The 57,671-nt window shown below is 45.1% G+C and carries 55 protein-coding genes (1 of these 55 cut by a window edge); 19 read left to right on the top strand and 36 right to left on the bottom strand.

The genetic code is table 11. The features are described from left to right. Window positions 1–219 precede the first annotated feature (219 nt). The 3 genes from KI655_RS01225 to KI655_RS01215 are packed head-to-tail and all read left to right on the top strand — an operon-like array spanning window position 220 to window position 1,216. On the top strand, window positions 220–471 hold the full coding sequence (locus KI655_RS01225; protein WP_285400928.1) for a Rho-binding antiterminator: 252 nt from the start codon (window positions 220–222) through the stop codon (window positions 469–471). A gap of 9 nt (window positions 472–480) precedes the next feature. Further along, complete coding sequence (locus KI655_RS01220) at window positions 481–714, top strand: hypothetical protein (protein ID WP_285400926.1); 234 nt, start codon at window positions 481–483, stop codon at window positions 712–714. A gap of 52 nt (window positions 715–766) precedes the next feature. Beyond that, the gene (locus tag KI655_RS01215; protein WP_285400925.1) at window positions 767–1,216 is read left to right on the top strand and encodes a GyrI-like domain-containing protein; all 450 of its coding nucleotides are present in this window, start codon (window positions 767–769) and stop codon (window positions 1,214–1,216) included. 81 nt (window positions 1,217–1,297) lie between these two features. On the opposite strand, the gene KI655_RS01210 is transcribed toward KI655_RS01215, so the two are convergent. Then, window positions 1,298–1,900: a glutathione S-transferase gene (locus tag KI655_RS01210; RefSeq protein WP_285400988.1), complete on the bottom strand. Its 603-nt coding sequence runs from the start codon at window positions 1,898–1,900 to the stop codon at window positions 1,298–1,300. 155 nt (window positions 1,901–2,055) lie between these two features. Between KI655_RS01210 and KI655_RS01205 the strand changes: the two genes are divergently transcribed. Then, window positions 2,056–4,335, top strand: a complete 2,280-nt coding sequence (locus KI655_RS01205) for a peptidase U32 family protein (protein ID WP_285400923.1) — start codon at window positions 2,056–2,058, stop codon at window positions 4,333–4,335. Between the two features lie 71 nt (window positions 4,336–4,406). On the opposite strand, the gene KI655_RS01200 is transcribed toward KI655_RS01205, so the two are convergent. Next, window positions 4,407–4,871 carry a thioesterase family protein gene (locus KI655_RS01200; RefSeq protein WP_150872559.1) on the bottom strand — a complete coding sequence of 155 codons (465 nt, stop codon included), beginning with the start codon at window positions 4,869–4,871 and terminating at the stop codon, window positions 4,407–4,409. A 148-nt stretch (window positions 4,872–5,019) separates the two neighbouring features. Next, entirely contained in the window at window positions 5,020–6,825 is a 1,806-nt protein-coding gene (locus tag KI655_RS01195) for an ABC transporter ATP-binding protein/permease (protein WP_285400920.1), read from the bottom strand. Between the two features lie 461 nt (window positions 6,826–7,286). Between KI655_RS01195 and artP the strand changes: the two genes are divergently transcribed. The 9 genes from artP to KI655_RS01150 all read left to right on the top strand — a co-directional run bounded on the left by artP (window position 7,287) and on the right by KI655_RS01150 (window position 13,659). After that, the gene (gene artP / locus KI655_RS01190) at window positions 7,287–8,015 is read left to right on the top strand and encodes an arginine ABC transporter ATP-binding protein ArtP (protein ID WP_285400918.1); all 729 of its coding nucleotides are present in this window, start codon (window positions 7,287–7,289) and stop codon (window positions 8,013–8,015) included. A gap of 104 nt (window positions 8,016–8,119) precedes the next feature. Further along, a complete protein-coding gene (locus KI655_RS01185) occupies window positions 8,120–8,851 on the top strand; it encodes a lysine/arginine/ornithine ABC transporter substrate-binding protein (protein ID WP_285400916.1) in 732 nt (243 codons plus the stop codon). A gap of 1 nt (window position 8,852) precedes the next feature. Then, entirely contained in the window at window positions 8,853–9,539 is a 687-nt protein-coding gene (gene artQ / locus KI655_RS01180) for an arginine ABC transporter permease ArtQ (protein ID WP_285400914.1), read from the top strand. Further along, the gene (artM, locus tag KI655_RS01175) at window positions 9,536–10,204 is read left to right on the top strand and encodes an arginine ABC transporter permease ArtM (protein WP_285400912.1); all 669 of its coding nucleotides are present in this window, start codon (window positions 9,536–9,538) and stop codon (window positions 10,202–10,204) included. Before artQ ends, artM begins: the two co-directional genes overlap by 4 nt. Before the next feature lie 322 nt (window positions 10,205–10,526). Further along, window positions 10,527–11,039 carry a GNAT family N-acetyltransferase gene (locus KI655_RS01170; RefSeq protein ID WP_285400910.1) on the top strand — a complete coding sequence of 171 codons (513 nt, stop codon included), beginning with the start codon at window positions 10,527–10,529 and terminating at the stop codon, window positions 11,037–11,039. 327 nt (window positions 11,040–11,366) lie between these two features. Further along, window positions 11,367–11,975 (top strand): sugar O-acetyltransferase, encoded by a 609-nt coding sequence (locus KI655_RS01165; protein WP_285400908.1) that lies wholly within the window; start codon window positions 11,367–11,369, stop codon window positions 11,973–11,975. A 128-nt stretch (window positions 11,976–12,103) separates the two neighbouring features. Then, complete coding sequence (locus KI655_RS01160) at window positions 12,104–12,769, top strand: HAD family phosphatase (RefSeq protein ID WP_285400906.1); 666 nt, start codon at window positions 12,104–12,106, stop codon at window positions 12,767–12,769. 49 nt (window positions 12,770–12,818) lie between these two features. Continuing rightward, window positions 12,819–13,073, top strand: coding sequence for a PnuC protein (locus tag KI655_RS01155; RefSeq protein WP_285400904.1), 255 nt, complete (start codon window positions 12,819–12,821; stop codon window positions 13,071–13,073). A 55-nt stretch (window positions 13,074–13,128) separates the two neighbouring features. After that, window positions 13,129–13,659 (top strand): GNAT family N-acetyltransferase, encoded by a 531-nt coding sequence (locus tag KI655_RS01150; protein ID WP_285400902.1) that lies wholly within the window; start codon window positions 13,129–13,131, stop codon window positions 13,657–13,659. Window positions 13,660–13,702: 43 nt separating this feature from the next. Here the strand turns inward: KI655_RS01150 and KI655_RS01145 are convergent, their stop codons facing one another. The 24 genes from KI655_RS01145 to KI655_RS01030 form a co-directional block, all read right to left on the bottom strand. Then, window positions 13,703–15,223 carry an efflux transporter outer membrane subunit gene (locus tag KI655_RS01145; RefSeq protein WP_285400900.1) on the bottom strand — a complete coding sequence of 507 codons (1,521 nt, stop codon included), beginning with the start codon at window positions 15,221–15,223 and terminating at the stop codon, window positions 13,703–13,705. A gap of 11 nt (window positions 15,224–15,234) precedes the next feature. Further along, complete coding sequence (locus KI655_RS01140; protein WP_285400898.1) at window positions 15,235–18,300, bottom strand: efflux RND transporter permease subunit; 3,066 nt, start codon at window positions 18,298–18,300, stop codon at window positions 15,235–15,237. Window positions 18,301–18,309: 9 nt separating this feature from the next. Next, window positions 18,310–19,389 carry an efflux RND transporter periplasmic adaptor subunit gene (locus KI655_RS01135; protein ID WP_285400896.1) on the bottom strand — a complete coding sequence of 360 codons (1,080 nt, stop codon included), beginning with the start codon at window positions 19,387–19,389 and terminating at the stop codon, window positions 18,310–18,312. A 99-nt stretch (window positions 19,390–19,488) separates the two neighbouring features. After that, entirely contained in the window at window positions 19,489–20,367 is an 879-nt protein-coding gene (locus KI655_RS01130) for a LysR family transcriptional regulator (RefSeq protein ID WP_285400894.1), read from the bottom strand. A gap of 156 nt (window positions 20,368–20,523) precedes the next feature. Next, window positions 20,524–21,177, bottom strand: coding sequence for a sugar transferase (locus tag KI655_RS01125; protein ID WP_285400893.1), 654 nt, complete (start codon window positions 21,175–21,177; stop codon window positions 20,524–20,526). A gap of 9 nt (window positions 21,178–21,186) precedes the next feature. Continuing rightward, window positions 21,187–22,374, bottom strand: a complete 1,188-nt coding sequence (locus KI655_RS01120) for a glycosyltransferase family 2 protein (protein ID WP_285400892.1) — start codon at window positions 22,372–22,374, stop codon at window positions 21,187–21,189. After that, window positions 22,371–23,471, bottom strand: coding sequence for a glycosyltransferase (locus KI655_RS01115; protein ID WP_285400890.1), 1,101 nt, complete (start codon window positions 23,469–23,471; stop codon window positions 22,371–22,373). The genes KI655_RS01120 and KI655_RS01115 overlap by 4 nt, the downstream gene beginning before the upstream one ends. Before the next feature lie 256 nt (window positions 23,472–23,727). Further along, window positions 23,728–25,152: a GNVR domain-containing protein gene (locus KI655_RS01110; protein ID WP_285400888.1), complete on the bottom strand. Its 1,425-nt coding sequence runs from the start codon at window positions 25,150–25,152 to the stop codon at window positions 23,728–23,730. After that, window positions 25,149–26,267 (bottom strand): glycosyltransferase, encoded by a 1,119-nt coding sequence (locus KI655_RS01105; RefSeq protein ID WP_285400886.1) that lies wholly within the window; start codon window positions 26,265–26,267, stop codon window positions 25,149–25,151. The genes KI655_RS01110 and KI655_RS01105 overlap by 4 nt, the downstream gene beginning before the upstream one ends. Next, window positions 26,260–27,033 (bottom strand): DapH/DapD/GlmU-related protein, encoded by a 774-nt coding sequence (locus tag KI655_RS01100; protein WP_285400884.1) that lies wholly within the window; start codon window positions 27,031–27,033, stop codon window positions 26,260–26,262. The genes KI655_RS01105 and KI655_RS01100 overlap by 8 nt, the downstream gene beginning before the upstream one ends. 77 nt (window positions 27,034–27,110) lie before the next feature. Next, window positions 27,111–28,499 carry an O-antigen ligase family protein gene (locus KI655_RS01095; protein ID WP_285400882.1) on the bottom strand — a complete coding sequence of 463 codons (1,389 nt, stop codon included), beginning with the start codon at window positions 28,497–28,499 and terminating at the stop codon, window positions 27,111–27,113. Window positions 28,500–28,530: 31 nt separating this feature from the next. Then, the gene (locus KI655_RS01090; protein WP_285400880.1) at window positions 28,531–29,988 is read right to left on the bottom strand and encodes a lipopolysaccharide biosynthesis protein; all 1,458 of its coding nucleotides are present in this window, start codon (window positions 29,986–29,988) and stop codon (window positions 28,531–28,533) included. Then, complete coding sequence (locus tag KI655_RS01085) at window positions 29,981–31,255, bottom strand: glycosyltransferase family 4 protein (protein WP_285400878.1); 1,275 nt, start codon at window positions 31,253–31,255, stop codon at window positions 29,981–29,983. The genes KI655_RS01090 and KI655_RS01085 overlap by 8 nt, the downstream gene beginning before the upstream one ends. Window positions 31,256–31,277: 22 nt before the next feature. Continuing rightward, on the bottom strand, window positions 31,278–32,450 hold the full coding sequence (locus tag KI655_RS01080) for a glycosyltransferase (protein ID WP_285400877.1): 1,173 nt from the start codon (window positions 32,448–32,450) through the stop codon (window positions 31,278–31,280). A 263-nt stretch (window positions 32,451–32,713) separates the two neighbouring features. Next, window positions 32,714–33,805 (bottom strand): glycosyltransferase family 4 protein, encoded by a 1,092-nt coding sequence (locus KI655_RS01075; protein WP_285400876.1) that lies wholly within the window; start codon window positions 33,803–33,805, stop codon window positions 32,714–32,716. Further along, window positions 33,786–35,273, bottom strand: a complete 1,488-nt coding sequence (locus KI655_RS01070; RefSeq protein ID WP_285400875.1) for a sigma-54 dependent transcriptional regulator — start codon at window positions 35,271–35,273, stop codon at window positions 33,786–33,788. Before KI655_RS01070 ends, KI655_RS01075 begins: the two co-directional genes overlap by 20 nt. Before the next feature lie 101 nt (window positions 35,274–35,374). Then, window positions 35,375–35,749 (bottom strand): Hpt domain-containing protein, encoded by a 375-nt coding sequence (locus KI655_RS01065; protein ID WP_373417269.1) that lies wholly within the window; start codon window positions 35,747–35,749, stop codon window positions 35,375–35,377. A 250-nt stretch (window positions 35,750–35,999) separates the two neighbouring features. Beyond that, on the bottom strand, window positions 36,000–37,226 hold the full coding sequence (locus KI655_RS01060) for a glycine betaine/L-proline ABC transporter ATP-binding protein (protein WP_285400873.1): 1,227 nt from the start codon (window positions 37,224–37,226) through the stop codon (window positions 36,000–36,002). Then, window positions 37,219–38,118: a proline/glycine betaine ABC transporter permease gene (locus tag KI655_RS01055; RefSeq protein ID WP_285400872.1), complete on the bottom strand. Its 900-nt coding sequence runs from the start codon at window positions 38,116–38,118 to the stop codon at window positions 37,219–37,221. The genes KI655_RS01060 and KI655_RS01055 overlap by 8 nt, the downstream gene beginning before the upstream one ends. 123 nt (window positions 38,119–38,241) lie before the next feature. Continuing rightward, on the bottom strand, window positions 38,242–39,231 hold the full coding sequence (locus KI655_RS01050) for an ABC transporter substrate-binding protein (RefSeq protein WP_285400870.1): 990 nt from the start codon (window positions 39,229–39,231) through the stop codon (window positions 38,242–38,244). A 395-nt stretch (window positions 39,232–39,626) separates the two neighbouring features. Next, on the bottom strand, window positions 39,627–40,316 hold the full coding sequence (locus KI655_RS01045; protein ID WP_285400868.1) for a chromosome partitioning protein ParA: 690 nt from the start codon (window positions 40,314–40,316) through the stop codon (window positions 39,627–39,629). Further along, the gene (locus KI655_RS01040) at window positions 40,316–42,415 is read right to left on the bottom strand and encodes an SLBB domain-containing protein (RefSeq protein ID WP_285400866.1); all 2,100 of its coding nucleotides are present in this window, start codon (window positions 42,413–42,415) and stop codon (window positions 40,316–40,318) included. Before KI655_RS01040 ends, KI655_RS01045 begins: the two co-directional genes overlap by 1 nt. Further along, window positions 42,412–43,245 (bottom strand): OmpA family protein, encoded by an 834-nt coding sequence (locus tag KI655_RS01035; RefSeq protein WP_285400865.1) that lies wholly within the window; start codon window positions 43,243–43,245, stop codon window positions 42,412–42,414. The genes KI655_RS01040 and KI655_RS01035 overlap by 4 nt, the downstream gene beginning before the upstream one ends. Before the next feature lie 58 nt (window positions 43,246–43,303). Then, entirely contained in the window at window positions 43,304–43,633 is a 330-nt protein-coding gene (locus KI655_RS01030; protein WP_285400864.1) for an STAS domain-containing protein, read from the bottom strand. 313 nt (window positions 43,634–43,946) lie between these two features. Between KI655_RS01030 and KI655_RS01025 the strand changes: the two genes are divergently transcribed. Next, the gene (locus tag KI655_RS01025) at window positions 43,947–44,789 is read left to right on the top strand and encodes a DNA ligase (RefSeq protein ID WP_285400863.1); all 843 of its coding nucleotides are present in this window, start codon (window positions 43,947–43,949) and stop codon (window positions 44,787–44,789) included. A 47-nt stretch (window positions 44,790–44,836) separates the two neighbouring features. Here the strand turns inward: KI655_RS01025 and KI655_RS01020 are convergent, their stop codons facing one another. Beyond that, on the bottom strand, window positions 44,837–46,207 hold the full coding sequence (locus KI655_RS01020) for an MATE family efflux transporter (protein ID WP_285400862.1): 1,371 nt from the start codon (window positions 46,205–46,207) through the stop codon (window positions 44,837–44,839). Window positions 46,208–46,368: 161 nt separating this feature from the next. On the opposite strand from KI655_RS01020, the gene KI655_RS01015 reads away from it, so the two are divergent. Then, window positions 46,369–46,980, top strand: coding sequence for a riboflavin synthase subunit alpha (locus KI655_RS01015; protein WP_285400861.1), 612 nt, complete (start codon window positions 46,369–46,371; stop codon window positions 46,978–46,980). A 146-nt stretch (window positions 46,981–47,126) separates the two neighbouring features. Here the strand turns inward: KI655_RS01015 and KI655_RS01010 are convergent, their stop codons facing one another. Both KI655_RS01010 and KI655_RS01005 read right to left on the bottom strand, forming a co-directional pair. After that, window positions 47,127–47,330, bottom strand: coding sequence for a CPXCG motif-containing cysteine-rich protein (locus tag KI655_RS01010; RefSeq protein WP_285400860.1), 204 nt, complete (start codon window positions 47,328–47,330; stop codon window positions 47,127–47,129). 22 nt (window positions 47,331–47,352) lie between these two features. After that, a complete protein-coding gene (locus KI655_RS01005) occupies window positions 47,353–48,219 on the bottom strand; it encodes a fructosamine kinase family protein (RefSeq protein WP_285400859.1) in 867 nt (288 codons plus the stop codon). Between the two features lie 460 nt (window positions 48,220–48,679). Between KI655_RS01005 and KI655_RS01000 the strand changes: the two genes are divergently transcribed. Beyond that, entirely contained in the window at window positions 48,680–49,024 is a 345-nt protein-coding gene (locus KI655_RS01000) for a DUF3802 family protein (RefSeq protein WP_285400858.1), read from the top strand. A 142-nt stretch (window positions 49,025–49,166) separates the two neighbouring features. Here the strand turns inward: KI655_RS01000 and KI655_RS00995 are convergent, their stop codons facing one another. After that, the gene (locus KI655_RS00995) at window positions 49,167–49,649 is read right to left on the bottom strand and encodes a C40 family peptidase (protein ID WP_285400856.1); all 483 of its coding nucleotides are present in this window, start codon (window positions 49,647–49,649) and stop codon (window positions 49,167–49,169) included. Between the two features lie 105 nt (window positions 49,650–49,754). Between KI655_RS00995 and KI655_RS00990 the strand changes: the two genes are divergently transcribed. Next, window positions 49,755–51,800, top strand: a complete 2,046-nt coding sequence (locus KI655_RS00990) for a methyl-accepting chemotaxis protein (protein WP_285400854.1) — start codon at window positions 49,755–49,757, stop codon at window positions 51,798–51,800. A 129-nt stretch (window positions 51,801–51,929) separates the two neighbouring features. On the opposite strand, the gene KI655_RS00985 is transcribed toward KI655_RS00990, so the two are convergent. Then, window positions 51,930–52,721, bottom strand: a complete 792-nt coding sequence (locus KI655_RS00985; RefSeq protein WP_285400853.1) for a sterol desaturase family protein — start codon at window positions 52,719–52,721, stop codon at window positions 51,930–51,932. A 74-nt stretch (window positions 52,722–52,795) separates the two neighbouring features. Here KI655_RS00985 and KI655_RS00980 point away from each other — a divergent pair, with 74 nt between their 5' ends. Beyond that, window positions 52,796–53,536 carry a tRNA-uridine aminocarboxypropyltransferase gene (locus tag KI655_RS00980; RefSeq protein ID WP_285400851.1) on the top strand — a complete coding sequence of 247 codons (741 nt, stop codon included), beginning with the start codon at window positions 52,796–52,798 and terminating at the stop codon, window positions 53,534–53,536. A gap of 153 nt (window positions 53,537–53,689) precedes the next feature. After that, a complete protein-coding gene (gene nagK, locus KI655_RS00975; protein ID WP_285400849.1) occupies window positions 53,690–54,598 on the top strand; it encodes an N-acetylglucosamine kinase in 909 nt (302 codons plus the stop codon). 128 nt (window positions 54,599–54,726) lie between these two features. On the opposite strand, the gene KI655_RS00970 is transcribed toward nagK, so the two are convergent. From KI655_RS00970 to KI655_RS00955, 4 genes are all read right to left on the bottom strand, one after another. After that, on the bottom strand, window positions 54,727–54,993 hold the full coding sequence (locus KI655_RS00970) for a DUF2960 domain-containing protein (protein ID WP_032549019.1): 267 nt from the start codon (window positions 54,991–54,993) through the stop codon (window positions 54,727–54,729). 226 nt (window positions 54,994–55,219) lie between these two features. Further along, the gene (locus KI655_RS00965; protein ID WP_285400847.1) at window positions 55,220–57,022 is read right to left on the bottom strand and encodes a bifunctional molybdopterin-guanine dinucleotide biosynthesis adaptor protein MobB/molybdopterin molybdotransferase MoeA; all 1,803 of its coding nucleotides are present in this window, start codon (window positions 57,020–57,022) and stop codon (window positions 55,220–55,222) included. Further along, the gene (gene mobA, locus KI655_RS00960) at window positions 57,022–57,606 is read right to left on the bottom strand and encodes a molybdenum cofactor guanylyltransferase MobA (RefSeq protein ID WP_285400846.1); all 585 of its coding nucleotides are present in this window, start codon (window positions 57,604–57,606) and stop codon (window positions 57,022–57,024) included. The genes KI655_RS00965 and mobA overlap by 1 nt, the downstream gene beginning before the upstream one ends. After that, a protein-coding gene (locus KI655_RS00955) for an energy-coupling factor ABC transporter ATP-binding protein (protein WP_285400844.1) crosses the window boundary here: on the bottom strand, window positions 57,584–57,671 show its 3' portion. The gene runs 632 nt beyond the window's last position; 88 of the gene's 720 nt are visible here — the last part of the coding sequence; its start codon lies off the right edge, out of view; the stop codon is at window positions 57,584–57,586. The genes mobA and KI655_RS00955 overlap by 23 nt, the downstream gene beginning before the upstream one ends.

The following is a 57,671-nucleotide window of genomic DNA, read 5'->3' as shown; positions in this document are numbered from 1 at the left end:
TTATTCACTGTCCAATAACTTCAGTGTAATCAAACGAATAGATAGCGCAATAAAACGAACGTTATTAAGTAAGTTCGGTGTTTAAAGGTGGGTCTATGATTAAAACAACGAGTACTTTAAGTATGTGCTGTTTCAATGTGACTTGAGTAAACGATGGATTATAAACAGTTTGCATAGAACGGTATGTCGCATTAACGTGGTGAAAGATTGGGAGGTATTATGATTAGTTGCAGTGATTATGATTATATTGAAATTGTGTGTATGCACAGGTACCCAGTTAAGCTCACTTTACACTCTGGAGAACAGATCGAGGGTGTTGCTTTAGATACCCAACGTAACCAAGACAAAGATGAATGCATTAAGTTAAGTATCGCTGGACAAGAACAACTTGTTGTATTGACAGGGATTGCTGAATTAGAAGTGTGTGTCGATAACCCCCATTTTAAGCAAAAATTTTTCAAAACCTTGTAGGGGTGACATATGAATACTTCGATTGAGCATTGCTACTGCATATCTTGTCGTGAGCGTACGCAACATGTTGTTGTTTTGGTGAGAAAGGAGAGTAAATTCGCGGGTAAACCAAATCAAAAGCGGCTTGAGTTTATTTCCGGTCTGGTCAAAGGCTGGTTTCTTGGCGGTTTTATCGCTGCGATGGATGAATTTTCTCGCCATGTTGTTTGTGAAAAGTGCGGACATAAAGAGATCCAAGACTAGAATTGACTCGGCTTAACAATTGATACGTTAATATGGCTTAGGGAATAGAAGAGTGAAAGAACAAACATTAGAGGCAGTAAAAGCGTATGGCTTTGCGGTAAGAACGAATAATACCGATGAAGTTGACCCAGCTAAGGCGAAAATTGGTGAGTTGTGGCAAGGCTTTTACGACCAAGCTTTTCCTAAGTTAACTCCAGACTCAAAGGTCTACGGTGTGTACACCAATTATGAGTCGGATTTTACAGGTGATTTTGATGTGATTGCGTGTACCAATGCGCTCACTGATAACACCATTGATCAACTTGTCGAAACAAAGATTGAGGCTGGTAAATATCTTACTTTCTCTGCAAAAGGAGAGTTGCCACAAGCAGTGATCGATCTGTGGGGAGAAGTATGGGCGTATTTTAACGAGCCTGATTGCCCACATACACGAACGTACACAACCGACTTTGAGCTGTACAAAGGCGAAACTGAAGTCGAGATTTCAATTGCGATTCAATAATCTTTGAGCAGCGATATATCGTGTAAAAGTTAATGAGATAAAAGAGCCGCTCGGTGTGAGCGGCTCTTTTGCAATTTGGTCTTATATAAAAAGACAATCTTGTTTGGTGTCATTCCACAATGGGTACTGTTTCATTACTTGGGTATAGAGTTTACTTTCGAGGTGAGTTCGTAACCAACGTCCGACGTTCTGGTATTCAGACTGCACAAACCATTTCTTTTCTACTCTTACAAACTGGCTAACGAAAGGCATCACGGCAAAGTCGGCTAAGCTAGGTGAATCTCCAAACAAATAGTCGTGCTGGGCGAGTTTACCTTCAAGCTCAGTGATAAAGAATTCACACAAGTTTCTACGCTGCTCGATGTCGTCATTTCGATAGCGAACAGAGGCGCGATACTTTTCTAAGTGACCAATAAACTCATTGTCATTGTGTTGAATGAGCTGGTGGATTTGTTCACTGAGTGAAGGGTTACTCGAACGAAGAAGATCTTGCGGATCGTTTTGTTGAAGCGCCCACATCATCACATCCCAACTCTGCTCAATAACCTTTCCATCGGGTAATACTAATACTGGGACTGTACCTTTTGGTGAGCATTTCAGCAGTTCTTCTGGCTTATCCTTAGTGACAATTTCACGAATTAAGACTTGTTGATTTGCAAGGAGAATTCCTAGCCTAGCACGCATTGCATAAGGGCAGCGACGCAGTGAATAAAGGATAGGCAAGTCATGAAGAGTCTTTGTTGTCATTAGGTTTAAAAGTTGCTGTGCGGTGGTAAAGGGTTGGTGATGTGGGTAGAATACGCGGCTTAAAAATTATAAGTAAGTGAGCGACTTCAAAAATGAGCAGAAAAATTGAGTTATTAGCCCCGGGTGGCGATGTAGAGGCGATTAAAGCAGCTATCGTAGCAGGAGCTAATGCGGTCTACTGTGGATTGGGTACATTCAACGCCCGTAACCGCGCCTCGAATTTATCTTTAGACGAGCTGAACGGCATTATTCGTCTTGCTCATGAGTACGGTTGTCAGATCTTTCTGACCCTGAATGTCGTGTTACTTGAGAGCGAAATTAAGAACATTAGTAAGCTATTAAACCAGCTTGTGAACACCAAGGTTGATGGCATCATTGTCCAAGACTTGGGTCTGTTTGATCTGGTGAAGAAATACTTTCCAACAATCGATGTTCACGCTTCTACCCAGCTAACGACGCACAACGAAGGCCAAATCAAGTTCTTGGCTAAGATTGGTGCGTCACGCGTGAACTTATCACGTGAGTTAAACCTGCCTGAGATTAAAGAGTTGACTCAAGTTGCGCATGACCACGATGTTCTAACAGAAGTCTTTGTTCATGGTGCTCTATGTATCGCGTTTTCTGGTCAGTGTTACTCAAGCTCGGTGAGTGTCGGTAACTCAGGTAACCGTGGTCGCTGTTCACAGGCGTGTCGTGATGAATACGAGATTACTGATGCAGGTAACCGTTACCCACTTAATCTGAAAGACAACTCTGCTTACTTTGATTTACCGGAACTGGTCGATGCCCAGGTTGATTCGTTGAAAGTTGAAGGCCGTATCAAGGGTGCTCACTATGTTTATACGGTAATCGATACATGGCGTAAGCAGATCGACAGCTTTATCGAGAGTGGCGATCTGATAGGTGACGATTCAAACCTACACAAGGTATTTAACCGTGACTTCACCAACTCTTTCTTGAAAGGTAACTTAACGAAAGACATGTTCATCGATAACCCGCGTGATAACAGTAAAAATTACGCGGTAGAGCAGGCTGCGAAACAGGTTCAACAGTTTGATCCTAATGCTGATGACGCGATCTCGGTTGTTCAAATCGAAGATGTCAGCAAAGACCTTCATGCAGCGAAAGATGTATTGGGTGATGAGATGCGCAGCAAAATTCAGTATCTGGATATCCGCAAAACACCAATCAAACTTTCGTTCAGTGCCTGTGAAGGTGAGCCTCTAGTGGTTTCAGTTATTTCTGACAAAGAGAACTTTGAAGTGAAGTCTAAATCTGTATTGATTGCAGATGGTGAGAAACCACTGACCAAGGAAATTCTAGAGAAACGCTTCAAATCACTTCGTAGCGGTATTCACTCACTTGAAGGTTATGATTTTGAGCAGTTCAATGAAGGTCTATTTGTCTCTTTGAAAGAGCTAACTCAGCTAAAAGAGGAGATCGACTTTATTCTGAATGGTTCTGTAGACGTTGTTAAGAATGTTGATGTTCCTGCGCTACCGAAGTTTGGCAAAGTGAACGAGACACCGACATTGTCTATGTTGATTGCTGACACTGCCGATCTGCACCTTTGTGATGTGACGGATGCGGACATCTACTTCAAGCTGCCTGAGAGCTATAAAAAGCGCAACAACAAGTACATTGATATCTTGTCTGAAAACCCGCGTTTGATCCCTTGGTTCCCAGCGGTGCTGATTGGCAAAGATTACATTGAAGCGGTTCGCATTCTTGAAACCGTTAAGCCGAAACGAATTGTTACCAACAACACAGGTATCGCTTACAAGGCTTATGAGATGGGCATTGAGTGGGTGGCGGGTCCATTCATGAACACGACCAACTCGCACGCTTTGTACACGCTAAAAGAGCAACTGAACTGTTCGGGTGCTTTCCTTTCAAACGAGCTAAACAAAGGACAACTGCGTCACGTTCGTCGTCCTGAAGGCTTTAAGCTTTACTACAGCATCTATCACCCAATTTTGATGATGACCAGCCGTCAGTGTTTCTTCCAAAGAACAGTTGGCTGTAACAAACCAGCTATTGAAGATGGCTGTATGCTTCGTTGTGAGAAAGCAACCACGATTACCAATGTGAAAGGCACTTCGTTTGCAGTGGATAAGCAGAAGGGTGGTTACCCAAGCATTTACAACCATGAGCAGTTCTTAAACCAAGATGCCGTTGCGGATCTCTCAAACCTGTTTGACGAGTTCTTTATCGACTTAACTGACATCGGTTCGGGCTCAAAAGAGAAAGCGGACAAGGTAGAGCTGATTAAGCAATTTGAAGCGCTAGTAACAGGTGACCAAGCTGCAACAGACAACTTAAACCACTTAGTGCAGATCAGAACCAACAACCAGTACGTTCAAGGGTTGTAATCCGACACACTCCTAAATGACAAAGGCCACTCAATCGAGTGGCCTTTGTTAATCCTTTAAAATGTATCTAGTTATTCAGCGACTGTTTCTTGCTTAAAGCATGGGCTTTTAAGTGTGCTCATCTTCTGAATTTCATTGAGCAGTCGAACAGAGAGTAGTGCTTTTTGATTGGATGCAAAGTCAAACATAACTATAGTGGCTGTGCCGATGGTGGTGACTTTCTGCTGCGCCTTACTGACGATAGCGTATTCCATAGTAAAACGGTCGTCTTGAACTTCTGTCACTTTTGAACCGACTAATAATGTGTCAGGGTAGGTGACTGGGCGGAAATACTTACAGTAAGTATCACCGAGTACTGGGCCAACTTTAGTGACAGCCATCTCTTCCATCAGCTCAACGTGCTTGAAAAAGTCTAAGCGAGCGGTTTCAAAATAGCGAAAGTAGACCGCGTTGTTCACGTGATTGAGTGCGTCCATCTCTCCCCAAGCCACGGGGATTTCAGTGATTACAGGGTATTCAGATAATAGTGCTTCCATGCAGACTCTCTTATTGTGGTTAGAATGATCTTTGAGAAATCATGAGTTATTGGAATAAAAACACTATCGCCATTTTAACATTGCTGCAACATTGAAAATGGCGAGCTGTGACTTGTGACCGATGAGCAAATACTCATCAAGCCCTGAGCTATCCGCGGACGTGTTTAAACTGTAACTCCACCAGTCTCTGATAAAGTTCGCAGCTCTGCATGAGCGAGTCGTGATTGCCCAGATCGACTAGCTTACCTTGGTCAAGCACGGCAATTTGATCGGCGTGTTTGATGGTAGAAAGTCGGTGGGCGATGATGAGTGTAGTTCGACCTTTCATAAGTTCTTCAAGAGCTTGCTGAACATGGTGCTCACTTTCACTATCAAGTGCGCTGGTGGCCTCGTCTAATAATAAAATATTCGGATCCTTTAGGATCGCACGAGCTATCGCGATACGTTGGCGTTGTCCTCCAGATAAGCGGACACCGCGCTCACCTAAAAAGCTGTTGTAGCCTTCAGGTAGCGACATAATAAAGTCGTGAGCATGGGCTTTCTTCGCGGCTGCAATAACTTCTTCATCGGTCGCACTAGGATTCCCGTAACGAATATTGTGGAACACATCGTGGCTAAATAATGCAGGTTGTTGTGGTACTAATGCCATTTGTGAACGTAGCTCATTAGGGTCAAACTGATGAAGAGGCACGCCACCAAGTGTAACGCTGCCAACTTGTGGGTCGTAGAATCGTTGTAGTAGTTCGAACAAGGTTGTTTTACCGGCACCGGAAGGCCCAACGAGCGCCAATACTTTTCCTTCTTCCGCTGTCATCGTGAGAGCCGTCGTAGCTGGATCATCTGGGCGAGAAGGGTAGCTAAAGGTGACATTATTGAAAGCTACTTCCGCCGCTAATCCTTTGGTTGTTTGAGGATGACTAACAGGCGCAACAATATGACTCTCAACATGCAAAATCTCAATCAGCCTTTCAGTTGCACCGGCTGCACGTTGAAGTTCACCCATGACTTCAGAGATGGTACCAAGCGATGAGGCGACCATGATTGCGTAAAATACAAATGCGCCCAAATCACCTGCCGACATAGTGCCATTAATTACATCACTACCACCAACCCAAAGCATTCCTGAGATAGCACTGAATACAATCAGAATCACGCCGGAGATTAGAATCGCACGCTGTTTAACGCGCTGACGACCAATCTCGTAGGCTTTCTCTACCTCTTTGCCAAACGAACTGATTTCTTGCTGTTCATGGCTATAGCTCTGTACGGTTTTAATATGTTCAATGGCTTCGCCTGCATAAGATCCAACATCTGCCATTGAATCCTGGCTCTGACGAGAAAGGGCTCTCACACGTCTGCCATAAACCAAGATAGGCACTAGAACAAACGGAACCGATGCTAATACGATCAGGGTGAGTTTGATATTGGTCGCAAACAGCATGATCACTGCGCCAATACACATCAACGCGCTGCGCATCGCCATTGAAAACGATGAGCCAATAATGCTCTGTAGCAGGGTAGTGTCAGTAGTGATACGCGACATAATGTCACCACTGCCGTTGGTTTCAAAATAGCTCGGGTGCAGCGAGACCACATGCTTGAACACTGCTAAGCGTATATCGGCACTGACACGCTCACCAACCGATGAAACCAGATAGAAGCGGAAGAAGGTCCCGACAGAGATCAAACCAATGATCACCAACATAAATTGAATCGCGTTCCCCAGCTCATCGGTTGAACGTTGGGTAAAGCCTTGGTCGATAAGAATACGCACACCATGACCGACAGTAAGCGTAAGACTTGCGGTAAAAATCAAAGCTATCAGCGCAATGGCCACTTTTCCTCGGTATGGCTTAATGAACTGAAATAGCTCAAGCAAGATCTTTAAGCTCTTTTTTGTTTGTTCCGGTGGCGGTGTGGTTTGCTCTTCAAGCGTAGAAGCAGGGTCGGACATTAGACTACCTTAGTATTGATTGATAACCCATTAAAGCACGTTATCGCTGGTTGTAATGTGCGATACAAGCTGATCTTGGGGATTACTACTTCTCTAACTATATGACTCACCGCGTTTATTTTAAACCATCTCACACCTGATTATGTGGGTATTCATAACTCGTTTCGAGTTGAATCCTCCAATATTTATTCACCGAACATCTCTATTTTTCTTAACGCAAAGAGATCGTCATTATCAAAGCCTTGTTTTATAAAACTGCGTTCAAACGTTTGCTAATTTAATCGCCTTGCTTCTAATTCAATGAGATAGATTAGAAACTTACACGACCAGATAAATAGCCTACATTTTGCGCAATGTTTGTTACAAAAATTCAACAAAGTAAATTTTTATACATTTTTCTTGCATAAAAAGTCTGAATGAATAGAATAACCAACAAATGACAATTAATGCAGTATTTTGGCATGAGTATTCAAGTAAAGAGCATCAACAAATCGTACGGCGACACCCAAGTTCTTCACGATATTTCGTTCAATTGCGAAAGCGGTGAAACACTGGTTTTACTTGGCCCAAGTGGTGCCGGTAAAAGCTCGTTGCTTCGTGTATTAAACCTGTTGGAAATTGCAGACGATGGCCAACTAGAGATTGCTAGTGAATCGTTTGATTTTTCCGGCTCTATCCCAGAGAAACAGGGCCTGCAACTTCGTCGTAAAGTAGGCATGGTTTTCCAGCAGTACAACCTTTGGCCACACATGACGGTGATTGAAAACCTGATTGAAGCGCCAGTTAAAGTTGCAGGAATGGATAAACAAGAGGCGATTGCTCAGGCTAAGAAGGTTCTCGAAACGCTGCAATTAGCGGACAAAGCCGATGCATGGCCGCTAAAACTTTCAGGTGGTCAGCAACAACGTGTCGCGATTGCACGTGCCTTGATGATGAAGCCAGATGTGTTGCTGTTTGATGAACCAACCGCTGCGCTTGATCCTGAAATTACCAATCAAGTTGTCAGCATTATTAAAGAGTTAAGCGGAACTGGCATCACCCAAGTGGTGGTCACTCATGAAGTCGATTTCGCGAAAAAGATTGCCAGCCATGTTCTCTACCTTGAAAAAGGGTACATCGTAGAGCACGGCACGAGCGATGCGTTTATCAACCCGCAGACTCCGGAGTTTGCCGAGTATCTCACTCATTAGATCAGCGCACGATATTAGATTAAGTAAAAACACAACATCGATTAAAACAATCAAATTATAAGAATGGCCACAGGCCGCAATTACACAGTATTCGGAGTAACAAAATGAAAAAGATTCTACTAGCTTCACTTATCGGCCTTGCTTCTTTCAACGTAGCAGCGCAACAAGAGATCAAATTCGCAATGGAAGCGACTTACGCACCATTCGAGTTCATGGATGAAAACAACCAAATCCAAGGTTTCGACGTTGACCTAGCCAATGCGCTGTGTGAAGAGATGCAAGCGAAATGTACATTCCACAACCAAGCATTTGATAGCCTGATCCCTGCACTTAAATTCAAGCGTTACGACGCGGCAATTTCGGCGATGGATATTACTGATGCTCGTCTAAAGCAGGTGAACTTCTCTAACGCTTACTACGATAACTCTGCTGCGTTCATTTCTATCGAGGGTAAAGTTGCTGACCAAGCAGCACTAGAAGGCAAGCGTGTTGGCGTTCAAAACGGTTCAACACACCAAAGCTACCTACTAGAGCAGATGACTGGCGTAACTGCAGTACCTTACTCAAGCTACCAAGATGCATTCATCGACATGAAAAACGGTCGTATCGATTCAGTATTTGGTGACACAGCGGTTGTGGCTGAATGGTTTAAAAAGCAAGACAACCTAACGTACGTTGGTGATCAAGTAACTAACCAAGAGTACTTCGGTAATGGCTTTGGTATCGCAGTAAACAAGAGCAACCAAGAGCTAGTTGACCAACTAAACGTAGCGCTAGCAGCAGTGAAAGCGAACGGCGAATACGACGAAATCTTCAACAAGTACTTCGGTAAGTAATATGGAATTAACGGGTTACTCTCTAGGGCTCGTCGAAGCAAGCTGGATGACCATTCAGCTTGCATTTGTCAGCCTATTAGTCGGATTAGTTTTAGCTGTACTGTTTGCAAGTGGAGAGATGTCTCGACGCATCGCAATTAAATGGCCAACAACGGCGTTTGTCACCATGGTTCGTGGTTTGCCAGAGATCTTAGTCGTGTTGTTTATCTACTTTGGCTCGACTCAAGTACTGTTTATGGTCACTGGCGATTTCGTTGAGGTGAGCCCGTTTTTATCTGGTGTTGTTGCACTGTCACTTATTTTTGCATCGTACGCTTCTCAGACTTTGCGTGGTGCATTAAAAGCCGTTAGCAAAGGGCAGAGAGAAGCAGCAAGCGCACTGGGAATTCCTCAATCGCACGCTTTCTTCAAGATTGTTCTCCCACAAGCGGTAAGACACGCACTGCCGGGTTTAACTAACCAGTGGCTGGTTCTTCTTAAAGACACGGCGTTGGTTTCGCTAATTGGTGTGACTGATCTACTAAAGCAAGCACAATTAACTTCGGCGGCAACACACGAAGCATTCACATGGTACGCAACCGCAGCAGCTATTTACCTAGTGATCACTTTGGTTACGCAAAGAGCAGTAAAAGTGATTGATGCGAAATACTCAATCCAAGGTTTAGGCGCGAAAGGAGCTATGGCATGAATGAACAGTACTTCTCTCAAATGCTTGAAGGCCTAGTGACCAGTATTCAACTGACAGGCGCATCGCTGCTTGTCGGCTGTATCTTATCGCTTTTGATGACCGTTACTTTGGTGTTAAGGCTGCCAGCTATCCATTGGCTAACTCGTGGCATCATCACCTTATTTACTGGCACGCCTCTTTTAGTTCAAATTTTCTTGGTGTATTACGGCCCAGGTCAGTTTGATTGGATTCGTGAAAGCTTTATGTGGACTTGGCTAAGTCAGCCATGGTTTTGTGCAATGTTAGCTCTAGCTCTGAACACCGCGGCATATAGCACACTGCTATTTAAGGGCGCATTCAACGCGATTCCAGCAGGGCAGTGGGAAGCTTGTCGAGCGTTAGGTATGGACAAAGTAGCAACGCTTAAAGTGCTACTTCCATATGCACTGCGCCGAGCGGTTCCAGCTTACTCAAACGAAGTGATTTTGGTATTCAAAGGCACGTCACTCGCGAGTACCATCACCATCATGGACTTAATGGGCTACGCGCAGCGTATCAACGGCCAAACTTATGACACACTAACTGTGTTCGGTATAGCTGGTGCATTCTACCTAGCCGTAAATGGACTTCTAACGTTAATTTTCCGCCAAGTAGAGAGGAAAGCGCTCGCGTTCGAAGCTGCTTAATACTACCAAGCACAGTAGAAACCAACTCTTTAGCCCGTGATCCTGATAAGGTTGCGGGCTTTTTTGTGTTTGGGGTTTACTCGTGAATCTATAGGACGATACACCAGCCAATTGATTATCCCAAAGAGCGTCATCTTATAAAATTAACCCATGTTTTGTGATCCACTCAAAAGATGAGTAATTTAAGTTACTGAAAGTTATAGTGATATGATGATGCTGTGTTATTCATATGAAACAAGGATAACTATTCAGTGATGAAATGCTGAGTTGTTCTCTTTATGAAATAACATAAGGGAAATGGACTAGCGTTGAGGATATTTACATGGAAGTAGTTGAAGCGAGCATTGGTTTAGCACCATTGATGGAAAGCTATGCTAAGGAGTGTTCTGAGTCGGGCATTCCCAGATACCAAGATGTAGAGCAAGATCCGGAAGGACACCTTTCTGACATCATCAGACGTGAAAAAGACACCACAGGATTGCCAGAAGGTTATCTGCTTAGTAAGACCTATTATTGTGTATCAGAGAATCAAATCTTGGGCGCGATTCGAGTGAGACAAGGTACTAATGATTATGTTGAGAACGTGATTGGGCATATTGGGTACGAAACAAGGCCTACAGCTCGAGGAAAAGGTGTCGCGCCCTTTCTATTGGCATGGGTTCGCGACAACGCCATCACGGAAGCAGCGATAGTCACGTGTTCAGTTAATAATCCTGCTTCTCAAAAAGTGATTGAGAAGTGTGGTGGCGAATATCTTGGAAGTTACACCGACGAGTCGGAAGGGACGGTTAGACGCTATCGTATGAATAGCACAGTATCTCTCGAGCTGAACTGATTCAATTGTGAACTGTGGTAACAAAAATCACCTTCTACACACGCGCCTCAAGCCATTTACAAGCTTTTTACGAAGCTGTGTTGTGTCACAAATCGCTGATGAATTTGGTCATAGATGGCGTAAAACGTTGGTATCGGCGTTAGCAAAATCCTAATGTAGTGGCGAAGTTTGAAGTGCTTTGGTTGTGTATCAGGGATCTGAATGAGAATCTGCTGGAACATGTGTGAAGCTTATCTCGAGTCTCGTTTTGATAATCATCAAATGCTTCAAATTATTCATTTATCGATTATTCGTACCGCTTTAGGTCACTATTAAATAGGTTGAAACATGGATATAAAGGCAAAAATGCACAGCCAAGAGGTCTATTACTGTGATGACGTCGATTTGGTTGCCGAGCAAACCCAATGCTTAGAAGTGCTTTACGATTTTAACCACACTCGTCCGAGTGAAGGCGACAAACGACAACAAATTATGAAGCAGCTGTTTGCTGAAGTAGGAACGGGTTGTTACATCGAACCACCACTGCGCGCGAACTGGGGTCGCCACACACACCTAGGAAACAATGTATATGCGAATTTCAACCTGACGCTTGTGGATGACACAGACATATTTATAGGCGACAACGTGATGATTGCACCTAATGTGACCATTGCGGCAGGTACACATCCTATTAGCCCTGAACTGAGGCTCAAAGCAGCGCAATTCAATGTTCCCGTTCGTATCAGCAATAACGTATGGCTTGGCGCCCACACGGTTGTACTGCCGGGCGTTACGATTGGTGAGAACTCTGTTATTGGGGCTGGCAGTATCGTAACCAAAGACATCCCAGCTAATGTTGTTGCGGTAGGTAATCCTTGTCGAGTGCTACGAGAAATCAATGACGATGATCGAGAGTATTACTATCAAGGGCGTCGTATTCCTGAAGAGCTAAAGTAGAGCGAAGAAACAGAGATGCGGTTGGCGTTATATAACTAGAGCCGCATCTTCATTATTAATATGATTCAATACATATGGCATTTTAGTCGCACTTAAAGTCATGGATTAGTTACCACACTAGACAACAAATGGAGACAACGTTGAAAGATTACAAAGTGTACCTGTTCGATATGGATGGAACATTAGTTAATTCAGAACCTTTGAAGGGGCAAGCGCTTGCAATGGCTTGTGCCGACTACGGTTCGATCGTCGATCACAACATCTACAAAGATGTGATGGGTGAAAGCTGGCAAGTTGTGACAGGGCATTTCTTTCACCATGCCAAAATTTCACCGGAGCTAACGGAATTTAATCGTTACTTCCGAGCGCACTATGAAGAGTTGCTTAGAGCCAGTCTTGAACTGAATTCTGGGGCAAAAGAGTATGTCGAAGCCTTAAAGAAATCAGGAAAAAAATGTGGCGTAGTGAGCTCAGCCGCAACTTGGATGGTTGAGAACATCTTGGCGTCTTTGGAGTTAGATAATCTGTTTGATCTTGTTATTACCCAAGAGCACGTCACCAAGCATAAGCCAGATCCGGAAGCCTATATTCTTGCGCTTGAAAAGCTTAACACCTCGCCAGAGCAGACCGTTGTGTTTGAAGATTCGAATGCAGGTGTACTTGCAGGCAAATCCAGTGGCTGCGATGTTATCGCTATTGAGCATGACTTTAATGGTAAGAATGACCTCAGTGGTGCTATCGCCAATATCCAATCATACGATGAGCTACATGAACACTTGATCGTACTCAGTTAGTTTAGCTTTGCTGTATTGGGCTCTTGAAGATTACAAACAAGGAAGATAGATGGACTACTTTCAATATTACGGTATCGATTGGGTTGCCATGGTGCTTACCTTTCTCGCGATTTGGCAGATAGGCAATAAAAATAGGATCGGATTTGTGTTGATGATGTGCGGCAACACAAGTTGGGTGGCGGTTGGCTATTTGACTGAAAGCGTTGCAATGATTATCGCTAACATCATCTTCTTTTCGATGAATATGAGAGCCATCATTAAATGGTCTGCGCCGGAGCCAAAAGCGTCAGCTGTGGAGCAATAACGGTTAATCCGCGCGCTCATATTAAGTGACATAAAGGTTGTATCTAGGAGTCGCAATGGAAAGCGAAAGTCTTAAGTTGAACCCACCATCAATGGATTACATAGACGCTATGTATGACGTCATCCAGAATAGCAGAGCTGAGTTTGATGAGTTCTTACCTTGGGTTAGTGATTCTTTCACCAAAGCAGATTTAGAATCAAACACCAAACAAGCGATAAAGAACTGTCAGGCATTCAATGATGAGTTTTGGTTCAATATTGTTGAGAAAGAGAATGATACTTTTATTGGAGCGATTGGCTTCATTGTTCGAGATAGTAGTGTGCCATTTTTTGAAATTGGTTATTGGTTGCGAACATCGAAAACAGGTTGCGGATATGTCACTGAAGCTGTCGCTATGATCGAACGATTCGCTTTTGAAGAGAAAGGTGCCAAGCGAATAGAGATTAAGATGGCAGGCTCTAATATCAAGAGTCAATTGGTCGCGAAGCGTTGTGGTTACGTTCTAGATGCAGAACTGCGTAACGCAAGGCGTTTACCTAACGGCGAACTGGATAGCACAATGATTTACTCAAAATCAGAGCCTTAGAAAAATACCGCCTAATGCTAGGCGGTATTTTTTTGAGTTGCGATTAATTGTTGGCTGCGAGTTCAAGAGTATTAATAGTTGATTGACTTTCTACCTTTGGTTTATCCGTCGCGACTTTCCAATCACCACCAAGTGATTTATAGACAGCAATCGCGGTGTTGGCCGTTTGTAGTTTGGCGGCGACTTGTGTGTCTTGCATCATCTTTTGTTGGCGCTGCGCATCGAGTACGGCTAGGTAGTCAACAAGTCCTGCTTTGTAGAGCGACTTTGCTTTGCTTACCGCTTTATCAACGGCGAGAGTTGCTTCGTCAATACGTTGCTGATTTTGTTGGCTTCTTCCATAAGCAAACAGCGTTGAATCTACCTCTACAAATGCGCTATCAACAGCGTGTTGATAGTTCAATGCGGCAGATTTAAATCGTGCTTCATTCATCTCTACCAGTGCTTCACCGCGTCCACCATCGAAGACATTCCAGCTTATCCCTGCGGACGCTGCCCAGCCAAAGGAGTCGCTGCTGAATAGGTCATCAAAACTTCCAGCGGTAACGCCTGGCGTCCCGGTCAGGAAGAACTTTGGATAGCGGTTAGCGATACTTGCCCCAAGCTCTTCGTTAATTGCTGCCATCTCACGTTCGGCAATTTGAATATCTGGACGTCGCGTCAACAATTCAGATGGAAGCCCGGTAGGGATAACACCTTTAAGTCTTGGTAAGGTGAAGTCGTCTTGCAGTTGAATTTCTAGTTCGGTTAGGGAAGTGCCTAAAAGAACGGCCATTCTATGCTTGTGGACCTGCTCTGCGATCTCAAGTTGAGGCGTGATGGACTGTGTCGCTGCGAGCATCGCTTTAGCTTGTGCCAAATCGAGCTCTGAACCATAGCCACTGCGAACAACTTTCTCGACTAAGTCTAGTGTCTGTTTTTGATCTTCGATGTTCTCTAAAGCGATTGCTTTTCGTTCTTGGGCTCCTCGATATTGCAGGTAATTATGAATAAGATCGGCTGTCAGCAGAGTATTTAATCCTGATTGCAATATCTCGGCTTGTTCGACTCGAATCGCTGCCGCTTCTGCTTGGCGGTCTATTCGTCCGAAGAGATCCGCTTCCCATGCGATGCTGGCACCAAGAAAACCACCATCATGTTGCGCCTCAAGCAGTGACATGCCCGTAGCAGACTCGACGGCATCTGATGCACCAAACACAGGTCCTAGCAGTGAGTCGTTCTCACTAAGCTGATAGTTGTAATAACCCGCACCGATGTTAACGGTGGGCACTTTGAATGACTCCACCACACTCTTATAAGAGTTAGCCATTTTGATGCGCTCAGCCGCCACTTTAAGCGTGGTGTTGTCGCTTTGTAGCTGAGTAACCAGTTGGTTTAAAACTGGGTCATTCAGTTGTAGCCACCAGTGTGGTTGCGTTACTTGTTGGCTATCTTCTGAATAGAGATACGTTTCGGCCATTGTCGTTTGTGGCGCTTGATAATCTGGACCGACTGCACAACCAGCCAACAACAAAGAGAGCGCGACTGGTGTTAGATTCCATGGTTTTGTTGTATAGAAAGACATCATGGCGCTCCTTATTGCTTAGCTTCAGAAAGAGATGCGTTTTCTTGTGAGAAAGAGCGAGTCTCTTGAGTTCGATAAAAGATCTTGTACAGCGCTGGCATTACAAACAGTGACAGTACAGTTGCCGCTGCTAGCCCACCAATGATGGTCGCCGCCATCTGGTCAAACAGTAAGTCTGTAAGTAGCGGAATCATGCCGAGTGCGGTAGTTAATGCACCCATAGAAATTGCCATAGTGCGATTTACGGTTGCTTCTTTAATGGAATCCGATAGCGAACGACCGTTACTGCGCTCTAGCTCAATTTGGTCCATAAGTACGATGCCATTTTTGATGATCATACCTGTTAAGGTGACCGCACCAATCAATGCCATGAAACCAAAGGGCTTATCCAATAGCAGCAAGCTAAAGGTTGCACCTGTTGCCGCCAAGGGAAGGGTGGTTAGAATAATCACCGGTTGTTTGAAACCGTTAAACATGGCCACCAAGATGATCACCATCAGCAACATCGCTTTTGGAAGCTGTTTTAGAATGTCGCTAACCGCTTTGTGTTCATCGTAGTATTCGCCACCCCATTCAAGCTGGTAACCTGCTGGTAATTCAATGGCTTCAATTTGTGCTTTAACGTCATTTCTCACTGCCGCTGGCGTTGTGTATCGGCCAACACCTGCTTGAGCTGTGATAGTCTTAACGCGGTCTCGACGCCAGATCATGGTCTCTTCACTGGTTAACTCAAAACCATCGATAACCTGACCAAGTGGCACGCTGTGCAGTCCAAGCAGTGAATTGACTGGCAAGGTTTCCAGTGACTCAAGAGAGCGGTCAACACCACGCACTTGAATGGTCACAAGTTCATCATTCAAGTTCATGCGACCAATTGGCATCCCCTCTGATGCGCGTTTAAGTGCGAATGCAATGTCGGCGCGGTTGATACCCGCTTGACGGCTCTTTTCTTGATTGATGATAGGTTGCAACACTTTGCTCTGCTGTCTCCAATCATCACGCACGTATTTTGTATCTGGATGAGCGTCTAAGATTGACTTGGCTTGGTTTGATAACTGATGTAGCACTTCGATGTCTGGGCCAGAAAAACGTGCTTCGACACTGAATTTATCTGCAGTTGCGAGTTTCAAACCGCGAAACCTTGGGTCTGCTTCGGGGAAGGTCTCTGCGAGCCATTTGTCTCCGCGCGCAATTAGCTGACTAAGTGATTCATAATCTGTTGCGTTGATTAAGATTTGTCCGTAAGCCGGATCAAATGGTTCTGGTTCAATCGTCACTGAAAAACGAGGTGCACCAGCGCCGACGTAAATTGATAGGTCGACTACCTCAGGTTGGTCTAATAACCATGATTCGATCTTTTTCATATCATTAGACGTTTGTTCGACTTTGGCGCCATTAGGTAGCCAATAATCTAGAAATAGAATAGGGCGGTCGGCCTGCGGAATGAAGTTGATTGCGATATGAGGAATCGCCAACGCAGTCACAGCGATAAGTGGTAGTAACGTGCTCAAAGCTTTGATCGGGTTGTCGACAGTCCAATTCACGTTCTTGCGGTACAGGCTCTCCTTAGTTTGTTCTTGTTTTTGACTAGGTTTGATGAACATCCAACACATTAATGCGGTGAAGGTCATAGCCACGAACCAAGATAGTAGTAGAGACGATGCGATGATCAGGAATACCGAACCCGCAAACTCAGCAGCATCCGTTTTTGAGAAAATAACCGGGCTTGCACCCATGATTGCTATGACTGTTGCACCGAGCAGAGGTGTCGCTGTCTCTTTGACAGATTCAATCGCAGCTTGGGTTCTATCAATGCCACGGTTGATTTTAGCGATCATCATGTCGGTAATCACAATAGCGTTATCAACCAGCATACCTAATGCAAGAATGAAGGTACCTAGCGATACGCGGTGTAGATCAATGCTCGCTAAATTCATGTAGATTAGGGTCAGCAATATCGTCAGTAATAAACTGGAGCCGACGATGGTTGCGCTTTTGATACCCATGAAGATAGATAAAACAATAAATACAATCGCAACACTCTCTAGGAGATTACTCACGAAATTGTCGATCGATTTCTGAACTTCGTTAGGCTGGTTAGCGACTGTGGCGATTTCTACACCAAGCGGCAATGTCTTTTGAAAGTCAGAGACAATTCTATTGATATCATCACCAAGTGATACAACGTTGACACCAGAAACAGGGCTCATCGCAAGCGTGACGGCAGGTACGCCATTGTAGCGGTTCTCGGTCATCGCGGGCTCTTGATACCCCATAGTGATATCGGCAATGTCACCAAGGCGGATCAGTCCTGTCCCCAGTTCACTCACACCGCCTTTTAGCATCAAGTTTTTGATGTCTTCAATCGAGGAAAACTCACTTGATTGCTCGATTCGAATACGTTCGTTGCTTGTGGCAAATCGCCCTGCGTCAAAAGTAGTGTTTTGGGTATTCAGTTGATTCCAAACCTGCGAGATGGATAGGCCATATTGCGCTAAACGCTCGTCAGGAATATCAATGTAGACAACACGCGGTTGCACACCGTGTAGTTCGACTTTCTTGATGCCATCGACGGTTTTAATTTGACGTTGTAGCTCTTCTGCGTATTGGCGAAGTTCATTAGGCGAGGCGTCTTGACTGTAGATGGAAAACAGCATCCCATAAACTTCAGAAAACTCATCTTGTACTACGCTGATCTGCGCGGTTGAAGGGAGTAGTAACTTCATGTCCGACACTTTACGTCTTAAAAGATCCCACTCTTGAGGCAGAGCTTGCGAGTTTAACGACTCTTTGAGGTCGATAAATACCATCGACATACCCGGACGAGAGAGGGAGCGCAGTCGATTGAGTGTCGCGATCTCTTGCAGTTTAGTCTCGACGGTATCGGTGACTTGTTGTTCCACTTCCTCGGCGGATGCACCGGGGTAGAGCGTCACGACAACCGCAGTTTTAACGGTGAAGCTTGGGTCCTCAAGTTTACCTAAGTCAAAGTAAGAGTAGAGGCCTGCAATAACGCTCAATACAGTAAAGAAGAGTACAAAGGTGCGTTGCTTAATGGCAAATTCGGCTAAATTCATCACATCTACCTACAGGTCTTTAATTTGAATCGATGGGAAGTGTTGGCCTTCCTTGATGTATTGCGCGCCGCTGACCACTACAAAGTCGCCCTTGCTGAGGTTTGACTCCACACAAGCGTTTTCTTGATTGAAACTAACAATGGTCACGGGGACGGCGTGGGCCTGTTGTTTGGTAATCGTGAACACGACATCTTGCTGATGCGGTTTTACGATCGCGGAATAGGGAACGCACAGATAAGGCTCTTCATCATTCAGCTGAGTGGTTAATGTCACCGCTTTACCCGGCAATAGACTGTCATTGAGTCCATCTAACTGGTAGGTAACGGTGTAGGTTTGTTTAATTCGGTGAGGCAGGGTAGAAACCTCGGTGACTTTCCCGGCAACGGACTCATTGTCACCATACCAAGAGATGGCTGCTGTTTGGTTTGGTTTAAACTGGTGAATCAGGTTCTCAGGTACGTCAATGTCTACTTCTAGAAGCTCAGGCTTATGCAGCGTAAACACGGCGACGCCCGGCAACACTTGTTCGTACTGGTCAAAGTTTGAAGCTGCAATCACACCTGAGAATGGCGCTCGAAGCTGGGTGTATCTTAGGGTGTCTTTAGCTCGGCGGATGTTTTGCTCAACCACCTTTACAGCGGCTTCACTGCGCTCGTAACCGTTGATCGCACGGTCCAGATTGACGTTGGCGATGGCATCATCGGCAATGGCTTGTTTTACACGAGCGAGTTCGGCTTTTGCTAACTTATGTGCCGAATGTGCCTCCAATGCACGTGCTTGCAGCTCTTCCAGCGCGACTTGGTAATCGTGTGGATCAAGTGATGCTAATGCTTGTCCCTTTTCTACATAATCACCCGTCTTGACCAACATACGCTGAATCGTACCGGGAACACGAAAGGCGACCGCTGCGCTTTCTGCGGATTGTAGCGTCCCTGTAAAGTGCTTAATCGCATTTTGGTCTGACTCAGCAACCTTGATGACTTGGATCGGACGAGGTTGTTTGACGGGTGCGATGGCTTGAGAGTCGTTGCAGCCGATTAAAGGTAGTAAACAGGCTGCGATGAGTGAATGGCGAAAAATAGTTTTCATGGATTGCTCCTATAAATTTATAGGGCAATTCTATCTTTCTCTTTTCATTAGATAATCTGGGCTGTGCGTGAAACACTGTCGCAAATATCGGGACAATAATCAGAGTTTTGGTAGCTCTTGTAATAAAAAGTCGACCAAAAGTTGAGAGGCGTGACTAAGTGATTTGCGCTGTGGATAGAGTAACCAAGCTTCTTCCCCTTGCAGTTCATCGTTGGGAAACAGATTCACGAGCGTCCCATCTTTTATCTCTTGGCGTACCAAAAGCTCAGGCAATAACGCAATACCGCGATGACGTAACGCACCACCTTTCACAAACCCGATACTGTCACTTACGATAGAGGGCTCAACTTTCACCGTTATGTTGGTGATGTTCCACTCTTGATCGACATCTCCAGTAGGCCAACGGAAACAGACAAATGGATAGTTTGCTAACTCTCTAATGGTTGTCGGTTGTCCTTCTTTCGCTATGAAATCGGGGCTTGCTACGAACACACGCTGAAGATCCATGAGTTTACGCGCGACAAGGTTTGCATCACTCAAACGTCCACCATGCATTGCGATATCTAAGCCTTGACGATGCATATCCACAAAGCCGTTGTTAATGCTACGAATGTCGAGTTCAACTTCAGGATAGAGATCTTGAAAGCGAAACAGAGTCGATTGCAGGATATCACTGGTTTCTGGCAGCAAACCTATTTTTATCTTACCGTGGGGTAATTCAGATAGATTGGAAGCGACATGGTTGGCTTTTTCCAGTGCACTCAGTGCGATGAGGAGTTCTTTATAGTAAAGCTCACCAGATTGGGTTAGCGACAAGCTACGAGTGGTTCTAAAGAACAACTGAATACCGAGTGATGTTTCAAGGTCATTGATTCGACGACTGACGTTGCCTCTTGGTAGGTCAAGGGCATTGGCGGCGGCGGTAAAGCTGCCTAATTCAACAACCGTGGTAAAAAGCTTGAGGTCTTCAATTTTCATGCGGGGAGGAGAGGTTATGAGACTAGCTCAATATAGTACACTGTTTTTAGTAGAGATAACGTGAATAAAGTTCGAAAAGTCCAAAGCCTAATGGAGTGACACACTAGACTTTGGAAAGCTTGGTTTTTCTTTTTTGTTTTTATAAAGAATCGATGATTAACGGCCGCGACCGTCAACCATAACAATGATGGTTTTACTGATAATCGAAAGATCAGCGATGATCCAAGACTTCATCGAACACAGGCTCAACGCGTAGCTGTGGTCGAAGCCTACCTTACGTCTTACGTCTTCAATACAGGTATCGTAGCCTTGATTAACTTGAGCAAGTCCCGTGATGCCCGGCATTACCCCATAGGTACGATCCGCAAAGTATGGGATTTCAGTCTCTAGCTTGTTGTAGAAAGTTGGACGTTCTGGACGAGGGCCAATCAGCGACATATCACCCTTAATCACATTGAATAGCTGTGGTAATTCATCAAGACGTGTTTTTCTTAAAAAGCGACCTACTGGCGTGATGCGCGGATCGTTTTGGGTTGCCCACACTGCACCTGAGCGTTGTTCGGCATCTTCGTACATGCTACGAAACTTCAAAATCTCGAAGATCTCCATCTTCTCTGGGGTCGATTTACCCACTCGCAGTTGACGGTAAAAGATTGGCCCCTTCGATGTCATGACAATTGCCAAAGCAATGATAGGGAAAACAGGCGAGAACACGATTAACGCAATCATAGAAGCGAAGAAATCAAAGCTACGTTTCGCACGTGAAATTTTGTTTTGGTATAGCGCTTGTTGTTGATCTTGAATAAACATAGTTGTTCCTTAACGATTTACTCGTGTCCAAGGTGTGTTCTCTAATCCAATCAAGTAACGGATACCACCAACGAAATTGGCGTAGTGTCCGACGACAAGATAAGAAATCAATGAAACAGGTTTAACGCGAAGTTGCGCTGGTAAAAGGTGTCCAATAATGCCAACTGTATACACAGCAACTTGCGCCCAAAAAAGAAAGTTAAACAGTAGGTAGTCGCGTAGTAAAAATGAACAGATGAGGCTGATGATCATTAAGTATGGCGTCAACAGTCTTAGACCCTTGCCAGAAAAGAAGGCAAATGCGATACCCTTAAACTTGGGACTAAACAAGCTAAACAGCTCAATGGCTTGCTGCATGTTGCCCGCTGAGATTCGTAGTCTGCGTTTGAAATCAGCTTTGGTATTGGTTTCTTCTAGCTCCAACGCCACCATTTGAGTTTCATAATCCGCAACGTAGCCTTGCTTGACAATCTGCATCGGTAGAATGAAATCGTCATTGATAGTGTTGCTTGGTAGTGGCGTGAATAGATGAGTTCTGAACAGGTAGAAAGCGCCATGCGAACCTAAACTCGAACCCAGTGCAGCCTCACGCTCTTTAACCGCCGTTTGATACTTCCAATAAACGTCTTCACCTTCGTTACCGGTTGGGCAAAGCTGGTAAGTCGCGTTGACGACACCTACACGAGCGGTCTTGAAATGTTCGCTCGCAATGAGTAGGGCATCTAGCGAGATTAAAGCTGATACGTCACTCATCGCAGTGATGTCGCTGTCTATGTTCTGCATCTCCTCGTTGACTGTCGCAACTTTGCCGCGGTTCGTTTTGTGGTCGTGAATCTCAAAATAGATGTCAGAGCAAATCGCTTCTTGAATGGCCATTTGAGCATTTTCAACGGTTTTGTCAGTACAGCCGTCACAAGCAATAATGACTTTGAGTTTGTTTTTTGGGTAGTCTAGTGAGGCTAGGTTACGAATCTTGTCTGCAATCCATGCTTCTTCATTGAACGCAGGTACCAAAATCGTAACCGTTGGAAGCGTGCAATCGTCAGCAGCTTCTTTGTAGGCGCGCTGACTTTCGTTTACCGGCTTCTTAGGGTGTCGTTTGGCATACCAACGAAGCAGTATTGGATAACCTGCATGGTGATATACGATAAGCATCCCGGCCATTAAGCATAAGGTTGCGAGTACCACATCCATCATACGTAGCGCTCCTCTGACAGTTTGTTATAAGAGTCGACCATGTCGCTAATGTTGAAGTTTTCAACCACATAGCGACGAGGGTGTGAAAAGTTTTCCAAAGTGTCGTTTTGCGAGGTTTTAAACAGTGCATACGCTAGGTGCGGGATATTGCCTGCTTTAACTAAATGTCCCGTCACTGGACATAGCGTTTCTTTTACTGCACCGACATCCATGGCGACAGTGGGAATGTTACAAGCCTGAGCTTCCAACGAAGATAGCGGTAACCCTTCTGATCGGGAAGGGAGGCAAAACACATCAAGTGAGCTGTAGAAAGAGACCATGTCCTCTACTAGACCCAGAAAGATCACTCGATCTGCAACGTTAAGCTTCTTCGCAAGTTGCTCAAGTGCTTCTCTTTGTGAACCATCACCAGCAATCGCAATCTTAATGCGTTTAGGAATGAGTGGCAGAGCTTTGATGAGTTGGTCTTGTCCCTTAACCTCTTCTAGACGACCCGCGCAGCCAACAATAAAATCGTCTTGATTAAGATTGAACTCTCGGCGAGCTTCGATTTTTGACGTTGGGTGGAATTTGTCGCAATCAACGCCGTTTCGAATGGTCGTGATATTTTGATAAGAGAAAGCAGAGCACAATTGGTTATAAACCTTGGCTGCATCTGCGACCAACATTGGTTTTGCGAACTGAAGTGCTAATGCTTGCAGGCGTCTTCTTTTGGCATTTTTAAGGTGCCACGCGTCGTGCTCGGTATGAATTCGATAAGGCACGCCGCAAAGACGAGCCGCATAGCCGGCATAAAGGAGAGGGCCGATATGGTGAGTATGAACCACGTCTGGCTTAACGCTGCTGAAGGCTTTAATAAGAGAAAGTAGAACGTTGAATTGTACGCCCGGTTTTTTGTCGAGAAAGACAATTTGAGAGCGGTATTGTTCTAGTTTTGGCCAGTTGCTGATCGAGGTATCACGCTGGCCTTCTAAGCTGACGATTAACACTTGATCTTTCGGGTTCGCTAAACGAAGCAGATCAAGCGTTAATGTTTCTAGCCCACCGGGTGCGAGGTGTTGAACGACATGAATAATTTTCTTTCCTTGCTCTTTCATGAGGTACTCCGCTGTAGTTGTTGTATTTGTGTGGGTGGTTCGTGTTATTGATTTCTTTTGTCTTCCTATCTTACTGTGCAGGTGGCGTGCCAATATTTTTTGTCAATAAATACAGATAATTAGATGGTTTTTAGGTTTTTTATTGTGGGATTCTCAAATTGGGAATCAAAAAGAATAGCGATGCGTTAGAGCTTTCATAAATGAAAAACCACCAGATAACGCTGGTGGTTTCGACGACAAGTGTTTTAGCTGTGCATTAATTCATGTTCGGTATTACGGTGATCACTGGCACGCCAAGCAGTTGTTCAACTTGGGCGCTACCTTTTACAGATGAATCAAACAACTCGAAAAGTATTGCTAGTCCAACCCCAAATCCAATACCTGCTATCAAGCCCGCTATCACAAAAATAAACGACGGCATGTTGGATGGGATACTTGGTGTGTAAGGCAGGTCGATAATCTTTATTCGTTTGTTTTGTTCGAATTGGCCGAGAGACCCTGTTAGTTGTGCCATTTCATAACGTTCTACTAGCTCATCATACAGCTGACGTTTTACTTGAACATCGCGCTGCAGTCGGTACATCTCTTTCGCATTTTGACCAAAGTTGTTGGCTTTGTTCTCTAGTTCGAAGATCATCGTCTTCAGGCTTTTGGTCTCTTCTTTAAGAGATTCAAAACGGGCGCGGACAAGTTGCAAACTGTGGAGCTGTGTTACTAGGAGTGGTTGCAACTCAGAAACATCGTTAAAGGTGTTGCTACTCGCGATATCCCATAACTGATCACTGTTCATGTTTGGTTGCTTCATCTCCAGTAGGGTTTTACGTTCGCTTTCTAATCGGTCTAACTCGCGTAGCTTGGCTTGCACAGCGCTGTGTTTGTTTGTGTATTTGGCTTGTAGCAGTGTCAACTCACTACGGATATCGATGATTTGGTCTTCAATTTTGCCTATCACAGGATTGGTTCGTGATAGCTGTTGATCCATCGTACCTAAGCTTTTTTCAACACCGGCCATCTCTGCTTCTTTTTCAGATAGGCTTTGCTTGAGCGCGGCTAATCGGTTGAGACTTTGGCTCTGGATTTCTGGTGTTGATTCGATATTATCGTTGCGATAAAGCGCCAACGCTTGTTCTGCTTCATCGAGTGCTGCTCGGCGTTTTTCAATATGAATGGCGAGAAAGTTACTCGAATCTTCTATCGATGAACGTTCAGGTGCGAGTATTTGAGAGATAAAATGTTCGCTAACGGACTGCAGCGTCTCTTTCATGTTGTCCGGTGTATCGCTAGTTAGACTGATTTTTAGAAAGTCTTTGCCTAGTTGAGTCACCATGAGTCTTTGTGACAGGTCACTGATAATCTGTTCTTGTTCAAAGTTCGACATACGCGAATCAATTAGCTCAAGCTCTTCTGCGACAGAATAAAGAACGTGACGACTATGTAATAATGTTTTCAATGCGTTAATGCGATCTTTGAGCATTGTCGATACTGCAATATCCTCTAAGAACGGGTTCATTTTAGCCGTTTCTTGAATCAACATACTGGTATGTGAATCGTATTTTTTAGGCGTTAAGTTCGCAACCAACAGGCCGAGAACGGGCAAAATTAGCATCGGAATAACGATCACATAGCGTTGTCGCCACGCCCCATATAGTATTTGTAATAGCCTGCTTTTTAGATTATTCATAACGACTCCAGAATTGAGTGAACAATCTCACCTCGATTTTTCCAACTCTCTTTCTCTACAACTGTCGGTGATACCGGGCACAATTGACGAGCACTGTCTAAAGCTTGTGAAGCCTGTTTGGGATTGTGGAAGGTGGTTACATACTCTTGATAGGGCTTGAGAGCAGGAAACGGCGTAGTCAAAATGGGTGTACCTGTCGCTAAGTATTCCATTAGCTTAAGAGGGCTACATGCTCTTATCTGTTTGTTGTCGACAAAAGGCAACCAACTCACATCCCAATGTTGTGAATAACTTGGAAGTTGATGATGTGGTCGTGGGCCTAGATAAACCACATTGCTTAAATTTGGCAATGCGAGCTGTTCTAACTCATTTGGTCCGATGAAAACGAAATCCCAGTCTGGACGTGCTAATGCTGTTTTCTCAATCAAATCATAATCGAGCCATTGAGATAAGCTTCCGTAGAAACCTGCAATCGGACGATGATTGCTTGGCAAGTCTTTTGCGCGCTCGGTTGGCGTTGAAAAGAGTGTGAAATCAACACCGTGAGGGAGCAAGTGAGCTTTCTCTGTTGGAAAAGTCTCCATTAACTTATTGCTCGCAGCAAATATCACATCAGCTTTTTCAACCAGTGCTTGTTCGTGTTTAGCGACACATTGGTGATCGACGCCCGCGAGCGCAGAAAAATCATCACCGCAGTAGTAAACAACATGGCTTTCACCTAAGTGGCCACACAAATCGGCAGCTGTTGGGAGGGAAGTCCAAAGAATAGGGCTGCGCATTTCCAACTCACTAATGACGGGCTTTAACTGAGCCAGCATTAATTGCTTAGCTAACTGTCTTGCTAGGCCAGAGCGAGGCGCCGGAATCGTCTTAAGATTCACTACCGTAATGTTGTCGGTAGTTTGCTTGGGCGCCATGTTTTGAGTTTGAGCGTTAGAGCGACCAACAAGTTTGTTCAGAGCACGAGTTGCATCTTTAACGTTGAACTTGGGTTGTCTTAATCCAATAGAATTGACCCACAAGATCTTATGTTGTTTTGCCAAATGACAAATTAAGTGCTGAGTCGATGAAGGCAAGCCACCGAAGTCTTCGCCGAAAACAATCAAATCACGCATGACGACCTCCTTTGTGTTCTTCAATATCGAACACAACTGGCTCACTAGGAATGCTTCCAACAATGCGCGCCGGGTTACCCGCAACAATTGAAAATGGAGGAACGCTTTTGGTTACGACACTACCCGCCGCGACGACACTTCCTTCACCAATCGTTACACCACCTTTGACAGTAACATTGGTACCGAGCCAAACGTCTTGCTCAAGAATAATATCGCCAATTTGCTCTGGATCGTCACCTTCACCAAGAGCACGACGTCGCGCATCAAGTGGATGGCCGGAATAACCAAATAGGAATGCGCCGCTGGCGATTCGTACGTTGTCTGATAGGACTACACGATGACCAACAGCAATCGTTGACTGCCAACCTACATCTACGTTGTCGCCGATCTCTAAAGTTGGTTGGCTTCCATCTGGAGTAGGTTGGGTACATCCAGAAAAAGTGGTGTGGCCTGAAATGCGACATTCGTTACCCACATTAATGGTGAGTGGACCACTTACGAATGGTAAACCGCCATAAAGGTATAGATGTTTACCACAACGATTTAAACGACCTTTGAAAGCGGGCGTCCAATAGAAGAAGCGAGTGAAACCAGAAAGCAAACCAGAAATGCTGTTGTGAATATGATAAAGGCATTTGCTTGCAAACTTTGGCACTGGAAGCTCTGCATTACGTATGTCTTTCAAAATGAAAAACAGATTACGAATATGAGAATTAGGATGAAACTTCAACCAAGTCTTAAATTGATGTACTGATACTGACGTCATTTTGAAATCTCCTTTTTTGTTTTAAAGGAGTACTTTCATTTTACGTGCCATATAAATAAACAAACATTATCAATGACTTATTGCTGTGGCTTATTTAGCTTCTCATTTTGACATTCAGTTTGGGATACATGAGCGACACAAACTGTTAGAGCAGAGAGGATATAAATGGGCCAGTTAAACCCTTGGGTGAGGAAGGTTCCAGAGACAATGGTACCGATGAGCCCGGCATAAACCGCAAATGCTGAGGAGTAAAGAATAGGGTTCACCTTTTCACCGCTCGCTTTAATCTGCTTTAAGGTTTTGCGCGCAGTCATGAGCAAAGAGCAAATCAAAATGACAAACACGATCAACCCAAGGAAGCCAGTTTCTGCCAATACACCAAACCAGGTACTGTGAACGGCATGGTTAAGGCCGTCCCAGTGTGGACTATAGAAGAAGTAGTTTGAGTAGAAATTATTCAAGCCAACACCGGTTAACGGGTTATGCAGAGCCATCTTAAATGCAGCTTCCCACGCATAAAGGCGACCCATAGCAGAGGCATCAATACCGGCTTCAGCTGCACCACCTGAAGCTCGGTCAGAAATCCCTGCCGCAAAGTAGAGACCGATAGCAGCGATTGTGCCTAAGCCGATTAAGGTGACTTTAGAGCGAATGATACTCAGAGCGAAAATACCGAGTACTGCGATTGAACCAAGCAATCCACCACGGCTTTGCGTAGCGATAACCGCGTAGAGCAGGACAAGACAAGCGAGTGCTCCTATAAATCGATGCAGTTTAGGAATGCCTTTGGTTGTCGCTTGGCTAATAGCGAACGCCATTGGAAACATCAGTACGAGTGCAAGGTCATTAGGGTCACCGAGCATAGAGCCTATGTCTCGGCCGATAGTGACACGTGTCCCTTCGACTAAACCGACACCATTAATTGAATTTGAAATCGCGATAACACCGATTAAAGTGCCCGATAAGATAATAATGGTCGAGGTCTTTGCTAAGTTTTCCAAACTATTCACAAGCCAAACAATCGCGAGCGTCATCACCATGATCTTCCAGTAGATCCCTTTGAATTCCTGTATCGCAATCCCTCGGTTGGAAGCAAACACTAAGCCGACTATGACCAAAAACCAAAACAGCGCGAGCCAAGAGATCGAGCGATGCCAATAGGGTTTTAGCTCTTTACTGATAAGGGTATGCCACATGAGTGCGGAAAGGGCGCCGAGTGACAGTAACAGAGGGAGTTTAAAAGCATACAGTTGTGGAATTGCTTCGTGAATTCGAAAGAACGAGAACACAACAAACAGAATCACTAACCAATAGGTTTTGTTAATGACAAATAGTGCTCCCAACGGAATAAACGCAAGACATATCGCAACAATAGGATGAGGAACCACAAACCATACACCACCCATCAATAGGCACAGCATCGACACTGTGACAATTGAGGGGAGTTTATGGATAGCGTTAGTCATATTGCGATTCCTTTGCGTCTTTTAATGGTATCTAGCAAGGCTTGTGCCCAGATGAGAGTCCAAACTTGTTTGTTACTTTGTTGAGAAATGTTTGTGCATGACTTCTAACGGGCTCTAAGCGAAATGCAGGTAAGCTACAGATAGCTGGCGTGATCACTGCCATAGCAAGGCATAGCCAAATGTTTTGCAACGTCAATGCAAACAGCAAGGATAAAACCAATGCGTTGAACTCGAAGATAAACAAACCGATTGAGTAGGGTAAACGAGTCAAGCGTTGACTGTAGATAAACACAGCCGCCGCTTTGAAAGCTTGTGCGATGCATAACGCACCAATGATGCCCCAGACTCCCCAGCGACTTAAGAACCACATCATGACAAGGCCGATGACTGTTGCCATTATGGAAATCGTGAGTTGAAGCTTGGTCGCTTTTCGATGAAGGATTCCAATATTTAATAGCTCTGCGATCTCTTTAAACCAAGCAAAAAGAAGCGTCCCTAATACGAGTTGTGCCGATAATAGGTAGCTTTCAGGCAGAGCCAACAGAATGAATGCTTTGGCACCAAATGCGATAGCAACCGTCAATACCGTGATATAAACAATACCAAGCTGAGTAATTTGTGCTGTCTTATGTCGCCCCTGATTGACTAGCGTATTGAATCGTTTCGGCATCCACCACATACCGAAAGGTTGAACGAGAATACACATCGCGAACGAGAACTTAATGGCGATGGCATATTGTCCGAGAGTGTCGAGGTTGGTTGAATACGCTACAAAAAAACGTTCTGCACCATTTAACCCAAATCCGATTAACCCGGTGAGCATAAGCGGCCAGCCGTAGTGAAGGTAGTCGCGAAACGCAGTGGTATTGGTCAATCTAATGCTGAATCGGTTGATGATTAATAGGGCTATGACTTGGAATAGGTAAGTGACTACGCCACACATCAAGATCTTTTCAACGCTAGGATCAGAAAACAAGACGCTTAAAATCAGGCTAATTTGCAGAACGGTTGAGGCGACACTCACTGCTAAAAACGTCAGTGCTTTATCTTGCATTCTAAGCCATGCGGTTGATAGGCCGATGATGCCTTCAAGTGACGCACAGATGACTATTAGGTTGAGTTCCGTGCGGCTAGCTAGTGAAAATTGATCGCTAAATCCTGCGTTAATATAGGCAAACAGTAAGATCGACAGCACTAAAGACACAGCGCAGGTGAGTGTAAATATTTCACTCGCTTTGGAAAACTGTCGCTTTTGGTCACTCTCTTCTCCAACAAATCGATACAAGGCTTCATGCAGTGCGAAGGTCACCACGATGCCGCACACTGCGCCAATCGAGGCTAACAAATCTAACCGGCCAATCTGCGAGGGTGCAAGGTAGTTGGCGATGATTGGCAGCATGATTAGGGCTGTACCTTTGTTGACGACTAGCCCAACCCCATAGGTCAGCATATTCATGAGTGGTGAGGACTGACGTATCGATTTAATCATGAGATGTTTCCAAAGAGGAGGAGGTGCTCGTCGAGATAGCTTGCTCTTGATAAATGTGTGCGCTCATCGCGATAGAAATGCTTTGATAACAACGATCCGCTCGATATTGCATCGCAGTTTCTAAGCTTGCTTGTGACAAGCGTCGGCGAAGCTGCGGATTATCAATTAGCGATTGAACCGTGTTGTACAGCGATTGAGGGTCTTGCGGGTTGAACTTAACGCAGTTGACGTTGTGTTCAAGTGCTTGGTCCCAGTAAGCGCCATCATTTGGGATAACGACACACAGGCCAGCAGCAAGGCTCTCCAATACAGAAAGCCCGAAGGGTTCGTTATGGCTGGTCGAGACAAAAATGCCTGAATTTGCGCGAATCTTATCTAGATTGTTGGGTGCGTGAAACAGTTTGGTATGGGTATTTTCAGTCGGCAAAGTACTTATGCCCAAATGCGTGTTTTGCGGCGTGATATAACAAATATTGGCATTCCAGGGTGTGTGCTTGTTGGCAATATCCAGCGCAGAACAAAGCGTTTCAAGCCCCTTCCATTTTAATAACGATGCAGCCCAAAACAGGTCGCAAGAGGCTGTGTTGCTTTGAGTTGGCCAGTTTGTTTGTGTGAGTCCATTGATGAATGATTCAAATCGAGCATCGCTGATCACCGCATTAACTATAATCTGAGCTTGTTCTTGGTCATGAGTCTTAGAAAAGTAACAGTGTAACGCATTTTGGATCGAAGCTAAGCTTGAAGCGAGATAGAAGACAGACTCTGCACGGGTAAAGCAGTAGCCAATTGAACGCGACAGCCCAACTGGGCCATGCACTAACTGGATGATTGGCATTCGCCAGATCCACTGAACCATGTAGAGCGCCATATCGATACCCGGATTGGATGCACCAACAGCATAATGAATCTTTGGTTCACGTATCAGGGTAATCAGTAACATCAACGCTAAAGTTAGCTGAGCAATCCAATAGCGCAGCCCTTGAGGTACGGTCAGAAAACTCCAATTGGGTAAAGTAATAATATTGGCAGTGACTGATGTTGTGGCGGCTTTCCAGGACTGTGGGTCTGAAGTAACAATCGTGAATTTAATATTGGCACTCGGGTTGTTTATTAGTGATTCTTTGGTTGCCATTAACATTTCTAGTGTCGCTATTTTCGAACCGCCAGCAAAAGGAATAGGGTCGTATACGAGGCCGTGAATATAATGATTCTCTTTAGCCGCTTGCTTGACGCTTGAACTGTGGACATTGGATTCTTTAGTATTCATTGTCATCTCCAACTGTTTGTCTTTAATGAAATGCCCAGCGGACAAGAGGTTTTAGGCCATCGAGTAGTGACGATGACTCATTTTGACGAATTACCCTGCGATAGAGATTCTCAAATTGCTGAGTGTTGGCTTTAACTGTGAGTTTAGAGTGAGTGAGATGATATAACTGATTGACCAATTCGCGACGCAACTGCTCATCCGACATCAATCGCGTCATCTGGTGGTACATCTCGTCAATAGGATTATTTGGGTCGAACAAAAGGCCGGTTCGATTGTGATGAATAAACTCAGGAATTCCACCCACTCTCGGAGCAATGACAGGCAATTTTGCTAAACCAGCTTCTGCGAGAACCAAACCAAAGGCTTCGTATCGCGCACCACTAATAAAGGCATCAACATTACTGCAAAGCCAATCTGCGACATCGTGTCGCTCTCCAACAAAATGAACATTGGAAGCAAGGCCTAAGTCTTCTGCGAGTGCGATAAGGTTGTCTCGATCTTCGCCGTCACCAATAATCACAAGATGGGTATCGCGTTGTTTCTGAACACGACTCAAAGATTGGATGATCAAATCTACGCCTTTTCTGACAATCAGAGACCCGACGGTAATGAAAACAAAACTTGACGGTGGGATGCCTAGATTGGCTCGAACGTCCTTATTGCTCGAACGCTGTTGGACAACACCGTTATGAATCACTGACAGTTTGTCTAGCGGGTAACCGTCCCTGAGTAAGCCTTTGCTAATGTCATGGCTGACACAGGCGATGTTCGGTGAAAGGTGTAGCCCCAGCGTGAATCTATCGCGCAGTTGGTAATCGCTGTGGAGTTGAGTGACAACAGGCACACTGCAGAGTTTGGCTGCAATACACATCCATTGGCAAGGTGCGCCACTGTTGATGTGCACAAGATCGATGCCATGTTGCTTGATCAAAGACATGGCTTGCTTAAGTTGAACGCCCCATTGGTAAACGTTAAATCTTGGTGCTTTCCACCCAAGTAATAATTGAAAAGGCGTGTAGATCGCTGCGACGTTCTGTTCTTCAAAGTGATTAATTAAGGGTTGGCAGTTGCTCCAAACAAACGGAGTGTATTTAGTTTTGTCGAGGCTCGCCACAAGATGAATCAGACAGGTTTCGCTGCCGCGAATCCAATTATCGCCATAGTGCACAAAGAGTATGTTTTTACTGTTTTTCATCACTAAGCCTCGCTATCTACTAATCCAAAGACGTTGTCCCTGCGGGGAATATTAATTTTGTATAGAGTAGATATAGCAAGGGCAATGCCATGATTATCTGGATTTTAAGTGGCTGTTTTAATTGAATTTTGATTTGTGGCTAATTGTTGGTTGTCATTTTGAGAATCAGATTGGTTGCATATCGGTGGGAGACTGAGAGTGTTTTATTTTGAGAAAACGGGGCGTTTTACTTTATGAAACTATGTCATTAAGAGCTTTTCTCATTATGAGAATGAGGGGCCGTAGCATTGAAGAAGCTGAGGGATCACCGCTTGCGGCGAGTAGGTTTTGTTGATGGTTTCGATAGCGTTCTGGCCGATTGATGATTTTTCAATTTGAGACAGTGAGAGCCAATCTTGTACACATGTTGTGAGGTCGTCAGGTTTATTAGCGAGGTAGCCATTCTCATTATGCTTAATCAACTGAGGAAGATTACCGACCGAGGTCGCTATAACAGGGATACCCCGAGCCATCGCCTCTAACGCGGCCATAGGTAAGCCTTCATAGCGCGAAGGGATAACCAATACATCAATATTGCTCCAGACGTTATCCATATTTTGCTGATGGCCGTGAAAGGTGCTGTTATCCGGTTTGATTGACTCAAGTTGTGGGCGCTCTGGTCCATCCCCAAATAAGTGAAATCGATGAGTAGGAAACTGCTTCGCTAGATCTAAGAAGCGGTCAGCGGCTTTCTCGTGACTCAAACGCCCAACAAAGCCGAATCGAAAACAGTTAGAGTTTCCCGTGAGAGAAGCATAGGATTGCGGCATAGCGACAAAATTATTTAGTAGCGTGGTCGTGCTTGGTATTTTCTGTTTGATCTTGTTGCTTACCACCAAAGAATGATTAGACAGAAACCCGGTGTATCGGTCGAGCGCATCGTAAAGCCATACTTTTCCTTTGGGCGTTTCACCCGCGTGATAGGTTGACACTTGATAGAGAGACAGCTTTGGATTGAGTAACTTGGTCAATTTACCGATGATGCTGGATTTATAACCGTGGCAATGGAGTAGCCGTGGTTGATACGTTGAGATAGCAGTAGCAAGTTGCGTTACCGGCGAATGCGCAGTAGGGGCGAGCGACTGAAGAAAAGCGTAATCGAGATTAGCGTTTTCAAGTCGTTCAATAATCGGTGGTGCAGGAGAATAGTGGGTAAGTAACACGATGCGAACAGCACACTGGTGTGCCAGTAACCCTTTCGCGAGCTCTAAAACATGCGTTTCGATACCACCGAAGGTTTGGCTGTCGAGTAACAGCCAAACCTCTTCTGGGTTAGGTTGTAGGGAGCGAGCCTGATTAGGCTTGGTTGTACTCATCTTCCGCTTCCCAAGCCTGCTTTTTACGATAAACCGTAGAAGGACTAAGTTCTAATAGTACAGCAGCGTTGAGTACGTTGCCGCCGCAATGGTTGATTGCATTCTGAATGGCTTCACGCTCAATTTTCCACATTGGGCGTATACTTCCATCACTATTCGTTAGAGCAGGTCCATGACTTTCGGTTGGCGTCTCAATCTCTTCTGGAGTCAGCGGAGCAGGTTTAGATATTGTTTGGGCGACGGCTTCTTGAACAGGCTCTGCACGTTTAATCGGCGTAACCACTTTACTTCTGCCACCTGTGCCATTTATCGGCGGTGGAATCATCTCTCGTGTAACACTGGCTTCATTGTTGAGAACCACAATGTTGCGGATGATGTTCTGAAGCTGACGCACGTTACCGGGCCAAGGGTAATTCTTTAGAAGGAGTTGAGCTTCCTTGTCGATAGACTTGAATTTTTTACCGTCTTGCTTGGCGTAAATTTTCAAAAAGTGCTTACAAAGCGTGATAATGTCACTACCACGTTCGCGTAAAGGTGGCATCTCGATAGGCACAACGTGAACACGATAGTAGAGATCTTCTCTGAAACGACCTTCTTCTACTTCTAGCAAGGGATCTCGGTTAGTTGCACAGATGATACGTACATCCACTTTTATTTCGCGAGTACCACCTAGCGGTGTAAAGGTACCGGTTTGCAAAAAGCGTAAAAGCTTCTTCTGCATCTCCAGCTCCATCTCACAAAGCTCATCAAGAAATAGGGTACCGCCGTGCGCTTGCATTGCTGCACCTTTTCTATCGGTGGTGGCACCAGTAAAGGCGCCTTTCATATGACCAAAGATTTCGCTTTCCATGAGGTCGCGAGGGATAGCACCACAGTTGATCGCAACAAACGGTTTATCGCGGCGTTGGCTCTCTTTATGAATGGCTTCGGCACACACCTCTTTACCTGTACCGCTCTCACCGTTAATGAACACACTGGCGGTAGTTGGCGCTACCGAGTCGATGGTTTTATAGACTGCTTGCATTGGTAAGCAAGAACCAATGAAACCTTGGAAGGATTCACGGTCAAACTTGCTCTTGATGTTCTCAACTAGGTTTTCTAATTTTGCGCGCTTTAGGTGAAGCTTTACGGAGGTTTTAAGGCGATCGGCCTGAATCGGTTTTTCTAGGAAATCTTCTGCACCGCGTTGAATTAGGTCCACTGCAATATCGACCGAACCGTGAGCGGTCGCGATAATCACAGCAGTTGGGACTTCATTTTCTGTAATCCAATCTAATACGTCTTCACCCGACATATCAGGCAGTTTGAGGTCGAGAATCACTAACTGGGGCGTGTGGCGCTCAATAAAAGTTTTTGCTTCTGCCCCTGTTTCGACGTGAAAAATGTCATAGGGCTCATCTTTTACGTACTGTTTATATAAAACAGCCAATGAAGTCGAGTCTTCAACTAACAATACTTTAGGGCGCATTGTGTTATTCCTTTTGAATCTTGTCCTAACCAAACGTCAATTATTGCGTTATCTACGTAATTGCGTTCTGTGTCTTCTCATTCACATATCGGTGTTTTGTTTTAAGCGAAGCCGAGCTCTTTTCGGGCAATAAGTGCCTCTATTGAATCGTCAGCAAGGCTAAGCAGTTCGTCAACACGGTCAAAGGCTAAGTCTGTCTGTTTTTCTAGGCATTGACGCTCGATATCGCGAGCCAATGTTGAGAGAGCTTTGTTACCTAAAGCAAGCGACGTACTTCCGAGTGTGTGTACCTCAAATTCGAGCACTTCACCATCTTGGGATTCGGCGGCTCGCTTAATCGCGTCAATGCGTGCTCTTGACTCAGCAACATAGTGATCGATAAGAATAGGGATGACGTCAGCGCTGGTATCTACAATCATCTGTTGTAGAACGGACTCATCAACAAGGTCTTCGGTATTGGTGTTTGTCACTGTCATCGTACGTAGATCCATCCATGAAATTTCGTCAAACACGATTGTTACGCAGGGGGTAACATCAACGAACAATATGTAAATCAATTAGATATTTAAGTATTAGACATTTTTTGGAACAATTTCAACTGCTTGTATACGGAAGATGTAAAAAATGCCAAGCAAAGAGGGTTATGGGGCGCTATTGATAAGCAATGGAGGGGAAAGAAGATGGCCGCTGCATGCTAAATCACTCACAGCGACCAGAGATTAGCGCTTAAGACGCCTTATCAATTACCGACTTTGGGGCAGGTTCAGGTTCCCCGGGTTCGGCAAAAATGTCAGCGACAGCGCTGCGTTCCAGTTCACCTTTAAGGTTACCGTCTTCATCAACGACCGGCAGAGAGTAATCACAAGACATGGTGTCTTGAAGCACTTCTTCGATGACAGCATCAGGATTGACCGCCGGCACTTCTTCGTAGATGTCATCACTAAAGTCACTCACAGTCTTGTCCTCAACGGCATCTTGTAAGCTCTCTTTCGTCACCAGACCTTGATAGCCTTCGTCGGTAACGTGATACGCATAGTCATGCTTGAGCATTTTCATCTGAGCTAATGCTCCCTCAATGGTTTCTGAGGTGATGCGATACAATGGAGGTTGCATGACCGTCTCTACAGTAAGTGCACGTGCGCGGTTTACATCTTTTACGAATGCTTCGACGTAATCATCTGCAGGGTGAAGTAATATCTCATGTGGCGTGCCTTGTTGAACCAGTTCGCCATCTTTCAGAATCGCGATTCGATCACCAAGTCGCAGTGCCTCATCAAGATCGTGAGTGATAAAGATAATCGTCTTGTGCAACTTCTCTTGCAGTTCGATCAATTGATCTTGCATTTCGCTACGAATCAAAGGGTCGAGAGCCGAGAAGGCTTCGTCCATCAGCAGAATCTCCGCATCGGTACATAAAGCTCGAGACAAACCGACACGCTGCTGTTGACCACCTGAAAGCTGTGCAGGGTACTGGTTTTCATAGCCTTTAAGTCCAACTGTATCTAGCCACTCGGAAGCCTTGGCTAAACGCTTGTCTTTCTTGATGCCTTGGACCTCAAGCCCATAGGCGACATTTTCAACCACGGTACGGTGAGGCATTAACCCAAAGCGTTGGAAGACCATCGACATTTTGTGACGACGAAACTCTTCGAGCTCTTTGGTGTTGAGACTCATCACGTCAGTCCCTTCAACAGTGATTTTACCTTCGGTTGGTTCAATCAAGCGGTTGAAGTGACGAATAAGGGTTGATTTACCTGAGCCCGAAAGACCCATGATCACGAATATCTCACCACGATTAATTTCGAGATTAATCTCTTTTAAACCAACGGTATGGCCGGTTTCAGCAAGGATTTGATCCTTGTCTTGGCCATTATGAATACGCTCAATCACCGATTTAGGCTTAGGGCCGAAGACTTTATACAGTCCGCTAATTTCAATCAGAGGTTTAGTCATGCTTAAACCCTCCTAAGTGTGCGTTGGTTCTTTTTGCGTAAGCTTGTGAGGCACGGTCGAATAGGATAGCTAATGCCACGATGGCGAAACCATTCAGAAGACCCAAAGTGAAATACTGGTTAGTAATCGACTTCAATACTGGTTGGCCTAAGCCTTTTACACCAATCATAGATGCGATAACCACCATAGACAAAGCCATCATGATGGTCTGGTTGATGCCCGCCATTATAGTCGGCATTGCCAAGGGCAGTTGAACACCCCAAAGACGTTGTTTCTTGTTTGCACCAAAGGCGGTCGCCGCCTCCAGAACTTCTTTGTCTACTAATCGAATACCAAGGTTGGTTAATCGAATTACAGGTGGGATAGCGTAGATAACAACGGCGATAAGCCCCGGGATCTTACCAATACCAAGCAGCATCACCACTGGGATTAGGTATACGAAGGCTGGCATGGTCTGCATGATGTCGAGTAGCGGGGTAACAACGGATTGCACCCGATTAGAACGTGCCATCGCAATGCCGATTGGGATACCTAAACATATCGAAACGAGGGTACAGACGGTAATAATGCTTAAGGTCCGCATGGTGTCTTCCCACATGCCGAAGTAACCAATGAGTAGCAATGAACCGACACAACCAAGTGCTAGTTTCCATGAGCGACTGGCAGCGTAAACTAGGGCAGTACACACGGCGAGTACGATGAGCCAAGGAGTCGAGATGAGGAGTTTTTCGAACCAGACAAGAAAAGAGAGTAAAGGATCAAAGAAAGATTCGATCATTTCGCCATATTCACGAGAAAAATCTCGGTAGGCGCCGTCTAGCGTCTTCTTAATTGCTCGTAAATTCGAGCGTTCCATTTCAGGAAAACTGGAGAACCAGCTATTGTCAGCCATTTTATATCCTTATATTCCGAAGCGGTTGAAAAGCTCAACCGCTTCGAATGCTGAATAACATCAAGTATAGCGACGTTATAATGTGTATTTTTATTGCGTGTTAAATCGTAAACCGGTTAAGGGTTACAGCTCAGCTTCCACTTTCTTAGCCACATCTTGCGATACCCACGGGTGCCAGATGTCAGGGTATTCGCTTAGGAAATGCAGCATCGCTTCTTCACCATCGGCTTGGTTGTCTTCCATCCACGCAAGCAGTGCATTCATTTTGTCATTGGTGAAACCACGCTTGGTGAAGTAGTCATAAGCTTCAGGTGCACGAGCAGCGAAACTTTCTGTAGTGATGGTGTGAACAGGGGAAGGTGGATACATGGTCGCTTTTGGATCGTCACACTCTTCCTGAGTAGTACAATTTACGAACTCATCTTTATCGACGCCGCTGCCGAAGTCGACTTTGACCATATCGTATTTACCTAGCACAGCCGTTGGTGCCCAGTAATAACCAAACCACGCTTCTTCACGCTCATAGGCTTTGGCGATAGCCCCAGAGAGACCCGCACTAGAGCCTGGATCAACAATGCTAAAGCCACTCTCTTCGAGTTCTAATGCATTGAAAAGGTTGCCTGCACTGATTTGGCAGTTCCAACCTGCAGGGCAGCTGTAAAATGCGGATGTATCTGGATCTTCCGGATGTTTGAATAGATTGGCGTGTTTACGAACACCTTCGATGGTTGCGATTTCAGGATATTGGCTTACTAGGTATTTTGGTACCCAGAAACCCTCTTCACCGCCATTTACGAGTGCTTTACCCGCGTAACGTAGTCGTTTTTCTTCAACGCCTTTGTCTAGCGCAGTTTTCAAACTGTTACTCCAAAGCTCTGGAGCGACGTCAGGCTGGCCTTTCTCTATCATTGAGGTACCGGTTGGCATGGTGTCGCCGGGAATAAGTTCTGCGTCACAACCATAACCATGCTCTAGGATAAACCTATCGATATTGGCGATGAGTGTCGCTGAGTTCCAGTTCATGTCGGCGATTGTTACGCTACCACATTCACCAGCGTTAGCGTTACTGGCTGCGGCGACTAACAAAAACATGGAGCTTAACTTGTATTTCATATTGAGGTTCCTTTCTCATTAAAGTTTGTAACCCACACAACTAGAACACAAAGGGGCGTGTTTGGTTATGGAGCTACTCTGAGTGGTGTTGATGTGACGAGTCATATCCTTTGGTCGTCTCACGGGGCTGGTTCCTTTCGATTTACGAGGGAACAGATTAATGCAGTAAGAGTGGTACCCAGTATTTATGACGAATCAACAAAAATTGACCACTTTTTATAAGTTTAGGGAATATCTGGATAAAATCCATGTTTGATCTGATTTGATTCGAGCATTGCCAATGCAAGTCACACTATGAGCGATTGGTATGGTATTTTTGTTGGTATTTTCATTGAAATGTAGTGATTTTCTGAGATATCGGTCGATTTTAAATAAAATCACTACATTGTATGGGGCTATATTGGCAGGTTAAGGAACTCGTTTTTAGTTAACTTTCGGTTAATCGCCGTTCTTGCTCGTTGAGGAATGAATTTCATTTTGTTTATCTGACGAGCAATCTCTTGAGTGAAACTTGGCGCGTGTTTCATGTTCATGATTGCCCCCGTGAGTGAAATACCATCTGTTGATAACAGCTGCTTTGCTTGCTCAAGCTGACTCGTACTTGTCTCACCGTAAGCGAGTACCAAGAGTGTCGAATCGCATGCGTTAGCCACTGACTGCGCAGGTATGTTGCCTTTGTTGACCAGTAGAATAGGGGATGTATCGATAACGACGCGATCGTATTGGGTTAACCACTTTGCCACGGTGTTTTTGAGCGTGGTTGGGTCCTTAAAAGCCAATTGTGCTGACGGCTCTCTTGGCGCAGGCACACCTACAAAAAGACGTCGTGACTCAGTATGTTCTATGAGTTGACCTTGCTGTTCAAGATCGACCAAATCGAGGTCATGAAACGCCGGATTAAAGAGGTTCAAATCGACATACAGAGTCGAGTGACCTGCAAGCATGCAGCGCTCGGCAAACGCGGATGCAATTGACGTGACGCCGTCACCACTTTGACAAGAGGTAATACAAGTAGAGCGATAGCCATTGAGCTCAGACGTTAAGTAGAGCTTCTCAATCTCGGCTTGGGTGGCTGAAATAGTCATTATAGTGCTCCAATTAATACGATGGTGGTGGTTAGGCGTAGAATGTCATCAAGACCGACACGGGCTTTTTCAATAAAGCTTTCACTGCGGTCAGGAATGTAAATGGTATCGCCTGCACGTAGAACCGGTAAGTGATAGATGTTGGCTGTTTTGCTGAACTTGATCAGGTCAAAGGTGCGAGCTTGGCCTTGGCAACAAGACATGTTCACTACGGTAATTTTCTCTAAGTATGCGTTCTCGGTTGGTCCAGCAGCTTCGGCTAGTACGTCTAAAATGGTCATATTGTCATTGAAGACATAGCGACCCGGTTTGTTAACTGCACCCAGTACTCTCACTGTCGACTCTTTTGATGTGTCTAACCAGTTCTTGTCTTTCTCTGGAATGTAAATCGTATCGCCAGTCGTTACCCTCGGTAAGATGGACTCATCACCGGTTTCAAAGTAAAGAGAAAGGTTGAGTTTACTCACTTTCGCATACGGCTTATCTCTATGCGTCACACGAATATTATGGATGTCAGCATCTTTGGTTGGGCCATCGGCTGCAGATAAGATATCTAAGAAGTGCATATCTTTCGTAAAGCGGTAACGACCCGGCGCATTCACTTGTCCAAACACATAGATAGACGCATCTGAGCTTTGGCGAACCCATTGGGATTTGTTGTCTGATGGATCTTGTGGTAAATCGTGAATTCGTACAATCGCACCAGCTCGAATAAAGGGTAGGTCTTCCCGCGGAGCACCGTTTTTGATGTAGGCATCTAAATCGAAAACAGTAAGCTTGCGTCCGTTAACTACCTCAATTTTAGTGGTATCAGCGCGTAGAGTCGGGCCACCCACGTGAGCAAGCAGATCCATAAGGTCCATTTCGTCAGACCATTCTATACGCCCTGGGCGAACCACTTCACCAATCACATTCACTGCGCGGTCTGGTGAGATTTTCAGCCAAGACTTTTCATTCATGTCGGTTTTTTCAGGAACAAAAATCGCGTCACCCGGTTGGATTGCCGGTGGCTTAACACCGCGCAAACCTTCAGTATAAGCCGTTAAATCGAACTTAAGAACTTGACCGTTGGCTTTGATTACGCGGATTTGACGAGATTCTGCAAAACGCGTTGGACCGCCTGCATTGGCCAAGATATCCATGAAGGTCGCACCTCTTTTACCATCGTATGCGCCCGGTTCAGCGACTTCACCCATGACGTAGACGGTGTTGGCACCTGATTTAATTTCCACTTCTTGCTTTGGAACAAAAATGGTCGAACCCGGACGTAAAATCGGAAGTAGGGAAGCATCGCCCGAATCTAGGTACTGTTTTAGGTTGAATAGTGTCGGCGTATTGTTTGAGATTACACGAATCTGCTCAACACCAGCGTAGCGTGTCACGCCACCAGAACGCATGATGACGTCGACAAGGTCGGTATTGTCTTTATATGCGAAAGAACCGGGTGCATTAACTTCACCAAATACCTTAATCGAATTACGTGAGTCAGCACTGTCGCCTGAATTAGCAAGCTTTGCGGCATCGAACTCTTGCTCGATGTTACCAACAAGTGGAGAGGCTGGAACGAAGATTGAATCAAGAGATTGTAGCTCGGGTAATTGGGAATCATCGCCGGAATCTAGAAAGCGTTTGTAGTTGAACTCTTTTCTGTCAGCGCCTCGCTTAAGGATCAGCTTATCCAATTGAGCACCGGCTCTTAGACCGCCAGCAGCATAAAGCGCCATTTGAACGCTAGAACCTAGCGACAGCGTATATTCACCGGGCTGCTCTACGTAACCTTGGACTGAAATCAATATCTGTTGCTCTTTGATGAACACAGATGCGGTTGATAAATCGCGGTAAGTGGTGCTGAGTGCGTCAATCACCACTTTCTGAAGTTGTTCATTGTCATAACCAGCCACATAGACCGCACCAACCTCAGGTAAGGTAATGCGTCCACGCTTATCTACCTGAAAGCCTTTATTTAGGCTCTCTTCGCCGGGTACATTGACTTGAATAAGGTCACCAACTTGAACAGCATCGCTGAATTCTTCTTCACTGTGTGCGGTTGTTACCCAAAATGTCAGGCAACATACCAAAGTAATGATTAGGGCTCTCATAGTGTCTCTCCCATCATTTCGGCGTTGTCTGGTGAAACAATTTCAATACTTACGCGGCGATTGGTAAGGCGAGTGCCTGCTGATTCACCTTCGAATAGTGGTACTGTCTCGCCGACTGACACGGTTTTAATGCGTGTTGGGCTCAGACCAAAGATGGTGAGGTAACGTTCAACTTGCTTAGCACGCCCTAAAGCGAGCTTATCGTTGTAATCTTCGGTACCCGTTGCATCGGCGTGGCCGGTTACAATCAGTTCTAATGTTGGGTAGTCTTTTAGAATGGCTGTCGCTTCTGCTAAATGTCCCATGTACTTGGGGTTAACTTCTGTCGAGTTGTGGGCAAATTGATTGTCGACGTTAAGAAGGTCATAGAGCTGTTCGATAACTGAAAGCTGTAATCTAAATTGCGCCTCGTTTTTTGGAGGTGCGCAGCGAGCTTGCGAGGTCACGTAGTCTAGTCTTGTTTCTAGGTCGTTAAGGCGTTTGCGCTGAATCACTAAGTCGTTTGCGGCATCAAGCAGTAAACCACCTTGAAGCTCGCGCGCGATACGGTTTTGTTTCTCGATGGCTTGAACGACCGCTGCAGGGAAGCACCAGCGCGCGCCTTCTTGAATTAAGGAATCGAGATGAAGCTTCGCCAACTGCCAATCAAAGCGTAGGCCGTGTTCAGGTCCAAGCGGCTCATCAGGCATTACCGGCGAAAAATCAGCGTTTTGATAGTTTATTGAATCATAACTCTCTGCCAAGCCTCCTGTGCCATGTTCTGGGTAGCTGCTGCAACCCACAACAAGCACAGACAGAGAAAGGGCTATGTAAGAATTCCATTTTTTCATGCCAACGTCCTTTGAATTTTTTTATTATAATTATGTACATCTTTAGCTTAGTGGAACTTTATGAATTAGCAGAGTTTTTTGAGTTAACAGGGATAGCGTGGCCGATGCGAAGCAGATTCATGATCTCTAGCGGTTGACCAGTCACATTCTCTAATCGCATGTTGCGCTCGCGTTCAGTAAGGCGTTTGAACATGTAAACAATGGCACCGACACCTGAAGAATCTAAAAACTGTACCTGACTAAAGTCGATCTCAATCTCAGGATGAAGGTCATTGGTAATCACATCATCAATGTCTGTCTGAACTTTACGGCTGCCTGAAGCATCTAGGTCGCCAAAAATTTCAAGAGTTAGGGTTGAGTTGCTTAGTTCAATTTTACGTAGTTCCATGATGGTCTCTCCTTGAAGCATTCATATTTCTTTCCGGTTTCCTTCCACATTGCACGGTCTGTGCCAATTTTATTTCTGTTATTTATCAACAACTTATGTTTTGTGTGTTTTTCTTCTCATAATGACAAACCGCTGTTTCTCAATTTGAGAATGAAAAAGAGCGGATAACTTGGGGTCGATAACGCATAGATAATGCAAATGAAACGGCTCTAGTTATAGTTTTGGTGAGTTTGTCGCAGCGTTTTCATTCACACGATGAAAGTTATCCCAATGAGTTCTTAAATTGAGGTGAACGCTCATTTATGGAAAGACGATGACTCTCAACAAACTGACGATTGCGACCCTACTAATGCTCACAAGCCCATTGAGTGCGCATGAACAACCAACTTACCAAGTGATGTTAGCTAACCACTATGACCCTCATATTGATATCAACGAGTACTGGCAGAGCGAAAAACTGGATGGCGTTCGAGCGATTTGGGACGGTCAGCATCTATATACTCGTAATGGCAACCGTATTTATGCTCCATCATGGTTTACAGACCCTTTGCCCCAGATACGGTTGGAAGGGGAACTTTGGGCGGGTCGGGATCGTTTTCACATTGTCCAACAAACTGTGCTCGATACCACTCCGGTCGACCAAGCTTGGAAGCAGATTGATTTCATGCTGTTTGATATGCCGGGCTCAGCGGGCGATTACCAAAAGCGTTATTACAACATCATTGATTGGGTAAAGCGGATAAACAGGAAACACGTTCATTATGTCGAACATCACCCAATCGAGAGCGAGGCGTCACTCTATAGACAGCTGGATAATATTGATAACGAAAAAGGTGAGGGCATCATGCTTCGCAAAGTAACCAGCCGTTATCAGGGTGGTCGCAGTAATGATTTACTGAAGTTAAAACGACATCATGATGCCGAAGCGATTGTTGTGGGATATAAAGCGGGAACAGGCAAATACACGGGTATGATGGGATCGCTTTTAGTCCATACCGCGAAAGGTGTGCAGTTTTATTTAGGGACAGGCTTTACTGACGAGATGCGATTAGACCCGCCACAAATCGGTAGCCGTATTACCTTCCGATACAATGGACTTACGCAAAATGGTAAACCCAAATTTGCTCGCTTTGTCAGAGAGAAAGACGAATACTAAAAGAGCCCCTTTTCTGGGGCTCTTTGTAGCTATGATGGAGAGTGACCTTAACGCTCGCTGAAGGCCATCTGCACACTGTCATCTTGCTTATGCATCCAACGAAGTCTCAAACCTAATAATAGTGCGGCTGACGATAGGCCAACAATGAAACCTGTCCAGAAACCGTGAGCACCCATAGGTTCTACAATCCAATCTGTCATACCTAAGATATAGCCAAGTGGCAGACCTAACACCCAGTAAGCAACAAAGGTACGGTTAAAAATTGAGCGCATATCTTTGTAGCCACGCAGTGCGCCTGCTGCAATAACTTGAATCGCATCGGTACATTGGTAGACAGCTGCAAAGAGGAGTAACTGCATTGCAATGGTAATTACTGCGGTGTTCTCTGTGTATAGAAGGGCGATCTGCTCGCGGAATAGAATAGTAATCAACGCTGTGATCAGAGACATCGCCAAACCGACAAGAATACCAACATGAGTAGCGATTCTTGCACCTTCTGTGCTGTTCTCACCAAGCTTATGACCAACACGGATACTTACCGCTGCGCCAACACTCATTGGTAACATGAACACCAAAGATGAGAAGTTGATGGCAACTTGGTGTGCCGCAACAATCATAGGACCAAGCGGTGCGACTAAGAGTGCTACAACGGCAAACAACGTAACTTCAAAGAACAAGGCTGCTGCGACAGGAAAGCCGAGCTTAAAAAGGCGTACCTGAGCTTTTAATTGAGGCTTGTGAAATTGACCAAATAGATTAATTTTAGCTAGGCGTTTTGATGTTATGACGTAGCCAAGCAATAAGGCAAACATCACCCAGTAAACGATCGCAGTTGCAACACCACAGCCAACACCCCCAAGGGCAGGCGCACCTAACTTGCCGTAGACGAACATCCAGTTAAGTGGGATATTGAGTAAAAGACCGATAAAGCCAATAAACATCGCAGGTTTGGTCAGAGACATACCATCTGTGAAGCTACGTAGCGTCTGGAACAAAAGAAACGCCGGCACTGCATACATCACCGCATGCATGTAACCGTTGGTCTTCGCCGCCATCAAAGGTTCAACATCCATTAAGTTAAGAATGTTCTGGGTTTGAAACAACACACCGATGATTGGCATCGAGATAAGCAATGCCATCACAGCGCCTTGTTGAATCTCAAATGAAATTTTCTCTTGGCGGCCTGAACCATTGAGCTGAGCAACGACAGGTACTAAAGCCATTAGCAAACCGACGCCAAATAAAATAGAAGGCAACCAAATACTCGCAGCAATCGATACGGCAGCCATATCAATAGCACTGACACCACCGGCCATAACCGTATCGACAAATCCCATGCCCGTTTGGGCGACCGAGGCGATCAACACCGGCGTAGCGAGTTTAATTAAGTTGGATGCTTCTGTTTTGTAACGGTGCACAAATGACTCCAGATAGAAGATAATAAGACAAGATGCTTAGGGATGGACATTCAGGAAGAATCAGAGATACTGATCGTAATGCGCCACTGGGCGAATAATAAAGAAATGTCACCGCAACTGCTATGAAAAACTGTGATGTGACAACACAAAACGGGAATATTATGTTTACAGGTATCGTGCAAGGTATGGCGACTTTGGTTGCTATTGAAAAGAAAGAGATGTTTCAGACTCATGTTATTGAATTGAGCGATGATATGGCCAAGGGCTTAACGATTGGGGCATCTGTCGCTCACAATGGTTGTTGCTTAACCGTAACTGAGATCAATGGTTCACAAATCTCTTTTGATTTAATGCAAGCGACACTGAGACTGACAAACTTGGGTGGTTTGAATCAGGGCGACTTGGTGAACGTGGAGCGAGCGGCTAAGTTCGGCGATGAGATTGGCGGTCACAGCATGTCGGGCCATATCTCTTTGATGGCAAATATCGTAGATGTGATCAAAACAGAGAATAACCGAACCATCTGGTTTGAGTTACCTCAAGAAAGCATGAAGTACGTTTTGAGCAAAGGCTACATAGGCATTGATGGTTGTTCACTGACTATCGGAGAAGTGAAAGAAAACCGTTTCTCTGTGCACCTTATTCCTGAAACACTCAATCGCACTCTGTTTGGCCGTCGTGAAGTGGGTGACCAAGTGAATATTGAATTTGACCCACAGACACAAGCGATTGTAGACACCGTTGAGCGTGTGCTGGCAAGTCAAAATCAGTAAGCGATGATAAAAGCCTGTGTTTGAAAAGATTTGAATAGGCTTGTGAATCACTAGAAAGCAAAGGAGCACGTCATTACGTGCTCCTTTTCCATTTTAGGACACCAAAACCGCACTTAACTGCAGGGTCCTAGCGGTTATTCATTTGGTTAGAACACTTGTTCGTCGTCTGCATCAATAGAGAGGTGGATGGTATTTCTGACTTCATCGACCTGCATGTCTAAATGAATCGCATTGCAGCAAGCAGGGCAATCATCGTAAAAATCTTGGCTTCCATTTGAAGCATCTAGGGTGATACCAATTGAATGTCCACAATGCGGACAAGACACATGCTTTTCAGTGTAGTTGTGCATAGTCGGTGCTCCTCATAGCAACTTAAACGGCCAGGATCTTCTGAATGTGTGCTTCCGTTTGCGCCAAGTAATGCCCGCCAAATTGGTTGCAGTGATTGAGAAGATGGTACAAGTTATAAAGGTCTTTTCGAACATTATAGTCGACGTCCAGCGGAGCGACGCTTTGGTAGCCTTGATAAAACTCATCAGGAAAACCACCAAACAGCTCAGTCATAGCGATATCACACTCTCTATCTCCCCAATAACACGCTGGGTCATAACAAATCGGGCCAAATGCTGACGTCGCGACATTACCGTGCCATAAATCCCCATGGAGCAGGGAGGGTGAAGGATTGTGACCTGCCAGTTGATTGTGGACAACATCGACAATTTCATCGATATCGCCAAAATCGATGCCTTTCTCTTTTAACAGTTGCAATTGAAAGCCAATGCGTTGTTCAGAGAAAAAGCGTCCCCATTTCTTGTGCCAAGGGTTTGGCTGTAACGTAGCGCCGATGTAATTGTCTTGATCGTAGCCGAACTCTTTCTGCTCTCCCCATAGGTGTAACTTCGCCAAGGAAACACCGAAGTCAAATCCATTGTTGCCTGTGTCGAGTGGCTTGGTTGGAAGATAGTTGAGGATAATAAATGACGATTCCTTGGTGGTTCCTATCAATACCAACTCTGGTACGTAAACCGTAGTGGTATTGCGCAGAAGGCGCAGGTTCTCGGCCTCTATCTCGAACTTGTTGATGAACTCCCTTTGATTCACTTTCACAAAGTAGCGTTCATTGCCGTCGGTGATCATGTAGCAATCATTAATATCGCCACCAGATACCTTAACGCGCTCGGTGATAGGGAAGTTAAATAGAAGGGTGTCTGAAAGTTGTTGAGAAATGGCCTGCCACATAGGAAATCCTCAAAGAACGTGGGTATAAGCAATAGTTTAGGATAAATTTCCACTATTTATAGACGTATGCGTCAATGTTCTTAGCTGTAATTACTCTGTGAGACTAGCAATTACGAGAATTGTGACCTTTAGCCCTTAATAAAAATCGCATAACAACGGGTTTAGTATGGAATCAATCTCACATTTGAGACGACCTATATACCCGATTGCTGAAAAAGCCTTATTCAATTGATATTGTTGTAAATCAGTTCGTGATTCAAAAAACTCTGTTTTAATGAGTCACTCAACGATAATCAATGAAGTTGCTACCACTTCTGAGTTAATTTTGAGCACTTAACCGCACGGTGAAGTGCATTATTAGCAAATCAAACAATTAGTTAATGACAATACTGAGAGTTCGCCTAGTATTGTAGGTTATCGTGATAAAGAATTTACCATTGAGCATAAACGGAGATGTATTGTGGTTGTAGAAACCGATGGTTATTTAGCTTTAATTGAGCACTTGTCGTTTAATTTGGATGTATTTACAAGTGGCAAAGGTGATACAGGCACGGAAAGTGTTGAAGATATCGTTACAGACATGATCTCAACGAACATCATGGCGATTTTCGAGCAAAATCCTGAGTTGCACTCAAGCGTTCGATTCCAACTGCTTAAAGAAGCCGATGCCGTGGTTGCCGATTTAGGTGAAGTATTGGCAGGTGTTTGGGCGAAGAAAGCGACCAATGAGCAGATCGGGTTCCTTGACGAGTATATCGCACTGGTTAAGAACTTATTCGATACGGCTGTTGCTAAATACGACTAACGCAAGCTCGTTAGCGAATAGATGTGTTGGCGGATGATGATTCGCCAACATCACTTTGTCTATCGCTCAGCATATTTTTATCTTGTCGTACTTCTTGTCAGAAAAGGTCGCTAAGTATTGAGGCCAATATCTCAGCCCTCAGTTAGATTCGTCTAAAGTGCCAAAAAGTTGAAGCCCAGTAAGGGTTATCCAAACGAGAAATAATCACTCCCTTAGACGTAGATGCGTGAAGAAATTGTTTGTTTCCCAGATAAACACCAACGTGTCTCACCTTGGGCGATGTTTTGAAAAACACCAAATCGCCACTCTTCGCTTGTTCATAAGCAATTTCGATTCCCTGCTTACTTTGATCTAATGTCGTTCGCGGTAACGCTTGTTGTGTCGCGTTTAACACTGCGATTTGGACAAATGCAGAGCAATCCACGCCATTAACTGACGTCCCGCCAAAACGATAAGGCACACCTTGCCATTCGTTATACACACTCATGTAGGCCCGTGTGGTCTGTTTCTCTACGGGCGACAGTGTCGTGTTTTTAGCTGGTTGTGCATCAAAGTCAGGTGATGAAGAGCACCCAACGGCGCCTATTATAGTGAGTATCAATATAACTCTTTGAATTAATAGCAATCTGTAACTCTTCTGAAAGATTAGTGAAATAAAAGTGTCATGAGAGAAACTTAGTATACCGAGCTTAGAAAGGATGCCACACACCGTACCTAAATCGGAACAAAAATGCCTGACATAAATGTAACGAATCAACCATCACGCTTCACTTTTTCTCTTATACAAACCGTAAGCAGTATCTTTGTCGCTATCTTGCTGCTTGTCGTTTTTCTTTCCATGGTCAGCATTAAAGGGGTCGAAAGAGTAGGAGGCTATTTCGACACGCTTTCGGAACAAGTATTACCGCTCGCACTCAATAATGCCAACCTGACGCAAAATGTACTAGAGCAAGTTAAATTATTGGGTTACAGCACTCAGTCTTCTGATCTGAGTGACCTGAATTCAACCAAATCATCTATCCAAACGCTTGCCGACGAATCAAATGTCATGCTGCAGGAGCTGCTGGTTATTACTGACCACTTCCCTGATGCCATATCTGAACAAGATAAAGAAACCTTAGTTGCTGACATGACAAAACTGCAAGCGATGACATCGAATGTCCTGACGATGCAGATAGACATTCAAGCCAAGCAGAACGTTATTGATACGCAAATCGAGCCATTTCGCTATGGCGTGAGCTCTGCGGGTCCTGAAATGAATCGTATCAGCTCGTTTCTAGCGGAAGGTAACCCAGAATCAACGGATGCCGCTAACCGTTTTGTTTCAAGTGTGAGTGCGATGGAAAGCTCTTTTCTTATGCTGATGATGCATGACGAAATGGAAAAAGCGGAGCCAGAATATCGCCAGCTTCGTAACCGTCTTGCTGGGATGAACTTGGCGTACGATGATTTTGCAGAGTGGCACCCTGATGTTAAAGACTTCACCAGCCTTGTAGCTGCGTACGACATGGTAAAAGAGGGCTTTACTGACCAAGGTATTGTTAGAAATATCTTAGGCAAATTAGAGCTCGTTGAGCAGCAGAAACAAGAGTTGACTGAAGTCATCACAACGGCAAATAGATTGATCACCAGCCTCAATAGTCTATCCGATACAGCGTCTTACCTGATTGATGACAGCGCGTCTGTGGTGAACAGCACCATTAGCAACATCGACAGAGTGCTGTTGATTAGCGGAGCAACGATAGCACTGATCATTCTGATCTCAGGCGTTGTTCTTCGTCGTTGGGTTAACAAAGGCTTGAAGAACATTAAGCAGCACTTGGCTCTACTAGCTGAGCATGATTTTTCAAAGAAATCAGAGCCAATCGGGCCATATGAACTGCAGGTGATTACTTCCAAACTCAACCTCGTTATCGAGTCCACCGCAGAATCAGTCAGTTCGGTAACTCGTAACTGTGAAACCCTGTATCAAACGGCGGAAGTGAGCCACGATGCGGCGGAGCAGACCAATAACAGTCTGAATGAGCAAAACGAGTCACTTCAGAACATGATCACCACGATCACAGAACTGGAAGCGTCAATCAGCGAAATTGCTCGAATCTCGAATGCTTCGAACGATGATGCGCAACTGGCTGAAACCGAGTCAGTCAACGGTAGTCAGGTCGTTGGCCTTAACCAACAGCGCCTTCATGCACTTGAGAAAACGCTCAGCGTTAATGAAGAGTCGATGAATGAACTGGATAGCCGAGTGAAAGAGATCCGCGAGATGGTGGATATGATCAGCGGGATTGCCGAAAACACCAATTTACTTGCGCTAAATGCTGCGATTGAGGCGGCTAGGGCCGGAGAGCAAGGCCGAGGTTTCGCTGTTGTTGCCGATGAAGTTCGCAAACTCGCAAGCGGGACTTCTCAGCAAACCACCAATATCCGCAATATGATGACAGAACTGGTGGCTGCAGCGGATCGTTCGAAAGAATCTGTGATTGAATCGCGCAGTGAAATGGCTAATGCACTTCAAACCAGCAGCGATGTAAAGCTCGCATTTGAGAAGATAGAAGTTGCAGTGTCACATATTAAAGGTCGCGTAGAACAGATCATGGTAGCAACAGAAGAGCAGGCACGTGCAACCGTGGATGTCACTCATTCAATCACACGCGTTTCAGAGCAGGGTGAAAATACCAAGATGCAACTAGAGTCGATGATTGAAAGCTCAGAGCAGGTGGCAGATATCGCAGGCCACCAGCAAGCGATGTTACACAAATATGTTCTGAGCTAAACCATTTCGGAAACGGAAACAAAAAGGACCGACTGTCTATGTGACAGTCGGTCCTTCTGTTTTTATCTATGTTTATTAGGTCTAGGCCTGATGAGATTGAAGCAATCTGCTACAGCTTTAACTCTCTAACTAACTCTGTTTGATAAAGGGCTGACGTAGCATTTTATCAAGCCTTTGCTCTTTACCATCGTTAATCTCTGGAACGCCAATTTGTACCTTATCGTGTCCAAGTTGAGGCTGTGCTCGATAGGTTTTAAACCATCTATCCCAAACCGATAGGAAGAAACCAAAATTAGAATGGGTTTCTTTAACTATGACCGAGTGGTGTACGCGATGCATGTCTGGTGTGACGACCCATTTGCGCAGTACTTTGTCGATCGAAAGTGGTAGCTTGGCATTGCTGTGATTAAACATAGCACTGACGTTTAACACCACTTCGAAAACAACCACCGCTATGGCAGGCACGCCCAGCAACATCACGAGGGCAATCTTAATCAGCATCGATAGGATCATTTCAATCGGATGGAATCGCGTACCTGTCGTCACGTCAATGTCTAGATCAGCATGGTGAACCCTATGCAAGCGCCACAATAGCGGGACTCGATGGAAGCCCAAATGCTGCAGGTAAATGGCGCAGTCTAATAACAGAACGCATAAAACAACAGTGACTGGAATAGGCAGTGAAATCTGATTGAACAGTCCCCATTGATTTTGCTCAGCGATTAAAGCCGATTGAAACGCGGCAATAGGGATCAGTGTCGCGAGTAAGACACTGTTCAACGCGACCAAAGCAAAGTTATTGCTCCAGCGATACCATTTACTTTGCGTGAGAGCTTTCCGCGGGGCACGTGCTTCCCACAAGGCGCAACCGACAAAAGCGGTGATAAAGCAGATAAGGCGAAGCAGAGAGGGGTCTTGCATAGGAATTCCTTCTATCATTATCCAGTCACTCTAAGTACAATCGTGCCACTTTTCTAGAGCTATCGTTAAACACCATGAGAATTCACGCTTTTCACCGTCTATATCAACATCGTTTGTCCCTGTCTACTCGTCCATTTAAAGCGCGAGGCTGTAAAGTCGTACGCTGCGAATATTGTAAGATCGAGCAAGGTCATTGTATCTGTGATCATCAACCAGATATTGATACCAAGGTCGCAACCATGTTGATTTTGTCAGACAACGAAGTGCTGAAACCAAGTAATACCGGGCGTTTGATCGTTGATACCGTGAAAGACAGTCATGTCTACTTGTGGCACCGAACGGAACCAAACCCAGAGATGCTTGAAATTCTCAAGGACGAAAAATATCAGCCTGTGATCGTATTTCCAGAAGACTATACGGATGATAAGAGCCGTGTAGTTCAAGATCTTCCTGCTATGCGCGACCCGCAAAAAACATTGTTACTAATCTTTATCGATGGCAGCTGGCGCGAAGCGCGTCGTATTTTCCGTCGCTCTGAGTATCTACAACACCTGCCAGTGTTATCGATTGAGCCAGAATCTGTCTCTCAGTACATGATGAGGAAGTCTGACAACGAGCAGCACCTTTCGACGGCAGAAGTGGCGAGCTTAGTATTAAAGCAAGCTGGTGAAGAGCAGGGTGCGAAGACACTTCAAATGTGGTTTGAAGCGTTCAGAGAGAGCTACATGCTCAGTAAAACCCGTTATAAGTCAGACCAAACAAAACCAAGCTTAAGCGCTTATATCGACCACTGCAAAAATGAGACGTCGCTCTAAGCCTGACACCGCATGTGCTGACAACTTGTTCAAACGGACCCAATCAAAGAATAAGTTTGTCATCTATCACGGTTTGTAGGGGGAGTGTTATGGATAATACCCCATAGTGACTTTTATATTGTCCCAGATTTAGGGAAAAATTGGAGAGATTTGATGTATTACGGCTTTGATGTTGGCGGCACTAAGATTGAATTTGGTGCATTCAATGAGAAACTTGAGCGTTTGGCTACTGAGCGTGTTCCAACACCGACTGACTCTTATGAGCAGCTTATCGATACGATTGCGGGTCTTGTTGAGAAATACGACAGCGAGTTCTCTTGTGAAGGTAAGATCGGCTTAGGTCTACCGGGCATGGAAAACGCAGACGACGGCACTATGCTAGTTGTAAACGTACCTGCTTCAACAGGTAAGCCACTGCGTAAAGATCTAGAAGCTCGCATTGGCCGTAGCGTTAAGATCGAAAACGATGCTAACTGTTTTGCGCTTTCTGAAGCGTGGGATGAAGAGCTTCAAAATGAACCTTCTGTCGCGGGTCTTATCCTAGGTACTGGCTTTGGCGGCGGTCTGATTTTCGATGGTAAAGTATTCTCTGGTCGTAACCACGTAGCTGGTGAGCTAGGCCATATGCGTCTACCGTTGGATGCATGGCTTCACCTTGGTGAAAATGCACCTCTACTGGGTTGTGGTTGTGGCAAGAAAGGTTGTTTGGATAGCTACCTATCTGGTCGTGGTTTTGAGCTGATCTACGAGCACTACAATGGCGAGAAGAAAAAGGCGATCGACATCATCAAGGCACACGCTGAAGGTGAAGAGAAAGCAGTAGAGCACGTAGAGCGCTTTATGGAGCTTCTAGCAATCTGTTTTGCAAACCTATTCACAGCGTTGGACCCACACGTGGTTGCTCTGGGTGGTGGTCTGTCTAACTTCGAGCTTATTTATGAAGAGATGCCAAAGCGTATTCCGAAATACCTGCTTTCAGTTGCGAAATGTCCAAAGATCATCAAAGCGAAACACGGTGATTCAGGCGGCGTGCGTGGCGCAGCATTCCTTAACCTTAAGTAATCTAACTTAGGTAAAGCGAGTTAAACCTAATAAATAAAAATGCCGCAATCTCTGAAGAGGTTGCGGCATTTTTTATTGTTTGATGTCTTGGTTGCTAAAGCGAACAATCAGAACAAAGAGGCCAAAGGCTACTTATTCTTTTTACCAACACCCAGGTTTTCTTTCTGCTTCAGCGTTAGCTTTGTGAAGCCAAGTTTACGGAAGTAGTTATCTTGATAATTACGAACCGCTTTAGTATCTGAAATCAACTCAAGCTGTTGCTCTGTTTTTAGATACTCAGTGATGTCGATGCCTTCAGCCGCAGCAACAGCTTCTTGGATTGTGCGGTGTTGTTGCTTTGAAAACAGCAACTCTTTGTCTTCATCTTTATAGGTATACAGAATAGTACGAGCCATGGTGCTCTCCAGTTGAATCTAGAATTTTCGCGAACTCTACAGAAAATCTGTCTTACTCTCAAGGATAAGGCGGAATTAGTTGTTTAGTAAAGTAAACTTGAATTGAGTAGAGCGGTAAAAAATCATTGTATGCTCTATCGATTGACTTGAGATAAAAAAGCGAAGCCGTCGATGACTATTGATGACTTCGCCTTTTAGTGTCTTATATCCGCCCACTAATTTGAGGTTAGACTCGACCTTGCAGTGGAATAATGGTGACCGTTTCACCCACTTTTACGGTGTCGACAGAAGGGGAGATCTCAATTAAGCAGTTGGCTTCACTCATCGAGCGCAGAATGCCAGAGCCTTGTTTACCAGTAGTACGAACTTCTAACTGGCCTTGCTCATTCATAGAGAACACACCACGGCTGAACTCGGTGCGCCCTTGACGAGAGCGAAGCTGCTCAGTCGCAATCGCATTGGCTTTAACAGGAGTCCAGTTTGTTTGACCTTGCAGTTTACGGATAGCCGGTTCAACAAAGTTGATGAAAGAGACCATTACGGCCACAGGGTTACCCGGCAGACCGAAGAAAGGAGTCTGTTCAATCTTACCGTAAGCAAGCGGGCGACCTGGACGCATATTGATACGCCAGAAGTTGATCTCACCAAGCTCATCTAACGCTAACTTAATATAATCAGCGTCACCAACCGATACACCACCCGACGTTAACACCATGTCTGTCTCAAGTGCCGCCGAGTGTAGAACTTCTTTCATCTTCTGTTGGTCATCTTCAATGATGCCGTAGTCGACAATTTCACAGCCCAGTTTCTGCAACATACCGATAATGGTGTAGCGATTTGAGTCGTAGATTGAATTCGCTTGCTGCGGCGTGCCCGGAGCTTGAACTTCATCACCGGTTGAGAAAATACCCACTTTAACCTGACGAAGAACAGGGCAGTGTGCAAAACCGAGTGACGCCATCATGCCCATCTCTGGAGCTTCAATGCGAGTGCCCTGCGTAAACACAGCTTGGCCAGCCGACAAATCTTCACCAGCCATACGAACGTTTTGCCCCGAATTGATTTTAGCTTCAGGGAAGCGCACAAACTCACCATCTTGAACGGCTTGTTCACGCATGATGACTGTATCTGCACCAGTTGGTGTTGGTGCGCCTGTCATGATCTTAACCGCTTGGCCTTTTTGCACTTCGCTGTCGTAACTGTGCCCTGCGAAAACTTCGGCCACAACATGATACTGCTCTTGCTCAAGGTCATCGCTGCGAACCGCGTATCCGTCCATCGCAGAGTTGGTGTTTTGAGGCACATTAATTGGCGAAACCACATCCTCTGCTAACACTCGGCCATAGGCTGACTCAATGGCAACCTCTTCGTTTTGCTGCTTCGTGTCGATGCTCTCTAAGATCTTCGCTTGACCTTGAGTGACCGTCAGACCTGCTGGGGAGAATGAATCACAACAAACCGCAGGCGCTTTTGCATCCTTTGAAGCGCAGCTTGAAGCGGTTGGGTTGAAATCTTTCGCATAGCTGATAACAAAGTCACGAATCGCTTCAAGGTCGTTGATCGACATTTGAGGAAGTTCAGTCTCAACTTGAGTATCAGCCGCAATCGCAATGATGTTGCTGTCGTTAGAGTAGAGCCAAGGTTTACCCACTTCTTCACGGTGTAACTCGATCTTAGGAAACGCGATGTTCTTACAGCCTTCAACCAAAATTAGATCGAGTTTGTCGGCATCAAATCGCGTCAAAAGGTAATCAAAGTCCGCTTCTGCTTCTGGTGTTTCTGTCATCAACACATGACGCTTGCGCGATGCGATCAGCATTTGGCTTGCGCCCGCTTTACGCAGTCGGTAGCTGTCTTTGCCAGGCTTATCGACATCGAAATCATGATGCGCGTGCTTAAGAACACCAATACGTAGACCCGAGTCAGTCAACATTGGCAGTAGCGCTTCAAGAAGGGTGGTTTTTCCGGTGCCACTGTAGGCTGCAAACCCTAGAAGTGGAAGGTTAGGGCGTTGTTTTGAATCATTCATTATTGAAGCGTACCAAATTGAGTGAGTTCTTCAGGCGTATTGAGGTTAACGAAGCAGTTTGGAGAGTCACTAAAGTCGACAAACTCCGTTACGCAGTCTTTGTAAAGTAGGATGATTTTGCGATCGCCGCGCTCTAAGAATGCTTCTAGCCTTGGTAAAACACGCTTATGAAATAGAGTAAACACAGGCTGCTTAAACTCACCATCATGGGCAACCAAAATATCGCTGTCTGAATTTACTGCCGCGCAAAAGCGAGCCACGAGGTCTTCGTTGATTTGCGGACTGTCACAAGGAACAAAGCCGACCCAATCGGTGTCGGCATGTTTTAAACCTGCATGAATACCACCCAGAGGCCCTGGGTAGTCTGGAAATGAGTCAGAAACTACAGGAGCGAACTCTTGGTAACGCTCTTGGTTTCGATTGGCATTGATGGTGATAGATACGTTTTGTTGCGACAATTTGTCGATGACGTATTGAATAAGTGGACGACCATTTAATTCGACGAGGCCTTTGTCGCGTCCACCCATTCTGCTCGCTTGTCCGCCAGCTAAGATAACCCAACTAGTTTGCGTTGGAAGCAGCATAAATATTCTCTTGTGCTTGGTCTTTTTTAATAATTTGTAGCAGCGGAGATTCAGTTAAAGAGTTG

Source organism: Vibrio sp. D404a, from assembly GCF_030248535.1.
In the GTDB taxonomy this organism is placed as follows: Bacteria; Pseudomonadota; Gammaproteobacteria; order Enterobacterales; family Vibrionaceae; genus Vibrio.
The sequence above is the reverse complement of the archived record's forward strand: the minus strand, read 5'-3'. Positions and strand labels throughout refer to the sequence as shown.

Excerpts from the sequence above, each read along its gene's own strand:
- KI655_RS01070 (WP_285400875.1), bottom strand. The coding sequence starts at position 35,273 with ATGCGCCCTAAAGTATTGTTAGTTGAAGACTCGACTTCATTGGCTGTT.
- KI655_RS01050 (WP_285400870.1), bottom strand. The coding sequence starts at position 39,231 with ATGAAATACAAGTTAAGCTCCATGTTTTTGTTAGTCGCCGCAGCCAGT.
- KI655_RS01160 (WP_285400906.1), top strand. The coding sequence starts at position 12,104 with ATGGAGACAACGTTGAAAGATTACAAAGTGTACCTGTTCGATATGGAT.
- KI655_RS01005 (WP_285400859.1), bottom strand. The coding sequence starts at position 48,219 with ATGTGGCAGGCCATTTCTCAACAACTTTCAGACACCCTTCTATTTAAC.
- KI655_RS01140 (WP_285400898.1), bottom strand. The coding sequence starts at position 18,300 with ATGAATTTAGCCGAATTTGCCATTAAGCAACGCACCTTTGTACTCTTC.
- KI655_RS01130 (WP_285400894.1), bottom strand. The coding sequence starts at position 20,367 with ATGAAAATTGAAGACCTCAAGCTTTTTACCACGGTTGTTGAATTAGGC.
- KI655_RS00965 (WP_285400847.1), bottom strand. The coding sequence starts at position 57,022 with ATGAATGATTCAAAACAACGCCCTAACCTTCCACTTCTAGGGTTTGCA.
- KI655_RS01035 (WP_285400865.1), bottom strand. The coding sequence starts at position 43,245 with ATGAAAAAATGGAATTCTTACATAGCCCTTTCTCTGTCTGTGCTTGTT.
- KI655_RS01115 (WP_285400890.1), bottom strand. The coding sequence starts at position 23,471 with ATGAAAGAGCAAGGAAAGAAAATTATTCATGTCGTTCAACACCTCGCA.
- KI655_RS01010 (WP_285400860.1), bottom strand. The coding sequence starts at position 47,330 with ATGCACAACTACACTGAAAAGCATGTGTCTTGTCCGCATTGTGGACAT.
- mobA (WP_285400846.1), bottom strand. The coding sequence starts at position 57,606 with ATGCTGCTTCCAACGCAAACTAGTTGGGTTATCTTAGCTGGCGGACAA.
- KI655_RS01155 (WP_285400904.1), top strand. The coding sequence starts at position 12,819 with ATGGACTACTTTCAATATTACGGTATCGATTGGGTTGCCATGGTGCTT.
- KI655_RS00985 (WP_285400853.1), bottom strand. The coding sequence starts at position 52,721 with ATGCAAGACCCCTCTCTGCTTCGCCTTATCTGCTTTATCACCGCTTTT.
- artM (WP_285400912.1), top strand. The coding sequence starts at position 9,536 with ATGAATGAACAGTACTTCTCTCAAATGCTTGAAGGCCTAGTGACCAGT.
- KI655_RS00990 (WP_285400854.1), top strand. The coding sequence starts at position 49,755 with ATGCCTGACATAAATGTAACGAATCAACCATCACGCTTCACTTTTTCT.
- KI655_RS01090 (WP_285400880.1), bottom strand. The coding sequence starts at position 29,988 with ATGATTAAATCGATACGTCAGTCCTCACCACTCATGAATATGCTGACC.
- KI655_RS01060 (WP_285400873.1), bottom strand. The coding sequence starts at position 37,226 with ATGACTAAACCTCTGATTGAAATTAGCGGACTGTATAAAGTCTTCGGC.
- KI655_RS01185 (WP_285400916.1), top strand. The coding sequence starts at position 8,120 with ATGAAAAAGATTCTACTAGCTTCACTTATCGGCCTTGCTTCTTTCAAC.
- KI655_RS01220 (WP_285400926.1), top strand. The coding sequence starts at position 481 with ATGAATACTTCGATTGAGCATTGCTACTGCATATCTTGTCGTGAGCGT.
- KI655_RS01145 (WP_285400900.1), bottom strand. The coding sequence starts at position 15,223 with ATGTCTTTCTATACAACAAAACCATGGAATCTAACACCAGTCGCGCTC.
- artP (WP_285400918.1), top strand. The coding sequence starts at position 7,287 with ATGAGTATTCAAGTAAAGAGCATCAACAAATCGTACGGCGACACCCAA.
- artQ (WP_285400914.1), top strand. The coding sequence starts at position 8,853 with ATGGAATTAACGGGTTACTCTCTAGGGCTCGTCGAAGCAAGCTGGATG.
- KI655_RS00970 (WP_032549019.1), bottom strand. The coding sequence starts at position 54,993 with ATGGCTCGTACTATTCTGTATACCTATAAAGATGAAGACAAAGAGTTG.
- nagK (WP_285400849.1), top strand. The coding sequence starts at position 53,690 with ATGTATTACGGCTTTGATGTTGGCGGCACTAAGATTGAATTTGGTGCA.
- KI655_RS01065 (WP_373417269.1), bottom strand. The coding sequence starts at position 35,749 with ATGACAGTGACAAACACCAATACCGAAGACCTTGTTGATGAGTCCGTT.
- KI655_RS01075 (WP_285400876.1), bottom strand. The coding sequence starts at position 33,805 with ATGAGTACAACCAAGCCTAATCAGGCTCGCTCCCTACAACCTAACCCA.
- KI655_RS01085 (WP_285400878.1), bottom strand. The coding sequence starts at position 31,255 with ATGAATACTAAAGAATCCAATGTCCACAGTTCAAGCGTCAAGCAAGCG.
- KI655_RS01120 (WP_285400892.1), bottom strand. The coding sequence starts at position 22,374 with ATGATGGATGTGGTACTCGCAACCTTATGCTTAATGGCCGGGATGCTT.
- KI655_RS01200 (WP_150872559.1), bottom strand. The coding sequence starts at position 4,871 with ATGGAAGCACTATTATCTGAATACCCTGTAATCACTGAAATCCCCGTG.
- KI655_RS01165 (WP_285400908.1), top strand. The coding sequence starts at position 11,367 with ATGGATATAAAGGCAAAAATGCACAGCCAAGAGGTCTATTACTGTGAT.
- KI655_RS01210 (WP_285400988.1), bottom strand. The coding sequence starts at position 1,900 with ATGCGTGCTAGGCTAGGAATTCTCCTTGCAAATCAACAAGTCTTAATT.
- KI655_RS01095 (WP_285400882.1), bottom strand. The coding sequence starts at position 28,499 with ATGACTAACGCTATCCATAAACTCCCCTCAATTGTCACAGTGTCGATG.
- KI655_RS01150 (WP_285400902.1), top strand. The coding sequence starts at position 13,129 with ATGGAAAGCGAAAGTCTTAAGTTGAACCCACCATCAATGGATTACATA.
- KI655_RS01135 (WP_285400896.1), bottom strand. The coding sequence starts at position 19,389 with ATGAAAACTATTTTTCGCCATTCACTCATCGCAGCCTGTTTACTACCT.
- KI655_RS01030 (WP_285400864.1), bottom strand. The coding sequence starts at position 43,633 with ATGGAACTACGTAAAATTGAACTAAGCAACTCAACCCTAACTCTTGAA.
- KI655_RS01225 (WP_285400928.1), top strand. The coding sequence starts at position 220 with ATGATTAGTTGCAGTGATTATGATTATATTGAAATTGTGTGTATGCAC.
- KI655_RS01125 (WP_285400893.1), bottom strand. The coding sequence starts at position 21,177 with ATGTTTATTCAAGATCAACAACAAGCGCTATACCAAAACAAAATTTCA.
- KI655_RS00980 (WP_285400851.1), top strand. The coding sequence starts at position 52,796 with ATGAGAATTCACGCTTTTCACCGTCTATATCAACATCGTTTGTCCCTG.
- KI655_RS01100 (WP_285400884.1), bottom strand. The coding sequence starts at position 27,033 with ATGACGTCAGTATCAGTACATCAATTTAAGACTTGGTTGAAGTTTCAT.
- KI655_RS01110 (WP_285400888.1), bottom strand. The coding sequence starts at position 25,152 with ATGAATAATCTAAAAAGCAGGCTATTACAAATACTATATGGGGCGTGG.
- KI655_RS01205 (WP_285400923.1), top strand. The coding sequence starts at position 2,056 with ATGAGCAGAAAAATTGAGTTATTAGCCCCGGGTGGCGATGTAGAGGCG.
- KI655_RS01105 (WP_285400886.1), bottom strand. The coding sequence starts at position 26,267 with ATGCGTGATTTGATTGTTTTCGGCGAAGACTTCGGTGGCTTGCCTTCA.
- KI655_RS01025 (WP_285400863.1), top strand. The coding sequence starts at position 43,947 with ATGACTCTCAACAAACTGACGATTGCGACCCTACTAATGCTCACAAGC.
- KI655_RS01040 (WP_285400866.1), bottom strand. The coding sequence starts at position 42,415 with ATGAGAGCCCTAATCATTACTTTGGTATGTTGCCTGACATTTTGGGTA.
- KI655_RS01195 (WP_285400920.1), bottom strand. The coding sequence starts at position 6,825 with ATGTCCGACCCTGCTTCTACGCTTGAAGAGCAAACCACACCGCCACCG.
- KI655_RS01080 (WP_285400877.1), bottom strand. The coding sequence starts at position 32,450 with ATGAAAAACAGTAAAAACATACTCTTTGTGCACTATGGCGATAATTGG.
- KI655_RS01055 (WP_285400872.1), bottom strand. The coding sequence starts at position 38,118 with ATGGCTGACAATAGCTGGTTCTCCAGTTTTCCTGAAATGGAACGCTCG.
- KI655_RS01015 (WP_285400861.1), top strand. The coding sequence starts at position 46,369 with ATGTTTACAGGTATCGTGCAAGGTATGGCGACTTTGGTTGCTATTGAA.
- KI655_RS01045 (WP_285400868.1), bottom strand. The coding sequence starts at position 40,316 with ATGACTATTTCAGCCACCCAAGCCGAGATTGAGAAGCTCTACTTAACG.
- KI655_RS01170 (WP_285400910.1), top strand. The coding sequence starts at position 10,527 with ATGGAAGTAGTTGAAGCGAGCATTGGTTTAGCACCATTGATGGAAAGC.